The sequence below is a fragment of the Chitinispirillales bacterium ANBcel5 genome (assembly GCA_029688955.1).
GTDB lineage: Bacteria > Fibrobacterota > Chitinivibrionia > Chitinivibrionales > Chitinispirillaceae > Cellulosispirillum > Cellulosispirillum alkaliphilum.
In genome coordinates, this window is record JARUKZ010000024.1 from 1 (window position 1) to 57,671 (window position 57,671).

Here is a 57,671-nt window from a genome sequence, read left to right on the forward strand (position 1 = left end):
CTTTGGACCATGGGGAAGGTGCTTTGGACCATGGGGTATGGACAGAAATGGACAGGGGGAATCGTTGGGCAAATCAGGGTGGTATCATTTTGGCCCTAAAGTGCAGGCCCACCATGTGGGCCTGCACCCGGGGGAGCATTCCCCTGCTCGTTTGCCCTAAAAACCCCTACTTAAAAGTCTCCTCTTCCTTTTTCTTCATGAGAAGGCGCCAGATTTTATCCACCAGCTCTCTGCCACTAAACGGTTTTACAATAAAGTCATCTGCACCACTGGCGAAACATTTCTGAATTTCGTCATTTTGAGTGCCGGCAGAGAAAAAAGCGATGGGTATATTTCGGGTTTCTTCCTGACTTCTAAGAATCCTGCATATTCTGTATCCATCAAGCCCGGGCAGGTAGGAATCCATAAGGATAATTGAAGGGCGTTTTTCAAATGCGTACAGCAATCCAAGCTCTCCGGATTCGGCCACGTGTATATCAAATGCGCTCTCAAGAACCATTCGCGCGATCTCAACAGCTTCCCTGTCACTGTCTATAAGCAGAATAGAAACTTCTTCATCCATCAGCTCCTGCTCTTCTTCAAGTTCACTGGGATCAATGATTCTTGGATCTTCAAAATAAAGGGATTTGGTTTCATCATCATCCCAGCTTATCTCTGAGTGTATGGGCAAAAGAACATGGAATTCGCTTCCCGGAAAGCTATTTTCCTTAATTCCTTCACTTTCAACCCAAATACGCCCCCCATGGCGCTCAATAATTCCTTTAACAATAGACAAACCCAGCCCGGTCCCACCACCCATAAACTTTGTATAATCGGTGCTGTGACGGTTTGTACTTCCCACTTCATAAAAAGGGTCGAATATGTTTTTTTGCTCTGCTTTGTCGACCCCTATTCCGTGGTCTTTAATAACAATGTGAAAGCGATTTTCACTTTCGGTGGTTATGTACACATCAATCGGAGAACCATCGGGGGAGTACTTTATGGCATTACTGAAAAGATTTGTAAAGACCTGATGCATTCGCATCTTATCACCGTAAAAGGAAGGAGGGTTACTTTCCATGTGGCATTTGAAGGTAATTCCCCTTTTAAGCGTAAACTGTGACAGCTCTTCAATACAGTCATTAGCCATAACTGCCAAATTGAATGTTTCGGGTCTTAAGCGAAGTCTTTTCTGCTCAATTCTGGTAACATCAAGAATGTTGTTAACCACTTTGTGCAGCCTGTCCGCGGCACGATTTATACTCTCGATCATCCTGAAGATGCCACTGTCAAGTTTATCTCTGAAATTATCGATAATGATATCCGAATACCCCTTGATTGATGTCAGAGGGGTTTTCAGTTCATGGGAAGCGATACTGAGGAAGTTTGATTTAAGCTCTGAAACTTTTTTCAATTCAGCATTGGAGCGAATCAACTCGGTGTTCATTTTCGCCATTTCGACGTTTTTCTTCTCAATTTGCTCACTTGCTTTCAACTCCTGGGTAATATCACGAAAAACAAGCGCAATGCAGTCCGGGCAGTTTTCTATGTTAAAAGAGCTTACAAGACAGATCACATCATCGTTATTTCCACGCCCCACCTCAACACGGGCCTCCTGCATTCTGCCCTTTACCATATTTTGCCACAAATCGTCCCATGATGGGCCAAAATTGTAACTGTTTATATAACTTTCCAGTGTTTTGCCAATAAGTTGCTCTTTGGGACAGGAGAACAGATAGCCACCGAATTTATTTATAAACTTAACTTCACCATCTACATTTAAGATCATTATGCATACAGGTGTATCTTCAAACAATAAAGCAAACAAATGGTCATCAATTTGCATAGTAATCCTCTCAAAACCTGCAATCTATATCGTATATACCAGATACAAAACTCACTATCAGATATATCTCTTTTCAGTAATACTATTATACATTAGACCTGATACTAAAAAACCATACAAATCTCATTTTTTAGTAAATCACTGATTTGTATTGTGTTATTTATGGAATAAACTCAGGTGTTATTTTTCAGTTCATCAATCTCCCGACAAACAGAATCCACTTTTGAAAAATCCTCTCTGGTGACCAGATCGATCTTTTTTGCATAAAGCTCCAGTAATTTGTAATCCTTGGGGGTTAACTCCTTCTCAGCGGAGATTGTGCCCAGTACAGCATCAACATCCTCATCAAAGCGATACCCCCTCAAAAACGCCTTAAAAGCATCCTTGGAAGCAGCAAAGCTTTTTTCATCTGCTTTGCTATAGAGCATGTCGGGGATATAGTCTTTTAACAATTCTTTTTCGATATCTTCACTGTTTTTGAAGTTTTTAGCACTCTGGGGGACCTTGGTATCACTGCTCTCGATCTGGGTTATCAGCGACTCAATCTCATTTCGAACCTTTTGCATCTCCTGTTCTCTGTAATGAGCCTGGTAAATAATGGGAAATGCGTTCACGCTTAATACAGCGTTTCCAATATTTTTAAACGTGCCGACAAAAAATACATCCCCGGCCTGAGAAAGGATCTCCTCCAGAGTGTGAAAGGGTACTATTTTGGCCGGTGTGGGGATAAAATCTTCCAACTCCTCCATGTTTTCCAGCCTATCGCGCAACTTCTGGGGATCCAGCGCTGACTCAATCCCATCCATCTTCTCTAAAAGTTGCGCAAGCCCCTCACCCAGGCCCTCCTCCTCAAGATTAACCCCCATCTCAGATTTCAGAAAATCTTTAAGATTGTTTTGCTCCTTAAAATTCCCCTGAGCGACTAAAAATCCCCCGTGCACCATTGAAGCGATAGGGTGTTTCATAGCCATAAGATCGGAAGGATCGATATCAATTTTGCCATAAACGGTTACACGTCCATCAAGATGTAAGGGGTTGCCTTTTTTCTGTTCTATATCAAATACCATTTTTTCACTCCCGATCTTTTTTATTTTTTTCTGGTGTAGTTGCTACTATGGCCCTAAACATCACAATTGTAGAGATAAATATAAATATGTGCCAAATCCAATTGTTTTTAACCCCTGCAAAAGCCACGATCACATTTCCAAGGATAACCGGAGTCGATGCAAAAGAAGCGATCCTGAAAAACTGATTTATTTTTCTCTTCTTCTCTATTCTAAACAGAAACGCCGCAATACCCAGAAACAGAACACTGCTAGTTATTACAAACAGAAAAAATACCGAGCTCCAGATCAAAGAATTTAAAAAGAGACTAAACATATTACGAACAAGAACGCTTCGAATTAATGAAGGGGTAAAAGAAAAGTCGCTTTCTCCCAAAAACCTGGAGTAAGGTATCACAATCTCAGATGAGGTGAAGGGCTGAAGCACCACACTGGTTTTATTCATCAAAATACCAGGCTTACGCTCCCCGTCCCACTCTTTTGCCTGAGTGTCTACTACCAGAAAGGTGTCTGGCATAGCAGCAAATATATGGGGATAAATGACCATCCGGTCCAGTATAGCAGAAAGGGAACGAGTGGATGGTATATAGGGTTCGGGGCGGTTAGGGTAAAGCTTACCCTCTTTTATCTCCATTTCAGAGAACAGCTGCGATAAAGGTGTGGCTATTCCCCGCTCTGTATCGATGATGTAATAGGTTTTAAAGAGGCTTGTAAGAATTGTAGCGAAGACAAAAAGTTTAAAAAGATACCCAGTAATCTTTAAACGCGACGCGCCAAGCACTTCACGGTAAAACAACGGTTCAAAGATACTACGATGAAGCTCTGAAAAGAATTTCACATCTTACCTTGTTTAGCATAGTTCTTTAGATATCGAAAAAATTGCAATAGAGAGTAAAATAGAAGATGCCCTGCAAACTCCAAACATTTTTCCTCATGTGGGGCCCGCTGATCACATCCTCTCGTGCTTTAAAATAGATATAAGCAACCAAAACCCCATCAACCCTGCAGCAACAAAGCCTGCCAACCCTATCACCGGCATACCATAGACCACCGGTGGAATACCGGAAAGCACCACAATGGATGAGCCCATCACAAGAGCAGCCAACACAATCCCAAATACCAATCTGTTAGCCGCCTGCTCAATTTTTTTTAGAAATGGATTTAATCCCATGTGCTCAAATTCAAGATGCACCTTGCCGGATTTAACCAGCGCAATGATATCCCTGGCATCGTTGGGCAGATCGCGCATAAAAGTGAAGATATCCTGTGCGGAATCAGCAGACTGCCTCAGTACAGAGCGGGGGCTGAACTGTTCTTTGATTAGATCTTTGGCAAATGGTTCTAAATGCTCAAGCATATTAAACCGAGGATCGAGTTTGTAACCGATCCCCTCAATGGTGACCAGAGCTTTTACCAAAAGATAGAAGCCTGGAATAAGCCTAAGGCGATAAGCTCTGAGGATCTGCGATAAACGGTTTAGTATCTCCCCCACGTTTATCTCTCCAAGTGGTCGTGAGGCATATTCCTGAATCAACTCAGCCATCGCATACTCCAGCTCATCACCCTTTCTGGACTGTTGATCAGAGATTTCATGAAGCGTACGTACAATTCTTTTGGAATCTCCATTGGCGATGCCTATGATTATGGAACTCAGATACCCCCGGGAAGTAGGGGTCAGTATACCGGTCATCCCCAAATCAAGAATACAGATTGTATTGTCATCTTTTATAAGGATATTGCCGGGGTGGGGATCAGCATGGAAAAAGCCATGGCGAAATATCTGTTTTAAAACAATGATGGCCCCTCTTCGGGCAATCTCCTGAGGGTCATGCCCTTTTCGACAAAGCTCTTTAATGTTGGTTATCTTTATACCATTAATGAATTCTGTGGTGATCACTCTTTTGGTGGTGAGTTGATGAAACACCTGTGGAATGTAGATAGTAGGATCATCCTCAAAGTTTCTTCTAAAATGATCGAAATGAAGGGCTTCAGTTGTAAAATCCAGCTCTTTTCTGATTGCACTGGCAAATTCATCCACAAGCTGCACAGGATTAAACACTTCCATTCCCTGTACATGCTTCTGCATAAGAAAAGCAATGCGGTACATGATCTCCAAATCTACAGTGATCATGTCGGTGATATCAGGCCTTTGCACCTTAACGGCGACCTGGGTTCCGTCATGAAGCTCAGCCTTGTGCACCTGAGCCATTGAAGCAGAAGCAAAGGGCACGTACTGAAAGGTCTTAAACAGCTCCTCAACCGGTTTCTTCAATTGCGATTCGATTAATGCCACTGACTCTTCTTTATCGAAGGGCGGCACATCATCCTGAAGCCCTTCAAGGGCGTCTATCAACTCTGTGGGCAGTATATCGGGCCTGTTTGAAGCAAATTGACCTAATTTAATGAATGTGGGACCTAACTCCTCAAATGAAAGACGAACCCTGTCCCACCGTGAAATCCCTCGCAGTTGTCTGGTTTTTTTTCTGCGAAATATTTTCCTGCCGGCAGTAAAATAGCGTTCTAAATTGAGACGAGACAGTATATCGCCAAATCCATACTTTACCAGTACTGAAGCGATTTCACCGTATCTGCCTATATGGCGGTAATGTATTGCACCTTTAGGCTTCTTTCTGTAACCGTTCACTTCTTATCCCGTGACTCGCAATCATTTTCAAGTTTGCTAACCCTTTTTTCAAGACTCTTGAGTTCTTCCTGGGTGCAAATATTGACCTTTTTAAGGGCGCTATCTACTCTTTCATTCACCATTTTCTCTATAGAAGCTTTAGTTTCTTCTGATTTTTTCACAAGCTCATCAACGAATTTCTTTCCCTCTGCTTCACTCATCTTTGCATCTGAGGCGATCTTTCTGGCACTCTCCTCAACCTTCTCACGAGTCATAACAGCCAAACCAAGCGCAGCGTAAACACTTTTTCTCATAAGGTCGATCATAGTAAATCCTCCCCTTTTAAGTGGTTAAACTTCTGTTACCTTTTTAAAATACTATTTCCAACCAATATATATATTTCAATGGACTAAAATAATGCAACACCTATTCCAAAGTATTTAACGGTAGTTCAAATACACCCAATTTTTACCACCTCAAAGTAGTAATAGTTTTTTTGCTAATTAAAACCGGTCACAAGCCATGAGTACTAAAGCTACAATAGTTTTTTTATTAAAAGCAGTGTTAACGATTGCTCCATTTGTATGGATCTATGCTCAAACCAATATACATGATGTTTTGAGAATCGTTAAAACGGTGCCCGTTCACCTGCTTTTTTTAGTAATTTTCTTCTCCTTTCTGATTCACCTGTCTCAGGGGGTTAAATGGTGGTTTCTTCTTAGAAGATTCAACTCCCAAATACCACTGCGGGAGACACTGAAAGTACACCTTCTGGGCTCTTTTTACTCGATTGCATTCCCTACCAGCGCAGCACAGGATCTGCTCCGGGCAGCGCTTCTGAGCAGATCTCACCCCGGCTCCCAGGCCTGGGCATCTTCATGGATGAGCAGGTTTATCGGACTATTTGCCCTTTTGGTGCTCTCTACCTGGGGCACCGCAATGCTTGACTCCACTATTCTGCCACCCGGCTTCCGTTCCTCACTGTTTACCGTATTTGCAATGGTAGCATTTATCGGGGCAATCTCGTTTTCAAAAAAAATCACCCGACCAGTGCGCAAAGTGGTTTCAAAGGTTATAAGCCCCAAACCCCTAAGTTTTATCGAAAACATAAGAGAAGGTGTGTACGCCTATAAAAGCTCCTACAGTACACTCCTTGGCTCCTTTTTTATCTCCGCAGCAATACACCTGCTAATCATTGCTAACACAACATTTCTGATATACATTATTACTGGTAATTTTTTCTTTCTGGAGTGCCTGGCATTTATTCCGCTCATTGAGATTTTAAGCATCTCACTGCCTCTGACACCAGGAGGGATTGGGGTCAGGGAAGCACTGATAGCAATTATGTTTCGACAACTTGAGCTTGGCCCTGACCATCTTGGATCGTACGTATTGATTAGTTTACTTTGCTACTTTTTGCCTAAAGTAACCGGAAGCCTACTCCTCATTCCCCATATACTGAGAAGAAAACAGTGACACGTTTATTGGCAACCAAACAAAACAGCACCCGGAAAATCCTTAAAAAGCTCCCCAACAGTACTATCCGCGCCAACTACATCTACGCTTTTACCAGTTAACACATTCTTGAAATGATTAGGAAAAGAAGCAGGAACCTCAACAGCTGTAGTACTCCATACCTGATCTGAGTTGGAAAGTGAAGAATTCTGCTGGTAAACATTGGTAAGCAGACGCGGCACAACAGCGATAAGGTACTGATCATTATGGTGACGGGAGAAGGCCACTAAATGATTTTTATGCTCTCCCTCTATTCTCAGAGGAGCATATGAGCCGCATTCAAATAGTGTGGGGCAGCTATTGCGTAATTTAAGCAATTGGTGAAGCAAAAAAAGCTTTACAGCCCCATTTTCAGGGTGAGATAAACTTTTGGTTAAAAAGTCACAGTAATCCTGCTCCTCCATTATTGCGATATCAGAAAGCATGGAACTTCGCAGGTCATAATCAACGGGCCTTCTGTTGTCAGGATCCACAAGATTAAGATCCCATAGTTCTGTTCCCTGATAGAGATCCGGTACACCAGGTGAACAGCATTTAAGTATAAGCTGGGAGAGAGAATTACGTACCCCATACCATGCGATTTTTTCCTGAAAGGGGATGAATATGTCGAAAAAGGATTTGTTGAGCTGGCGATCAAGAACGGAGTTTATAAAATCTCTCAATATATTCTCAAACTCCTCATCGGGTTTTATCCATTCGGTGTGAACTTTGGCTTCCCGGGCAGCTTTGAGCGTGTATGCTTGTATTCGTTCAATGAATTGCTCAAAGTTAGCTTGTTCAAAGGGCCATGAGCCTAAAAGTGTCTGATAGAGAAATATTTCATCATTACCATCCGGGAGCAGCTCACCCTTAATCTTCTTTTTAAAATTTTTATTGATTCGTGCAAATTCCTTAAGCATCCGCTCCCACTCATTGGGGATTTCAGAAAGCACCCCAATGCGCATCCTTGCATCTTCTCCCCTTTTGGTATCATGAGTTGAAGTTGCATTAAGGGTATGCGGTGTTAGATGAAACCTTTTTTGGTTAAATTTGTGAAAAGCTCCCCTTTGCACGCCAAATTTATCCGGATAGCCACCGACTTCGTTAAGAGAGATCAGCCTGTTGTAATCATAAAGCGTGGTGTCTTCGAGCCCCTTTGCCATCAACGGCCCACTAAACTGCTGAAAACGCATTATTATGTTAAGCCACTGCTGCTGAGTGTGTTCAGAGGCGCTTGGGTCCAATCGTAAATAGAGATAGTGTTCAATAAACTCAAGCTCCCGAATAAAAGCAGGATTGTTCTTTTTAACTATAAAAAAAGTTTCGTCTAAAATTTGGATATCTTCGCGGTTCAGTGTTCCTGAATGTATGTAGGTACGATACACCGGAAAAAAGGCCAGAAGTTCAATAATTGCACTTCTTAAACCATGCATGGTCATATCGGTGCCGCGGCGGTCAGTTGAACTAACCTTTTTTATCAAGAGTGCAAGATTGTCGATGTCACCGGCCATGTGACGGTTTATAATGAGGCGCTTTTTCTCTAAAAGAAGAGTGTTAAAATCCCGGTACTCTCCTGAAAAGCGCTTATATAGCTTCTCAAACCTCTTCTCATTACCGCTCTGGGACATCATCTGTGAAACCATATTCATAAAATCGTATCCGGTGGTTCCCTGAACCGGCCAATCGCCTCTGAGATACTCATCATGTGCCAATATCTTCTCTACTATAAGATAAAGATCGGGTATCTGATTTCTAAGACGCTCCAGATACTTACGTGGATTATACAACCCATCGATATGATCGATCCTGAGACCGGTAAACACCCCCTTATTTGCCATACTTAGAATCAAAGCATGAAAATCCACAAACACATGTTCATCTTCTGCTCTTACCGATATAAGATCATTTACAGTGAAAAAACGTCGGTAATTGAGTTCCTCGGTTGCCACTTTCCAGTAACTGAGTTTAAAAAACTGCTCGGAGTGAAGCGCATCAAGAAGCGAGAAGCTGCTTGGATCGCCCTCTTTTCCATTGAATTCAGTGAGATTTTCATCAATGAATTCTGCTATTGTGCTATCTGCACTGCAAAGCTCCCAAAGCATAGTTTTGGCAAATGAAACCTGTCCCTTTCTTTCCTCCGATTCTGTGGCAGAGTTGAGGTTTTTTACAATGTACAGTACTCCCAGAAGCTTTATGAGCCCTGAGTGAGTGTTTCCCAAATCCGCTTTCAGGCGATCTATTCTATGACTAAGCACATTTGCATAGGTTTCAATTTTAAGGGGGAAACGATGTTCATAGTAATTAAAGAAAAACCCTTCCCGCTCGTAGGTTAGCTTTATCTGCCCCCCTTCCAGACATTCTTTATAGAGATCCCCAAGTATAGGGAGCAGTAATTTACCTCGTAAGCTCTCATAAGGGTGCTCCCAGTCGATATCAAAGTAGTTATAGGCTGCTGAAGCGGGTCCGTTTTCAAGAATATCCATCAGAAATTCGTTGCCACTATCGATTGCCATATGATTTGGAACGATGTCCTGAAGCCAGCCCAATCCTTTAGCTTGAACGGTCTCCATGAGGTGCTCAAATTCAACCCTGGTACCAATGTCTGGATTAAGTTCCTGATTATTAACTACATCATAGCCATGAGTGCTGCCCTTTCTTGCCTTAAAAATTGGTGAGGCATAGATATCGGAAATCCCTAATTTTTCAAGATAATCGAGAATACTACGGGCATTATTGAACGTGAAATTTGCATTGAATTGGAGTCGGTAGGTAGAACGTGGTGTTTTCATAACTTTTTCTTATGGTGGTTAAAATGAAACATTTTTTTTCTAAGAAAGTATTGTTGAGCAAATCAGATACCACCATAGAATCCAAAAGACCTTACCTCAGAGATTATACCTGAAAAAATTAAAAAGACGGTCTTATTATAATGAGAGGACAAAAACCATACAGGTTACTTTAGATCTTTAAGAAAGTTTTGAGCTCTGTCTTTATAGTCACTTGCCGGATAACGATCTATAAGCATCTGCAGCGCTTCTCTGGCTTCACGGACCTGCCCCATCCTTATAAACGAGAGACCCAGTTTAAACATTGCGTCTTCAGCCTTTGGAGCGTTATTCAGTGATAGAACTCTCCTGAATGCACTTACTGCCGAAGCGAAATCTCCCATTGCATAGTAACTCTCCCCTACCCAGTACTGAGCATCCTGAGCCCAACTACCCTCAGGAAAATTTTCAACCACCTGTGAGAAGAGTCGTTTTGACTGGTTAAAATTTCTTGCATTATAAGCCTGCAGCCCTTTGCGGTAAATTTCATAGTCCTGAGAGGGGGATAGCAGGGCCGATGCACTTGAAGGGCTAAAAGTGGCAGGTGGTCTGCTTTGAGCTGCTCTTTGAGGAGCTGGGGAGTTTTCTATAGCCTTTACTATGCTATAAAGATCCTTATATGCCTCAATGAGTAGTGCTAAACGAGTTTCAATCTCGGCGATCTTTGCGATCGAAACACTGGACACCTCTTCAGAAAGTAGTACAATCTGATTATCCAGATCCACCACCTGAGAGCGAAGCACCTGAAGATCAAGATGTGTCTCCTGGGCCATCCTCAACGCTTCATCTGAATTTTCTTTCACATGGATAACGTCTATCTCCGGTAACAGAGCCTCCATTTCAAGCTGCTGACTGGAAGCTGCGCACCCGCCCAAAATCACAAGTAGCATAAGAGAAAGGAACAAGCCCCAATGACACATCCATTTTCTATAATAATCACCCATTATCGACTCCTCACCTCTAATTGCCCCAAAAAGCTCCATAGAGCCTCAATTCAAGCCTTTATTTGCCTTAAAAATCAAAACACCGTTCAATTTAAAAGCATATAAAAGGTTATTTATGTTCATTATATTATTTTTAATAAAAACTGTCCAAAAAAGATTGAATTTTAAATTTGTGATAGCCATAAGAAAGTACGTATTTTAGAGACTGGCATATTATGCACTCATCGGGCGTAGTATGCAAAGGTACTGCAATTAAATACTTGTGGTTAGGGATCTTCAATTAAGCACACTGATACAATCTTTAAAACAATTTTAGTTGTTGCAGCAAATTTGGAGAAAAGCATCTCCCAAAGGTTTTGAAAAATTATGCTTATTTATAGATATATTATAAGGGAACTTATTTTCCCCTTTATTGCATCACTGGGCATCATTGTTTTTCTCTTCATTATGCAACAGGCAATGGTCCTCCTTAACCGTATTGTTTCACGAGGACTTGATCCTGCAGTGGTATTTGAAATCTTTGTGATCCAGCTTGGATGGATACTGGCACTTGCCATACCAATGGCCGTTCTTACCTCAACCCTTATGACTTTTGGACGAATGTCCGGAGATAATGAGATAACAGCCATAAAGGCATCGGGGTCAAGTATGTTTCCCCTTCTCATTCCCGTTTTTAGTGCTGGACTTGTGGTTACAGTAGGTCTATTTTACTTTCACGATCTCATTCTTCCCGAAGCTAACCACAGAGCATCTAAACTACTCTCAGACATTAGCCGAACACAACCGGCAGCATTTATAGAACCAGGGGTTTTAATACAGGATTTTGAAGACTATACGCTCTATACCCATGATGTAGACCCGGTAACGGGTGATCTGTCAGGAATACGAATCATGACCGACGCAGCAGGACAGGATCCAACAGTAACTGTAGCTGCAAGCGGAAATGTGCGAATGACCAACGACCAGAGGTTTTTAAAACTCACCCTCCATAACGGAGAGACCCATAGCTATCCCCGTGATGCTGATCAGGAATATTATATCGGAGAATTTGAAAAACAGGTTATATACATCCAAAATGTGGATAGCAGACTTCAACGCACCGAATCGGATTACAGAGGTAACAGAGAAAAAACTATCGCTATGATGCTTAGTGATGTCGAAGATTTAAGGGAAGCGAACCAAAACATCTTAGTTAACCATCATAAAATCATCGATACCCTCAGTGCTCAGATGACACGTTACGACTCACTAAACAAAGTACTTCCTTATGATTCAGAACAAACCGACATTATGTCATTTGATAAGTGGATCCAACATTACGGTAAATCGATACCGGTAGCATCCAATGAAGTTTTGAAGAATAAAGATGCTCTACAGCGGGTAATCAGGCGTAAACATTCAAATGACCTTTCAATTGCTCAGTACATGGTTGAGGTTCATAAAAAGTATGCTATTCCTGCAGCGGTTCTGCTTTTTGTGCTCATAGGTGCTCCACTTGGGATTATGGCAAAAAGGGGCGGATTAGCTGTAGGGGGAAGCTACAGCTTGTTTTTCTTTATAATTTACTGGGCTTTTTTAATTGTGGGTGAATCCTGGGCTGATAATCTTATAATATCACCCTTTTTGGGTATGTGGTCGGGCAACATACTGATTGCTATTGCAGGATTGGTTCTTCTGTATTTTATGCTGCAGGAAAAAACAATCCGCTTCGATTTTGTTAAACATTTTTTTGCATTTCTGACCAAAAACCAACTTATTAAATCGATCAGCAAGTCTTTTATATTCAAAATTCCCGGCATTATCTTTTTATTACCCAAAATCATAACCAGAAAATGTATCAAAATTCTACCCACCTATCTGATGGGTCAATTTCTCAGTTATACTATTGGGCTTCTGATCGCTGTTTTGGTTATATTCGTAGTTGTAGATTACGTAAGTAATCTACGTCGTTTCGAGCATGCAACTCTGCTTGAGGCGCTTCTGTATTACTGGTACTATTTACCCTGGTTGATACAAACAATGCTCCCGGTAGTTTTGCTGCTTGCATCTATGTTTGCTATGGGAAAGTTGGTAAAACAAAGTGAACTAACAGCGATTAAAGCCGCCGGTGTTAATATACGTCAGCTTACATTTCCGTTGCTTGGATTTGCACTTTTTCTCAGTGTTGCAGCCTTTTACGGTGGTGAGGTTATCTTACCACTGGCAAATGAACGCCGTGCAGAGTTGAGTGAACAGTTCAGGCACCCACCATCAATGCGTGACTCGAGGCAACCGGGGCGTCGTGAGTACAGAAGAAATTTTTTCTACTTTGGTGATCCAAACACGATGTATGTGTTTAAAGAATTCAGCACAAACCCTCAGTTTGCACGTCAGATACAACGACTCTCCTTTAGAGAAGATGGTTTAATGCAAAGAATTGATGCTGAAGAGATGGTGTATGATGAAAACAGTGGATGGAAATTTCTAAACGGGCAAATAAGATCATTTGGCAGAAAAGACAGTATTTTATTAACTTTCGATACTCTTGATGACGATGTTCTTACTTCAAAACCGCACGATATGGTAAAATACGTAAGATCAAAAAGAGAGATGAGTTACTGGGAACTTAAAAACTATATAGAAATATCCAGGCAAAGAGGTGAACAGGTACAGCGCCACAAAGCGGAATTACATTTTAAAATCGCCCTTCCTTTGATGAACTTTTTAGTAATTCTTCTTGGAGTAGCTATAACTGCCCGTACAGGAAGAAAAGGGGGACCGATTAATTTTGCTATTGGTCTTATGATGGTGTTTGCTTATTGGATTATCTCCCGCAGTACTATGGTGTTAGCACAAAACGGAACAATCACTCCCCTTGCCGGTGCCTGGATTGGAAATATTATATTCACTGTTATAGGAATAATTCTTTACAGAAAGGCTGCACACTGAGTATATGCGTCATAAAATTCTTCTAATCGATGATAACCATGACACACTGGACCTTCTGGAACTTCTGCTTTATAAAAGTTTTGAAATTGTTACCGCAATGAATGGATTTGAAGGACTGAAAAAAGCACAAGAAGAAAAACCACATCTAATTATTACCGATATAATGATGCCTATAATGGACGGTATTCGATTCTATAATAACCTGAAAAAAGAAGAGTCGATTAAAAAAACTCCTGTCATAGCTACGAGCTCTTTTCTTAAAAAAATCACCTACAAAAGCCTCCTTAATATGGGATTCAATGGAGTTGTTTCCAAGCCGGTAAAGAGAGAAGAAGTGTTTAGCGCTATAGAAAAGATCTTGGCAGATAAAAATTTCTCAAGCAATGCAAATGAGGCCTTAAACTCATGAAGAAAAGAATCACCAGTATCTCACTGCTGCTTATTCTAACTTTAATCATACCAGTATTGTATGAAAACGTTTCAGAAAACTTCACAACAATTCTAATCTCTTTTGCTCTTTTTCTCTCTTTTACAATGCTCTACTATAAACCCAAAAAACTAAAACTGAGTGACAGTTTTCCCTCTGGTAACAAAACAAAAGAGAATCCATTAATAAGTATTGCACAAAAGGACATAGTCAGCGACACTAATCGCCTTAGTCTTATCTCTTTAAGTAATGAAACGTGTCATAACGAGTGGTCTAAAACAGAGAAAATAATAAACGACGTTCTCGATCAGTTCTTAATGCTTATTAACAGTAGAATAGATGCTAACACAATTGCTGTTTTTTTCCCTTTGAATGAAGAGCAGTATACAATCCGTCGGTACCATTCCAAAACTGAATTGGTTAACTCTGAGGCGGTAATCAATCCCGGTGTTGGGATTCTGGGAAATTTCTTTAAAAATGGTCTGAAACCACTTAATCTTTCAGAAATACCAAATGACAGTATCACTCTATATTACTACAAAAAAGACGCATCGGTTCGCTCATTAATGGCCAGCCCCATAATAGTAAATGGAGTAGAACGTGGAGCAATTATTGTAGACAGCAAAAAGAAAAACCATTTCTGTGATGAAGATCATGCATATCTTAATACCACTGCAACAATACTCGGTCAATCAGTTTACAGCACTTACATGCACACAGAACACAGACTTGAACATGCACGCTTTGCTTCTATGAGCAATATTGAAAAAGAGTTCTTCCGCAATTTAGACCTCGATACGATTCTTGATACTATAATGGAAGTTATCCTTCTTGTGCTCTCCTACGATCGCCTGACCATAAGTACTTTAGATGAAAGTTGCTCTCAGGCAACAATCGTACGAGTAGCAGGGGCAGACAGTAATAAATTTCTACAGAGCAGCTTTGACCTTACAGAGAAATCTCTTGCCAGCATAGTGTATTCTAAAAACCTAAGCTTTTTCAGAAACTATGCTAAAGATCATTATGAAATACGCTATTTTAAAAATGAACCAAAATCAGAACAATTACAAAGCTTTATGGCTTTACCTATAGGTGTTGCAGAGAGCAGGGGCATGATTCTTATTGAATCCCAGCACAAAAACTTCTACACACAGTCCAGCCTTGATTTGGTGAGCAGACTTGCCACAAGCGCGGGGCTTGCAATAGAGAAATATGCCGTTTTAAAAGAAGCAGAGAATCAGGCAACACATGATGGATTGACAAGTCTTCTCAATCACCGTGAATTCCAAAACGTGCTCTCTGATGAAATAACTCGTTCGATAAGATACAATGATCCTCTTATATTGGTTCTTTGTGATATCGATCATTTTAAAAAGCTCAATGATACCTATGGACACCAATTTGGTGATGAGGTTTTAAAAGGAATAGCCAACAGATTGAAAATAAGTATCAGGGATGGAATTGATATTTCCGCCCGATATGGTGGTGAAGAATTCGCACTCATACTTGTTAAAACGGATGACAGCATTGCTATTGAAACGGTAGAGAGGATTCGTCAGAAAATCTCTTCAGAATGCTTTAAAGCTCCTAATGGTGATGATGTCCAGGTCACTATGAGTTTTGGAATAGCACAGTATGGAAAAGATGCAAGACATATGAATGATCTTATCAAAAAGGCAGACAAGGCACTGTACAGAGCAAAAGATAAAGGTAGAAACCGAATAGAACTATTTTAAGTTCAGCAGATGATATCTGCAATATCAGAAACTGTTTTGCAGGGTATAAGTGACAGGATGCTTTTGCATTGTTCGTACCAGTCAGCTTTACCTACCGGTTTGGTCACCGCACACTCCTTAAAACCCATTCTTGCCAGCTCCTTAAGACGAATAGCCATATTGTTTACTGATCTTACCTCACCACCCAATCCAAGTTCCCCAATAAAAGCTAAATCATGTTTTATGGGCAGATTGCGAAACGATGAATACAGTGCAGCCACAACCCCCAAATCGGCAGCCGGTTCATGTACACTTAACCCTCCGGCAACATTGAAAAAAACATCATGATCTCCAAGCACCAAACCACCATACTTTTCCATAACAGCGATCAGCAAAGAAAGTTTTCTTTGATTTATACCCGACGCTACTCGTTGGGGTAATCCAAAGTGAGATCTGTTAACAAGGGCCTGAAGCTCAACAGCAATAACCCTTGAGCCCTCAAGTAACGGTGTAACAGAAGTACCAGCCTGTGGTCTTTCACGCTTTAACATGAAAAACTCAGATGCGTTTCTCTCTTCTTTTAATCCCTTATCAGTCATAGAGAAGAAAGCAATCTCACCTGCCGGACCAAATCTATTTTTAACAGCCCTTAAAATGCGATAATTATAAACCCCTTCACCTTCAAACTGCAGAACAGTATCGACCATATGCTCTAAAACCCTTGGCCCTGCAATCGCCCCCTCTTTTGTAACATGCCCTACTAAGATTATACTTACCTGTTCAGTTTTGGCGAATCGAAGAAGCATAGCACCACATTCTCTTATTTGTGAAACGCTTCCTGGCGCGCTCTCCAGAGTTTCTGTAAAGGCAGTTTGAATAGAGTCGATTACTACAATCTGAGGCTTTTGCTTCTGAAACGTTTGAATCATCGATTCAATATTTGTTTCGGCAAACACTTTAATAGAGGCATTTTGTACTTCAAGCCTTCTGGCACGCAACGCTACCTGTTGAGCAGATTCTTCCCCGGTTACATACAGTACACTTTTACCATCTTCTGCCCAACAAGACATTATCTGAAGTAACAGGGTAGATTTTCCAATCCCCGGGTCCCCTCCCAGAAGCACAAATCCACCCTCCACAAGCCCCCCTCCAAGTACCATATCTATATCACTAAAGGAGCTTTTATATCTACTGTGTGATATTGAATCACAATCACTCAGTAATTTGACAGTGCTGTTTTGTTCAGAAAGAGAAAAACCACCCGATGGTACTCTTTTGTTCACTTTAATTTCTGTAATGCTATCCCATAGCCCACAGCTTTCACACCTGCCATGCCACTTGGAATAATCCTGACCGCAGGAATTACATACATAAGCAGTTTTTATCTTTTTACTCTTCACAGCACTCTCAATAGAGTTTAAGTTTTATCCTGATTGTCATCATTTTTTTTCTCAGAGGAAACCGGCATTTGGAATTTTTTATTTCTTATATCAGCTTTTGACATAAACTTATCCACACTAATTTGGCCTGAATACGCCTCCTCTTCCTCCACTGCATAGTAGAGTTTACGCTGCCCTTTAATAAACTGTTGAATATAGGGGTTTCTCGATCTTCTAATCTCAGCCGGGGAGCCAAAGAAAATAATCTTACCCTCATGAATCATTGCGATTTTATCTGCTATTTTATACGCAGAGCTAATATCATGGGTAACAACTATGGAAGTCATATTCAGTTTGGAACGTAAAGTAAGGATAAGATCGTTAATTTTATCGGTCATTATGGGATCGAGCGCGGATGTTGGCTCATCGTAAAGCATAATCTCAGGTTTCATTATAATGGCCCTTGCCAGACCAACCCTGCTGCGCATTCCACCCGAAAGCTCAGAAGGCATTTTCGTTTTAAACTGCTCTCTAAGACCAACCATTTCAAGAGACTCACCAACCATCTTCTGTATTTGAGCCTCCTTTAAAGAAGTATGCTCTCTAAGAGGGAATGAGAGGTTTTCTCCAACATTCATAGAGTCAAACAGAGCAGCACCCTGGAAAAGAATACCAAATCGTTTCCTTACCTTATCAAAATCAGAATGTTTTGTAGTAGGTGAAGAGATAACTTCATTATCCAGCTTTATACAGCCACCATCGGGAAATATCAAACCAATAATGTGACGAAAAAGAACGGTTTTACCGCTCCCGGACTGCCCTATTACACAAAGTATTTCGCCCTTCTGCACCTCCATATTTATATCATCTAAAACAATTTGATTTCCAAAATGCTTTTTAAGATGTTCTATTTTCAGCATAATATTGTGCTACCTCAAATACTTTCTATAATGCCAGAAGCGCGATAATAAAGTCAAATACTAAAATCAAAACAGCGGCTACTACAACAGATTTGGTGGTCGCGTTTCCCACCCCTTCAGCGCCACCTTTTGACTGAAAACCAAAATGTGATCCGGTTAACGCAATTATTGCTCCAAATACCATAGTTTTTGCAACACCTACATATACATCCATAGGATCGAAGAAAAGCCTCAAACCACTTAAAAAACTATACACGGTCATATCCACACTCAAAGCTACAGTAAAGGTAGCTCCAATTATGGCCAGAAAATTAGCCCATATCACAAGCACCGGGAGCATAACTACACACGCTACAGTTTTGGGAACAATAAGATAGCGTATTGGATCGAGCCTAAGCACATTCATAGCATCCAGTTGCTCACTGCTTTTCATCGAAGCCACCTCAGCAGCAATACTGGTTGAAACCCTTCCCGCTACTACCATCGCCGTAATGACAGGCCCAAGCTCAGTTACGATACTTTTGCATACCAAAACACCCAAATATCTCAGTGGTATAAGTCCCCCCATCTGATAAACAGCTTGTGCAACTGTGGCAGATCCTAAAAACAGCGCAATTACCGAAACCAGTGGAAACGATTCCACCCCCAGGGTATACATGTGCTCAATTGTAATCCCTGGATTTTTATAAAGAAGATAAGCCCGTGTAAATGTCTGATAAACAAGAACGGAAAATTTTTGTACATTGCGAAAAAAATCCCCGATCTTTTCTGCAATACCAATTAAAAATGATCCAAACAGGGCAATAACTGAAACTACTACGTTCAAAACCCGGGTATCTCCTCTGCACGTTCTGAAAGGTTTTCAAAGCGTGCAAAATCTTTAACAAATGCAAGGTTGGCAGTACCAATAGGTCCGTTTCTCTGTTTTCCTACTATGATCTCTGCCTTTCCTTTGTTGTTCTCATCATCTTTATTATACACTTCATCACGATAAACGAACATAACAACATCGGCATCCTGCTCAATTGCCCCGGATTCTCTTAGATCAGAGAGTTGAGGCCTGTGATTTCCGGTACGCTGTTCTACCGCACGGGAGAGCTGAGAAAGAGCGATCACCGGCACATCAAGCTCTTTAGCCACCCCTTTAAGTGCCCGGCTGATCTGAGATATCTCCTGCTGACGACTCTCAACACGACTAGAAGAGCCCATAAGCTGAAGGTAGTCGATAATGATAAGTTGCAGATCATGCTGTGCTTTCAGTCGCCTGGCTTTGGCCCGTAACTCAAGAACTGTGATAGCAGGAGTATCGTCTATATAGATCGGTGCTTCAGATAAGGGACCTGCAGCAAGACTGAGTTTCGGAAAATCTCTCTTGGGAAGAGTACCACTTCTAAGGGCGTGCATATTCACCCTGGCCTCAGAACAAAGCATTCGCTGAACAAGCTGTGCTTTGGACATTTCAAGAGAGAATATCGCTGTAGGACATTTGGCTGACATTGCAGAATTTAAAGTTAAAGACAGAATAAAGGCGGTTTTACCCATTGAGGGTCTTCCGGCAATAATCACCATATCTCCCCGCTGAAGCCCGGTGGTCATGTCGTCCAGTTCCTTAAATCCGGTTGGTACCCCTTTAAATCCTCCTTTAGAATAGGACTCTATCTCTGCAAAAGTATGAGGAAGCAGTTGTCCGGTGGATTCAAATTTATTTTTAATCCTTGATTCTGAAATGTTAAATATCTTTGCTTCTGCGGAATCGAGTATAGACTGAGGTTCCTGTTCATTATCAAAACACTCTGTAGTTATTTCTGCTGCCACCGATATCAATTGACGAAGTATTGCTTTTTCTTTAAGAATATTAGAATAGTATTCAATATTACCCGATGTAGTAATATTTTCTACCAGTTCACTGAGATATACTTCCTCCCCTATTTCCAACAACCAACTTTTCTTCCTCAGCGCGTCTGCCAGGGTAATGATATCGATTGGATTACTCTTCTCAAAAAGATCACGCATACAAATAAAAATCTTCTGGTTTGCTGAAGAGTAAAAATCTTCTTCATTGAGAAGCTCAAGGGCAAGTACTGCAGCATTGGAATCAATGAGCATTGAACCAAGAATTGTCTTCTCAACATCCAGAGCCTGAGGTGGCAATCTGTCTGTAACCAAAAGTGATTTATCAGCAGAAGGTTTACTGTTCTTTGTTGGCATTTATGGTATCATCCTTTAACAATCTCTGTAATTTTTGAAGATCTTCCCAGGCGCTTCTTTTATATTGAGGCTGCCTCAGAAGTGCTGCTGGATGGTACGTTACCAGCAGTGGCGCCCCCATAAATTGATGCAGCTCTTTGCGCAACACTGCTATACCCTCTGTTCTGTTAAGCATAGTATGCGCTGCTATTCTCCCAAGAGCAAGATAGACCCTGGGCTGAATAATCTTAGCCTGCTGTTCAAGAATTGAGTAACAGGAGATAAGCTCTGCTGTTTCAGGACTTCTGTTTGATGGTGGGCGACATTTAAGCACATTGGTAATGAAAGTATCTTTATCTCTATTAATATTTATCGCACCAAGCATTTTATCCAATAACTCTCCTGCAGCACCGACAAAGGGAAGTCCTAAACGATCCTCTTCACCTCCGGGCGCTTCACCGACGACCATAAGAGGAGCCTCTACATTCCCGGCACCAAAAACCACCTTGTTTCGTCCGGCGCACAGAGGGCATGAGTTGCATTGCAAGACCTTAAAATAAAGCTCTTTTAGTTCTTCTCGTTTGGATTGTTTGTTTTTACTAGGTAAGGGAACCTCAGCAGCTTTAGCAGGTTGGGGCAAAGGTTTAAGTTTGTTGAGTTTAGAAAAAGCACTCTGTTGTGTGCCTGAGGGTGGTAAAACCTGGTTTGAGGGTGATTTAGAAATTTCTGCACTAACCTGATGTTTCTGGTTTTTTTGAACTACTTGAGGTTCCTGAGGATTAAATAAACGCTTAACCTCGAAATCATGGGAAAGTATCAGCTCCTCTACTCCAAATTCAAGCTGCTGTGCTATATACTTTGCGATCAGAGACGATCTATCCATAACTAAAGCCCCGTCACAGAACCCGCTATAGACTGAAGGATTGTCGCAGCTGCATCACTTTTATCCATCAACTCGTGATCTTCTTCACGCCCATCGGAGAACAATAAGGTTATCTTTGTAGATTCAGCACCAAGTGAACTGTCAACTCTGTTATATACCATCATATCACAATTTTTTTTATTCATCTTCTCTTTTGCCCGTTTAAGATTATCCCCGCTTTCAAGTGAAAAACCTACTAACAGGCGATTACCCTTAAGCTTGCCCAGCCCAGCTGTTATGTCAGGATTAGAACGCATATCTATGGAAAACTTGCCATCTTCCTTTCTATGTAGCTTTTTATCTGAATAACTTAAAGGGCGATAATCACTTACTGCCGCAGCCATGATGCAAACATCACAACTCGTAAATTCCTCTTCCAGAGCCTCTTTCATCTCAAGAGCTGTTTTCACCTCTCTGACTGTAACCCCGCAGGGAGGCTTAACCGATGCCGGCCCAGTGACCACCACCACTTCCGCTCCCATCAAAACAGCAGCTCTTGCTATAGCAGCTCCCATTTTGCCTGAAGAGCGATTGGTGATAACCCTCACCGGATCAACAGGCTCCTCTGTTGGTCCCGATGATATAAGGATCCGTTTATTAGCAAATATGTCTGATGCCTTTTGCGCAGACAACACATAGTGAGCCACATCCTCTATTTCGATCATTCTTCCAGGACCAGTTTTATTACAAGCCAGCTCTCCAACCCCAACAGGCAAAACAGTAACCCCCCGCTCTTTGAGGGTTAAAATATTAGCCTGGGTTGCTTTGCTGCTCCACATGACCGTATTCATAGCAGGGGCAATTATGATTTTTTCTTCAGCAACAGAAAGGCACAATGAAGTTAGCAGGTTGTCACCAATACCACATGCTATTTTGGCAATACTGTTTGCGGTAGCAGGGCAAATCAAAAAACGATCTGCCCATTGTGACAACCGTATATGGTTCATGTCATAATGGGCAGAACTATCACAATAAACCGGGTTTTCAGAAACTGTTCTTAGAGCCTCAGTACCTACCAGAGGCTTGGCATTTTCTGTAACTACAACCTTGACCTCACAACCCCGCTTCTTTAGCAGACGGATAAGCAGAGGTGTTTTATAGGCTGCGATTCCCCCTGTAATACCGAGAAGTATTCTCTTTGCAGTAGCCATCAGCCTTCAATTTCGGTTTCCTGATTCTCTACTACACTACCCTCAAAAAGGCGCTTCAGAGCAAGAGTGGTAGGTTTTTCCTTGGTGTCGATTATATCAAGGCGAATCTGATCATTGATAAAACGCGCTTCCTGTGAAGCCATAAGCACCGCTTTATAACGACTGATTCCCTTTTTTTCGAGTTTTTCAATTTCAAGTTCATACAAGTCCCGAGACATACACCCTCCAGTGCTTTTGCAGTTTTGCCCAAAGGCTTTTATTCAATATTCTGAATTTGTTCTCTAATTTTTTCGATATTTTCTTTTAAGCTCACAGAATAGTGAGAGATTTCGGTATCATTGGATTTTGACCCTATTGTATTGGCTTCTCTGTTCATTTCCTGAAGAAGAAACCCCATTCTTTTCCCCACTGGTTCATTGAGTTCAAAGTCTTCGCTAAACTTTTTTATATGAGCACGCATCCTGGTGCACTCTTCACTAATATCTATTCTATCTGCCATAATCGCCACCTCAGCAGCAATTCGCTGTGGTTCTACAGAGGTAGAAAGCATTTTATCTATGCGATTATTGAGTGCATCGGCATACTCCGGTATTCTCTGCGGAGCCCTTGTTTCAACCTTCTCCACAATCTGAGCAATTTCATCTAAAATCTTTTTAAGATCTTTAACCATGTATGCAGCTTCAGCTTCCCGGGTCTGCTGAAAAGAAGCTATCGACTTTAACAGTACCGGTCTTAAATGCTTCCAAAGCTCCTCATCATTATGTTCAACAGATTCGGTTTTGATAAAATCACTAAATTGAAGCAAATCGCTTAGTGACACCTCACCTGCAAGCTCATAAACATCTTTAACTTCGCGAAATATTCTTACATAATTTTCCACCGAACTCTTATCATAGGTGAGCTTTGTGTCCTCATCTTCTCTGTCACAAGAGATAAGAACGGTTACACTACCTCTGCTTACTACCGATGTAATCTCTTTTTTGATCTTTTGTTCAAGATTTGCGGCAAATCTGGGTTGTCGAATCTGCATCTCAAGAAAGCGATTATTTACACCTCTGATTTCGACCCTATAGGTTCCTGATGGTGTTTCGCCTTCGGCAAGCCCGAAGCCAGTCATACTACGAATGGGCATATGATCCTTAAAACCTCTGAAGATGGTTAGGTTGAGTTTTCAAAGTAACTGGGGTAAACTACATAAATATATATTATAGTACTCTGTATTACAATCAGTTCAAATAAGTATGAAAATAATGTACCATTTTCTACCAATTCTGCTGCATTTTAAAAAAAAATAATTCGCTGAGCCCTTATTTCTATGTTCCGTATAAACCTTTTCTTAAACTATATTATAGCCAGTGTTTTTTAATTCTTTTCTCCTCATTTTGGGGTATTCTCCTGAGATGACAAGCCCTGAGTGAGGCATTTCAATTATAAGGAACAATAATTCAAATGGGTGACTGCCCTTCATTAGAAATTATCCATGATTATAAACAACTCCCATCACAGGAGATGGCCCTGCAGGAGATGGCCTGTTTAATCTATGAGGGGGAAAATGTTTCGCCCAAACAAACTGTTTCACTTATCTTGTGCTCAGATTATATAATAAAAAGACTAAACCGAGATTACCGAAAGCAGGATAAGGCAACAGATGTGTTGTCTTTCAGGTTTAATGAACCAGATTTTCTTGGAGAGATATACATTTCCTTACAAAGAACCAGTCTTCAGGCCCGCCGCTACGGGCTAAGTTACGAACAGGAGTTGCTGAGGCTTTTTGTACATGGTATGTTCCATCTCCTTGGCTATGATCACCAGGATTCTGCTCAACGACAGGAGATGGAATCCAAAGAACGGAAGTATTTTGACGTTTAGAGTTTAAGTTTGTTTTTTTTACCGTTACCGGGGATTTTTACATAATTTTAAAACCGTATAAAACGTAATCACTGTGTTTTTTCTGTATTATTACAAGGAGGTTTCTTTTTGGATTATGGTCCATCCGGACTGTTCTACATAGTAGGATTGATCCTAAGTTTCTTATTTTCAGCTTTTTTTTCGACTGTAAAAATCGTCTTTTCGTCAGTAAACAGAAACATTACAGCTGATGATGAATACCTGCGCTATTATACTTCAAAAATAACCGATATAATCGAAAATAAAAATTTATTCAGCGGAATTGTAGCGTTTGGAAAAACAACTGCCAATATTGCTTTTGCTTACTTTTCTTTGTCTTACTTTGGGTTAATCGCACCCCAAATGACAATGTTTCAACACTGGGCAATTTCGTTTCTTTTTTCAATCGTTTTTCTTAATCTCTTTGCGCACCACATACCAAGAGCACTGGCATTTAAATCTTTCCGAAGCTATATCGCTCCATCATACTATATCTATCGGATAACAGGATGGTTTTTTATTCCTTTTGTAACATTTTTCCTTCTTATATACAAACTTTTACTTAAACTCCTTAAGTATGATGAAAAGCTCTTTTTCCTTACTGATCAGGAAAAGGCAAGAATGAGTGCTACCGGTGAGGTTGATGAAGCTCTTAATGAAGAGGAAAAGGAGATGATAAGGAGCATTTTTGATCTCAGTGAGACCACAGTTGATGAAATAATGGTACCCAGAATTGATATGAAAGGCCTCGACATCTCTTCGGATATGCACTCAGTACTGAAAATTATCAGAGAAGAGGGGCACTCAAGAATTCCGGTATTTAAAGAAACTATAGACAACATTGTGGGCCTGATCTATGCCAAAGACATCCTAAGCTGGTTGTCTGAAAACCGTATTGAAGATTTTTCTATGGCTTCCATGGTCAAAAAAGCCCATTTTGTGCCTATGGGTAAAAAGGTAAATGATCTCATGCGGGTATTTAAAGTAAAACATATCCATCTTGCTATTGTTGTCGATGAGTATGGTGGAACCGCAGGGATGGTAACCATGGAGGATATCCTGGAGGAGATTGTGGGGGATATTCAGGATGAGTACGACGTGGAAGAGAGAGAGATTATTCAGATATCCCAGAATACATTTTTGGTTGATCCACATATAGACCTTGACGACCTTAGTGAGGAGCTTAGAGTTCCTTTGGAACAGGAAGGTGTAGATTACAACACCCTCGGAGGTCTTGTTTATCACGAAATAGGCGACGTTCCACAGGAGAATGCACAATTTGATTTTTCGGGACTACATTTTACCGTGGTAAAAATGGATAATCAACGAATTGAAAAGGTTAAAGTGGAACTTCTTCAAAAACCTGAGCAAGGAACTACAGATACATTTTAATTAGAAAAGGGAGAGACCCACCTCTCCCCTTCTTCTCTTGCCTCCTTTTACTAACTCAGGGGTTAGTAGAAGAGGGACCGGGTTTATTTTTCCCAGCCGTAGTGCTTCTCTTCTCTTCTGCTCGCAATTGTGCAGGTTCTCCAGAGATGACATCTTTCTGAAGCTCGCCCTTTTTTTCTTCATTGTACTTTTCTACATCGCCTTTAAATCTATCTTCTGCCTGCAAAATCTTTTGCTCACCAGTGTCTTTTATCTTCTGCTTAATCTCCTGTGGTTTTTCCCCTACAACTTCCTTCTCTTTTTCTAAGCGAGGTAAGGCTGCACCAGCCACCAGCCCTGCAACCATGGCAATTGCCCCGGAAATCAGAGGGTTTTCATGTACAAAATCACTTGTCTTCTCTCCTGTCTGTTGCACTGACTCCGAAACCTTTGAAGAGAATTCATCAGCTTTTTGTTCAGCCTCCCCCTCCTTTTGGGTTATTTTTTCACGAATCTGCCCAGTTTCGGATTTCAGCTTCTCTTTTCCTTCAGTGATTTTTTCACCACCACCGGCTTTTTTATGCCCTTTTTCTTTATATTTACCAAACTCCTTTTGTTCTCCCTCCTCACCTTTTTTCTGATTTTCCCATAGTGCCCACGTTGCACCGGTTGCCATCATCATTACAGGTAAAGGATTTCTCCTAAAGGATTCGGCAAATGAATCTTTAACATTTGATAACCCTTTTTTTGCTCTCGACCTGTTTTCGGGTTTTCCAAAGTAATCCAGTACCCTGTCCACAACAGATTGAGGACGAAATCGTCCCTCCAGCGCTTCCATCAATATATCCATCGAATGACGAGTTTCATCTATGTCATGCTCTATCTCCTCAGAACCCTTATGTTTGCCCGTCTCGTCTACCGGATCCCATTGATGAATAGCCACATGACCATTACCCCCTATTTTCTTTTCCTGGTTATCCATTGCTTATCCTCCTTTAGAGAGTGAACTGTCTTTTGAGGTACTACTGATGTACCCTTAAAAGTTTTTAATGCTTTTTTGACAAAACCATACCCTATTAGCCCCACAATAACACCCGTTATTAGTGGCATAAGCCAAAGGGAAATAGCAGGCGATACTCCGGCCGCGATAAGCCCTACATAACCAAGCAATGTCAACCCCGCAAGCAAGAAAAGTATACCAGCATAGACTACCAAACCACCTGCCAACAGATAAGCTGAATTTTTTCCCAGACTTGAAACCTTCTCAGACGTTTCAGTCTTGGCAAGCTCAATCTGCTGTTTTATCATGGTGAAAGCTTCATCCCTGAGATCTTTTAAAAGATCACCTACCGATTCCTCCTCCACCGCTACATAACGATCCTTATCAAAACCATTCATAAGATACTCCTTTCACAATGCAGAAGTATTTATGACAAACACCTTACGATTTTAAAAACCTTGAAAGTGCCAAACCTGCCACAAACATTCCACCAATTGCAATATAGGGACTGCGCTTAGATACCTCATTAACATCCTTTACCAGCTCACTTGCATTATGCTCTTTAATATACCCTGCCAGTGAATCAAATTTCTCAACAGCCTTGTCACCAAATTGAGCCATAAAATCTTCTTTTTGATGAAGTTTATCAGCAGCAGAGTGAAGGGCTTCTGAAAGATTATTCAACTCAGTATCAAATACACTTTTTCCAGATTCGGCTAACTCTTCGCTCTTTTCCTTAAATCGGTTGCTAAAATCTTCACCAGTAATTTTTTCCTGCTGTATAAATTCTTTTTGTTCCATTTTTAACTCCTTGCAAAAAAATTCTTTTTTTGCTCTAAGAAAAATTACGGCACAGTCTCATGAAAGATTTAATATTTACTAAAAGCAGAACTCTTTTGTTTATAAATTTTTTTGAGGTATAATGTAAAAGAATAGTTTGTACTAATAGCGGTTAAGCATGTTTTGCTACATTTTTAAGCGTTTAGTGAGGGGATTTAAGGGCAAAACGAAAGTGTACAACAGATCAGTTAAGCGTTAATAGAGCGAAAAGGGGAGAACAAAATGATCTTTTCCTTGCCAAAGAAGACCATATCAGTCTTGTGGTAAAACAATATTAATCAAGATCGGCTCAGACCATTGAAGCAAAGAATTTTCCCTCGATTCCTGCGTTTTAATCTGATAAATTCCTGGTTCACTCCAGCTGTACGACTGTACAGGCCCGTACAAACGGTTAGTCACCGCTCCATCACCCCAGGAAAATCTGTACATATATTCATTAGCTGGTTCCCGTATAGGATAGGCAGCCGTCACACTGTAAACAGAATCGACGTAGCCTTGCATTTCATTATAAAAGGTCCCATCTTCACCAACAAACCTTGGAGTTGTACTTTTATGCATAGTAACTAAGGAGTAACCACTTTCTACTACAATCTCATCAAACTCAGGACCAATATATGTCTCTTTTCCAGTCTCCAAATCAAACCCCTTTAAAGTTACTGAACCGGGAGGTACCGGTATAGATAGAAATACAGAATTTTGTAAAACTTCTCTCCAAATCATTGAGCCCGGTATATATAATGCAGCACTATCCGGAAGCTCTAACTCATCTGGGTTCAAGTTAATTCTTCCAGGTGCTCTTATATTCAAAGAATCGACTACTTCTAACCTTTCTAGTAGAGATATACCCTTTTTCAAAAAGGCATGTCCATTTTTTTCATTTATACCCGTTATACTGTAAACAGATTGAGGTAAATTACTAAACTCATAATACCCCCTATAATTAGTTGTAGTGACAACGGGCGTTTCATTGGTGTCTGTAATGGGATTATAACTATCCTTAAGAAGTGTGACCTCAACTCCTGAGAGCACATAACCGTTCTCATCGGCAATAATACCCGCAATACGTGCATTACCATGGTCACTGATACCACCACAACGTAACAGTAAAATGATCAAAACTAAAAGGGGTTTTAAACATTGATTCATAAAAAGCTCTCTAGAAACAAAAAAAGAAGGCTATGTAGTTCCATTTATAGTATACAGGTTTCCAATATACTTAACATTTAGCTTAAAGAGAAAGCTATTTCAGGAAAAAAAATCGAAGTGCCGGAAAAATTTTCCCGACACCTCTCTCCATTGGAAGGGTTTACCTTTTTAAATCCAGCAATTGTCTGTTGCGCTGCTTACCTGTTTTAAGGTCAGTCACACGCATAATATAAACCCCTCTACCCTGAAGCCCTCTACGGATTTTGTTTCGAACAAACATACGATTATTTGGATCGCCTTTAAAACGCTGTATAACTCTTCCACGCAGATCAACAATTTCTATAAGTGCCTCGCTGTTTCTTCTTGCAGCAGACACTTCTCTTCTTACCGAAACAGAAGAATTGATTACAAATGTCACAGTATCTGTAATATCCAATTCTTCAACATGTGCAACAATGGAAAATTCCTCACCATCGGTAGCATCATTTATTCTAATATTGAATGATATATATCCATTCTCTTCACTGCTTATATTACCAGCACTTCCAATTTGGGACATACTTTTATTTAAACTTACCATATTTTTATACGCAGAACCCTCTATTTGAGCGATGCTTTCATCTAAACTCATCACTTCAACAGAAAATTCCTGATTAACGTAATTAGAAAAGGTGTCAAACAGGTTAATTCTTATTTCGTTGGTACTGTTGGGTCTGACCGGTAGTGGTGTATCATCAAACATTCCCCTCCCAGTTAATTGGAATCCGATTCCAACCGGCTCTGCAGGTTCAATGTTAATTTCTGTATTACCAAAAATAATATAGTCCCCCGCACTACCCGACCATACTACAAAAGCTGAAATATACTCTGTACCCAAATTTGGTGCTTCCGTAAAAAATACAGTATCAGAAAAGGTACCAGTAAAGTCACCGATTGTAAGAGCAGTAGTATCACTGTATTTATACATTTTGCCCCCTGAATTGAGAGTAAGATAATCTACATTTAAATTTGGTTCACTAAACTCGTCTCCTAAGATTACCCTAAGATTAAAGATCACCGGATCACCTACCCTAATAGCCTGATCTTCGATTTTGTTTCCGTAAATATCAAATAGTTCAATTTCTATTTGATGATGTAGTTCTCTGTAAGGAAAAAATGCTACATTGGAAACAGCTTTACCTTCCAGTACATCTGTCTCAACCACAAGCTCAAAAAACGCATACTCCCCCGGTTCCGGAGCTTCAAAGGTGAGTGTGTTATGTCCTCTCCTAAGCTGAGTTGAAGGAACATCTATTTCAATTATATCGTTTTCACTTATGACCGGTGCATTATTTGCAAAAGCATCACCATCAAAAGGCACATCTCTCAGCCATCTTACGTACCTGATTTCAGGATTAGAAAATTCTCCTCCGGATGAAGACAAATCGAAAGTTATATGGGCTATACCATCATCGTATGCTACAGGAGCAATGGGTCTTACATGCAGGTGCGTATTTTGCATTGAAGAATACTGAAGAGCCCCTATGTCTGCTATAGTCCCATTGGCTTTCACGACTCCGGCTTCAGGGCACCCACCGTTTTTAATAAATTCACTAACAACAGGATCATTCCAATCCGGTTCAAGAAAGTGGGGATCTGAAGGATCAAGGGATTTAAAATGATCCTGCATCTCAATCCAGCGATTCTGCGCAGAAGACGGGAATGCGTCCCGGGCCACACGGCCTTCTATAAGAGCCCCGGGCTGTATAAAGTCAGGAACAGTCACCAACACCTCAGAACCATCTGTACATTCAATGGCTACTTCACTTCCACGCACAACATCATCAATTCCATTCATTATTCTAACCCGACTTACTCCTTCGACTCTTGTAAGAGTATCTACCATACAACCATCAGGAATGCTTACCATCCTGGTTTCTATTTGAGGTGGAGCCATTTGAGTTGAATAAACAGAGTGTTTCATTCGATTAACATATGAAGGATCCATGGCATGGAACGGATTAGTGAACTCTCCGTGGTAACCATCGGACCAGTAGTGCGCTGGTTTGCTGTAGATATTATTGAATACAAGATGATGAGCACCGGACCGCCAATATCCTGCAAATAGCAGGTAATTGTTATGAAATGTGTTATTGTAGATCGCAAGCGGTGAAAGCATGTGGTCCATAGTAAGTATAGCCCCTCCCGCTTGATGCTCTCCGTCAGGCAAACCGTTTACCAAACTAACGACACTACTTGTCTGATGGTAGTTGTTGTAGATGAGATTAAACCTGATGGTTGAGCCAAGATCCCATACAGACTCCATATAGATACCCCAGGAATTACCATGAATTCGGTTGTGTTCAATTAAATGATCTCCTGTTTTTCCAAAACCTGAAAGTGGAACAACATCTGCATAGGGGAAATCAGCAGGATTGGAGTTTCCATATACTCCTCCCTGATTCACATCTCTTAGAGCAATACCGAAATAGGCGTTTCTCATTTCACTGTTTCTGATTACAACTTCTCCTGAATGATAGATACATAAAGCTGCATTACCATGAAACAGTGGGTGTCTACCCTCCCAAACCCCCGAATATCCAAAGGGATTAGCTCCCCCGCCATCAATTATCAAACCATCGATTACCACATTTCTCACATTAATTAATCTAAGAGCACCATTACGATCATAATTGATAGTTTCCGGATCTTGTGTTTCCTGATAATTTTTAGGATTTACATTAATATCATCCATAAATTGTATCACGGGTCTTCTGTTAGCGCTTGTCGGCTGTGAAGACCTGAGAACAAGTCCGCGTTTTGTACTGTCGATCGTAACCTGCTCTTCGTATACACCGTTATCCAGAATTATGATTTCACTACCTGGACGTGCCGCATCGACAGCCTCCTGTATTGAAGAAAACATACCATCCCCTGATTTTGACACCGTTAAGACTACTGCATTGGCTGCAGCTATGTTCATACATACCAGTGCAGCTGTCCATATCCTACACATTTTTTTACGCAGCATAAATGCCTCCCTTTTTTTTAATTAAAACCAGCAATTACCTGTAAAAGATAAAACAACTACTCTCCATTACTAATTTCGATCATTATTGGTTGCGACCACGCCAGATAGGTATTGGCTCTTCTCTCCTGTGTCTGAACCATGTAAACCCCCGGTTCAGTCCAGGTATAACTACTCAGGGGACTTGAAAACCATTCAGATATTGTCCCATCACCCCAGGATACCCTGTACTGATATTCATGATTAAAGTTTCTGGGTGGATACACAGTTGAAATTGTGTGCACTACACCTGTTTTACCTTTGTACAATGTGTGCCCTATACCATCGCTATCGATGAATGCTGGTGTGGGAGATAAATGTTGGAGATATAGTTTTCTGGCAGCAATAAGTTCTATATTGTTAAATTTATCTCCGTTTAACGCAACCTCTTTGCCTTCATCAAAATTGTAACCTCTTAAACTAATAATACCGGCAGGTAACCTATTGAGGTTAAGTTCAACATTTGGAGTAACGCATCCCCAGATTCTTGTCCCCGGGATATATACTGCGTCCAGACCAGGGTTATCAAGTGTGTCAGGATGAAGACTTATTGTAGCCGGAAGTTTCAAATCAAAGTCAAAAGTATAGAAACCATCCTTTTGTACCACAATATTGCGTTGTATGAAACTCTTGTCAAAGGCATCTTTCCCAACTAACGTGTACACACCCGCCTTAAGACTGTCAAAATAGAACTCCCCGCTCCAGTTTGAAACAGCTACTCTCTCCAAATTTGAAGTACTGTCTGTAATATGATTGTAGTCATTAGGCAAAAGTGTGATGATCACATCTTCTGCAGGTTTTTGGAAGTTATCCTGTATTACTCCTGCAATACGTGCATTTCCCTGGTCACTGGAGCCACCACTGTGATCAACGCCACAACCACACAAAACCAACACCAGCGCAACTAATAAGTTCAGCTTTAACATTCACTATCCTTTGGGGTTTTAATAGTGAGCGGAAATAATTGAATATTAATATCATAAACAGAACTGCTTTCATTGTCCTCATTAACAATAGATCGAACCCTGTCTTTAAACTCTTCTATCTCCTGCATGATCTGTTTAAGTGAAGCATTTGAGACACCAATGGTCATGCTTGAAATATGGCGAACGTCAGGATCATATTTATCCAATGCTCTTATTGCAAGTTCAGAAAACTGACGATTAAGATTTCGAACAGATTTGGTCAGATTTGGCCCGGTTGTAATAGCTTTTTCACATTGAGTATACTTTCCAGAATTATCTTTTTTTATAAAACCAAGGCGTAACAGAAGCTTGATACTCTCCCTTACCTCTGATTCAGTTACTGGCGGGTCTACCGCTTTAGCAAGCAGTGCATAATCACCCTTCCAGTCTATAGTACAGGCAAGCTCGCGAATAACCGGATTATACCATTTCAGATAGTATTCATGATGGTCCAGGGGTACTACTTTTGATTTTACTTTTTTTCGCAAAACCATTAATTTGGAAAAATAAAGCTCTCTTTGCTGCTCTGTTTTACTCTGATTGTAACCAACCAAAGCGGCAAAAAAAGCCCCATCCCTATCTGTAAGTCCCAGTCCTTTTATAAAGGCTGGTATCGTTTTATCAGTAAGATTACGCTTACCTTCTGTCACCTCCTGATACAGAGATGGTGAGCTAATTCCCGCTTTACGACAAAAGTAACGGTGAGAGAAGTGCGAAAAACGTTTTTTTCTGTCCTCAAAGTAATCTTTGAGATACAGTCGGTAATCATCGTATAGTTCTATGCGTTTCATACCTATAACTTAAACTATTTCTTTTGGATAAGCAACTCTTTTGGAGAAAAAGCGTACCTGCTTTGAGTACAATAAAGGGGTATTTTACCAATTATGGGCCATATACGGTCAAAAATGGTGACCCTATTTTGAGTACACGAGGTAATTAAAGGAAAAGCAGTATTTTAAAGCAGTTTTTTATAGAGGGTAATTAATTTTTCTGCAGTATCATCCCATGAATTTGCTGATGCATGTCTTCTTCCCTCATCTATTAATCTGTTGCGAAACTTCTTATCAGCAGTAACAAGTGAAGCATTTGTAACAAATGTATCGACATCAAAAGGATCACAATACAAAGCAGCTTCACCACCAGCTTCAGGCAAACTTGTTACCGAAGAACACAGCACAGGAGCAGCACAGTACATAGCCTCTATTACAGGCAGTCCAAACCCCTCACATATCGAGGGATAGATAAAGAAGTCACAATGAGCATACTCCCCAACAAGTTGATTCACTGAAATTCTTCCCAAAAAATGTATCTTCTCTTTGCAAAAGCTCTTTTTATATCTATCTTTTACACTATCTGGTTGTAAAGACAACAGCCCCGCTATCCTAAGATTCCCCCTGTATCCATTGGATACAAGTGTTTCAAACACCGTTATCACAGTTTCGATATTCTTATTTGCTGTTTCACCCATCGAGAAAATATAGTGTCCATCACAATGGCATTCATAGTGTGCTTTTTCATAAACCTCAGCAATTCTTTTATCTACTGCCACCGGAAGCACAACTATCATTTCCGGGACGATGCTAAAACTCTCTGTTATGTGTTTTTTCACATACTGTGAAAAAGTAACAATCGCAGCCGCTTTCTTTAATGCAAGAGTTTGGATTTTAAATGAGCGTGTTTTTGAAGTATGCTTGAGTGCTTCACATTTAAACGAGTTTAGATCATAAACAGTTGCAATTGTTTTAGCTGTACTCAGAAATGGCAAAGCAACAGAGCGTATGGGTCCAAGACTCACAGTGGAATGGTATACAGAACAGCGGGATAGTGCAATATCAAACGGCAAAAAAAGCTGTTCCCAAACCCATTCACGCCATGAGGGTCGCCATAAGCGTTTGCAGGAAAAATGAGGGATATTTTTGTTATTGGTGGTAGCAAACAACTCAATGTTAGTTGCAAATTGCGTTTTTTGAAGAGAGCTGAGAATATTTCTGACCACAGTACCTATACCGTGGCCAGCATATTCGTTCTCCAGAGGGCGGCAGTCTATTGCCACAGTTGTTTTTTTCATGATCTAATCTGTCGCAGAAAAGATTACTTTTGTAATAAAATCTTATACCTCATCAATCATAGCAAAACTATTTACAATTTCACCGTAGTAAATCGTATGATAGTCTTTTTGAGGATAAAGATGTTTATACGATTCTACCAAATTACCGGGATCCATTGGAGATTTATACACTATTTTACATTCAAAGTGAGTACCCGGAACATTTATAACAGGTGTACGGACTTTTTTACCGGGGAAAATTTCCATGGAGCATTTTTTAAACTTATCATGATCTCTTCCTGATTCAGACCCGCAAAAAGCAAGTTGTTCTGACATATCAACCGAAGGCACAGAAACGGTAAACTCATCTGTTTTTTCGATAATTTTAAATGTGTGACGAGATTTTCTAACCAGAATAGTCATTATTGGACGTCCCCAGATATGTCCCAAAGATGCCCAACCGATGGTCATGACGTTTAAATCATCACCCGCCTGAACCGTAAGAAAAGCACCCTTTCTTATCTGTGACATTGCTTCATCTGCAATGGCCATATAATCAACCTGTTGCATTTACAATTCTCCCGTAAAACGATTCAAAATAGTTTTCTTACAACAATATACCATTTTTTCGGCAATTAAACCAGCTGGAAAAACATACACACAATCAACCTTGTTTTAACCTCTTTCAGTTCTACTCCAGGCAGCAGACTGTATGCCTGAGATAAAACGAATAAAGCCCAAAAAGAGTGCACAGTTCATGGTAAGAAAATAAAATATATGACGACAGATTCTAAGAGGGAAAATCCTGTAGGCAATTCCGGAGAGCATAAATACAGCAGCGGTAGAGTATATAACCCTGTATAGAGTCATATCAGTAGCGAAAAAAAGTAAGGTGGAAGAAAAAGCAGCAAGAATGAAGAAGTGAGGAGAAAACCATCTTGTTACTTTATGTGAAAAGAAACAAAACCAGGGCCAACCAAGAAAAGGATTAAGAAAATCCCTAAGCCAAAAGAATGCCTGAAAATTACCAGCTCCAATTCGAACTCTTCGGGAAAACTCACTGGATATTTTTTCGGTGAAATCCTCTTCTGAGATTGCTTCAGGTTCATAAATAACCCTGTACCCTTTGCGCACTGTGTTCATTGGAATCAATACATCGTCATTGGAATAGGCATTTTTTGGGATAGCACTGAAGAGCTCTTTTCTAAGAGCATAAAAACCACCAAACGCAGAGATTGTACTGTGCAGTTTCCCTTCCATATACTTCTGTTTTGATTCAAAGGACCTGTAGAGTGTTTCAGCATTCTCTTTTTCTTCGGCCAGTGCATGTTCAATATGCCCGGCAACACCGCCCACCTTTGGATCTGCAAAATTCCTCACTATTGCCCTTAAGCTGTCGGGCCGGTGCATTGTATTGGCATCGGTAAAAAGTACAATTTCTGCATCAATTACAGGTGCAAGTCCGTTAAGAACTCCAGTCTTGCCGCCCCTTTCAGGTGCGCGCCACAGATGTACTCTTTGGTCATCATAAGCAGAGACAATCTCTTCAGTTCGGTCAGTGGAGCAATCTGAGCCAACCCATACCGATAGCTTATCCGCTGGGTAATCAATGCTTAGAATATTTATAATCTTTTTTTCTATTACACTTTCTTCATTATATGCAGGAACCAACACTCCGATACTTGGCAGATAATTATCACTGCATTTAACGGGAGTGGAGAAGAAGCGTGCAAGTATAGCAAGGATAAAGGGATAGAAAAAATAAGAATACAATATTACAAAAATACTTACCCAAAAGATCACCTCTATGGCTAAAAGCATTCTTTTACACACTGCCTTTCATAGAGGGCTTTATCAGATATTTAAAGAAAGTAGCAGCAGCCTTTACAATCCTTCTAGCTTCACCGGGATGAGTAATCATCTGTTTTAATTTAGCAAACATATACACTGGCCGAAGGTAAAACTCATGACGAGCCCGGTCACAAAATTTCACAAGTTCTTCGTAAGTAAGTTGTGGATTTGAGACAACGGAAGAGTGTAGACCTTCCTCTGTAATCCATTTACGAAAATCCTTTGAAACAAGCCACCCCTTTTTTTCAAAGTAGTCATAATCCTCAGTTCCCGGATATACCATAATGGGATAAAACTGTGCTGTATCGGGATTAATCCTTTTTGCTAAATCCAAAGTTTTTTCTAGCGTTTCTCTTGTTTCCCCTCTGTTTCCCACCATAAAACAGCCATGAATGAGAATACCCGCTCTACGGGCATCACGCATAAAACCATGAATTTTATCAAGGGACAAGGATTTTTTTATATTATCAAGAATGCTCTGATCACCACTTTCAAACCCCACGCAAAACAATCTGCAATTTGCCTTACGCATAAGTACCATAGTCTCATAATCTACTTCAGCCCTTGAGTTTGCAGACCATGGTATTTTGTTAGCACCTGTTGCAATAAGTGCTTCAGATAGCTGCCGGCAACGCTTTTTATCGGTGGTAAGCGTATCATCTTCAATCATTATTTCCTGTACAGTTGGGAAAGTATCCCGTATATACAAAAACTCCTGCACAATGGAATCGATCGAGCGCTTACGATAACGATGTCCCTGTAATGTTTGTGGTACAACACAATACGTACACCGAAAGGGACATCCCCTGCCAGTCACAATTACCACAATAGGATGGCGACTATGCCCATAAAAATAGGGTTTTATATCGAGATGACGTTTATACACACTCGAAACAAAAGGAATGTCATCAAGATTCTCAATATAATTTCTGACTTCATTTTTAATAATCGAGCCATTTTCACTTCTAAACGCAAGTCCGGCTACACTTTTTAGAGTTTTGTCATCCTTGTGCCCTTCCTGCAGTTTTGAAGCCAGATCCACAAGAGTCTGGTCATACTCCCCAAATGCAACCGCATCAATCTGATCAGATATGTTTAAGGTTTGCTGCGGCAGCGCAGAAACGTGTACTCCTACCAGAACCACAAAAACATCCGGAAATTCCTGCTTTAATGCAGCACCCACTTCGATATCATTGTAGATACTGGGTGTAGAAGTATCAATAACAACCATTTGTGGCTGAAAAGGTTTTGCCCGCTGAATGACCTCACTGGTGTTTATCTGTGCAGCAGGAGCATCTAAAAAAAGTAGTTGATTACCAGCTTTCTCCAGATACCCTGTTGCATAAGCAAGCCACATTGGGTAGTAAAGAGTTCCGCTTTTGGTTACAGCCGGAGAGCGGGATTCCCGTGAAAATTTCGGTAAAAAGGGCGGATTTAGCGTTAATATTCTCATTAATCTCTCTTACTCAAATACACTTTCAATTTTTGTTTTAAGGGCAGCTTTAGCCAAAAGCCCGGTATGTTGTTCAACGATCTGCCCGTCTTTAAAAAAGAGCATCGTGGGGATACTGTTAATTCCATATTTCGATGCGGTTTGCGGATTAGCGTCAACATCCAGTTTTCCAATAATCACCTTATCTTCAAGTTCCGGAGCCAGATCTTCAAGTATTGGTGTAAGCATTTTGCATGGACCACACCACTCAGCCCAAAAATCTACTATAACTGGCAGATTTGCAGAAAGCACTTCATCAGAAAAATTTTGGTCCGTAAAAGTTTTTAACGATGCAGCCATATTAGCTCCTCCTGACTATATTTATTTCCCGGTTTCAGTTTTACCATTTCTATATTTATCCATAAGTTCTAACATTTTCTCCTGAACAGATTGCCACTGCTTTGGATCATCTCGTACTTCTTTTAAAAATGCAGATGCCTCAGCACCATCAACACCGCTAACCTTTTCCAGGTCCCTAAACCCTTGAATTCGTTGCTGCTCAGTTAAAAAGGGGTTGTTCTCAAGGAGAGTTATTCCGGTGAAAAATTGAGCGTAGTGATCAAGAGTTGATGCACCAACATACTGCAGAGCTAAAAAAATACTAATTGCAATGGCCGTTTTGCGCATCAAAATGATTCTCCTAAAAATTTAAGATCATTAAAAATGGTGAGTGCAAAAAGAGGTGTCAAGTGCTGTGATCTCACTGCTGTTATTGTCTCCCTGCTGAACCATCCCCTCCATTGTTTTGGTAACCATTTCAGGAGATAAACTTATCATACAGTTTCTTTTGCCCCTGATACAAACATTACCCCCGTGAGGATGGCAGGGCCGGCAACGAAGCCCTGTTTCAAAGACCCGAAACATTGGTAATCCATAGGGATAAAAACCAAAATGGCGTGTGGTTGGCCCAAAAATCACTCCGGTTTTCACTCCACAAGCTCTGGCAAGATGAGAGAGCCCGGTATCACCTCCCAGGGCAAGTGTGCAGTTTTTTAAAACCGTACCACATTCAAACAGCGTTAGTTTTCCTGCCAGAGAAACACAATTGTTGCCTATTTCAAGGCTTATCTGGCGAGCTGCTGCTACATCCTCTACTCCCCCCATTATAAGCACTTTCCAGCCTTTAAGAGAAAAATAGGTTCCAAGTTTTATAAAATTTTCTGCCGGCCACTCTTTATTCCTCCAGGCACTAAAGGGAAAAAGAGCGATCATAGGCCTGATAATTTCCCCCTCTTTTTGAAACAACTTGCTGCATTCGGGCTTAGGTTCTGAGTCAAAATAGAGTTTAAGAGAAGGTGGAGGGGTGTTTCTATGCGCACCGGCAGCCTGTAAGTAACGCGCAGCGACACCGTTGGTTAAATCATAGGTGTTAATGCGGGTAAAAAGTAATAAAAAGCGCTGTAAATGTAGTTTTTTAAATTTCTGTACACCACCGGTAATACCCAGTCGCTTAATCAATCGTTTGCTTTTGGAACTGTTCTGAAGATCAATCACTTTATAAAAGTGGGGTTTTATGCCATTGAGAGCATCATCGTCATCTGCTGCATACAGCTCCTTAACCCTATGATCTTTCCTAAACAGTGAGAGATAGGGAGCGGAAGTGATTAGAGTTATTGACCACATAGGGTGCTTTAATTTAATATAAGATAACACTGTCGATACCAGAATAACATCACCCATTGATGATAACCTGATTATCAAAACTCGTTTTTCGGTATCTGTGGTGTGCTTAACTAAACTATTCACATTAAAAACTCTGCTTTAGTTACTGAATCATTATATATTAGAAAAATATATTAATGAAACCGGCAGATTCTCATAAAAGGTAATTTATGAACAAACCAGTGCAGCCTGCTTCTCAAAATAATCCACAGCACCCACTGACTCCAAGACCAGCAAACCCCTATGAGCAGCAGCATATGCCAGCTGCTGGTGATAAACTGGGACCAAACAAAATTCTTCAATCCGTTGGTGAAGGTGGCAGCGCCTGTGTATATAAGGTGTGGAATGAAGGCCTTGAAGTAATAAGAGCAGTAAAAATCCTTAAACAAGGCAACAATAAAAACGCCAAAGAACGTTTTTTAACCGAAGCAAAAATCCTTGCCGATATCCATCACCCTAATATAGTCGAAATCCATCATATCGGCTATATGGAGCAAAACATCCCTTTTCTTGAACTGGAGTATGTTGATGGTATTTCCATAAAGGAGTTGATACGACAACGCTCAAAGCTCCCCCTGCCGGTAGCGTTAGCAACAGCATACTTTGTATGCCAGGCATTGCAGTACGCTCATACAAAAGATTACACCCTCTATGGCAAAGTGTATCGGGGACTGATTCACCGGGATATAAAACCGGAAAACATCCTAATCTCAAGGGATGGAATTGTTAAACTTATGGATTTTGGAATTGCCCGACCAAGCGAGGTAGGGCTACACACCATAGGCACAAGAATCATGGGGACTCTAATTTATCTTAGCCCAGAACAACTAAGTGGTAAACCTCTTGATCACAGAAGCGACATCTTCTCTTTAGGTTCGGTGATCTATGAAATGATAACCGCCAAAAGAGCATTCCCGCAGAAAACACTTTCTGAGCTTGTGCAGAAAAAAACCTCAGGCCATTTTCGTCCAATTGACTCGCATGAGATACCACTGCCGGAGCATCTAAAGAATGCTATTCATAAATGTTTAGCACTCGATCCGGAAGACAGATATTCAAATGTTTCAGAGTTAAGTCATGATCTGTACGCTGTTCTTCGCCTGATCTCAAGCAATTCTCCACAAGACATTCTAAATCTATATATGAGAAACCCTTCAGCCATTAATTATACCTGGCAGGAACCAAATGATGCTGAGAAAAGGAAAGCTAAGAAGCGATTTGCATGGTGGGCACCCTTAGCAGCTTCGGCTGTTTTAGTCCTCTGTGCTTTCATGATTAAGCTGAGCTGCTGAAGCGGTCTTTAGTTGCGGAAAAAAATAGTCTTCAGGGTCCACGGGTCTGTTGTTTCTCCACACTTCATAATGCACATGAGGTCCGGTGGTCAGTCCTGATAATCCAATGGTACCTATCTGATCGCCCCGTTTTACACGCCTTCCTCTACCCACTGTAACAGAGCCAAGATGTGCATATACGGTTCTGAAATTTCTTCCATGATTGATTATAATCCTTCGCCCCCATATAGGGTCGTTTTCAATGCGTGAAACAACACCATCAGCAGTGCTTATTACCGGTGTTCCAATCTCACCGGCGAAATCTATACCATAATGCATTTTTTTCTCTGATGAAAACGGATCCCTTGCAACACCATACATGCGGGTAACAACGGTATTTGTACCAACAGGTTTAATAACCGGTATTTCTTCAAAAACATTATCAGATTCTGAAAACAAAGAAGCAAATTGTCTGATAAATTTTTCTCGCTCAGAGAGATAAACGAGTAAAACACCGGAACTCATATCAGCTGGATTTAGAAAATGTTCACCCCTTCTGATTGCACTTAATTCTTCAGGAAACTCTGAGATCTCTGCCATCTCTCCCTTCATATGATCCAGGCTATTGACCTGATCACGTAAGTTATGAAGCAGTTTAACGGTGGAGACAATATTTTGGAACAGATGCTCATTTTGTTCCTTTAAGTTCTTTTTCTCATTCTGCTCTGCTGCAGAGTAGGAAAATTGGTTAAAGGGAATGAAAAAGCCGGAAATTCCAATAGTAATAATACAAATTAGCAAAATAGCCACAGGGAGACGAACACGGAATGCTTTAATCGACTTTCCCTGTGACGGTACAAAAAGAATTGTTCGTTTCTTACTCATAATTTTCAGGCGTCGCCGGGCTCTTCTTCCTCGCCCTTACTAGTTTCCTCACACCTTTCACTTACCTCTTTGATATTCTTTTCCAATTGAACCAGCTCATCTTTAAGCGAATTTACATTATCGACACACTTTTTCACAACCAGATCTTCTGGAACTTCTGAGCCTTTCTGATCGACCAAAAGCTCATACACCCGTTCGCCTAAATCCACAAAATTACGCTCAATTTTTCGCTTAGCGGCCATCTCATCAACCTTAAGCTTACCAATCTTTGTGTATTCCTCAATCTTTTCCACTGAAATGGAAGCTCCATCTTTAAGACTTCTTTTTACCTTCTCCCACATCGTATCCACCTATAAACCTCCTTGCAATGAAGTAAGTATCGTGAATGTTTTAAAATTCCCATTTCAAGTAAATATAAATAATTATTACCGGTTTAATCAGGCCACTTTTATAGATATTTTAAATACTGAAGATTTTAATCCCAATGCTACCCCGCCTCTTTTGGCTAATATGTATTTTTCTACATTATAGTAGCATATTTTAAGCCATGATAGAAATGGTTGGAAATAATTAAAACAGGATTATTAATACTACAGCAAATTAGCAGAATTAACAACTTTTTACTGCAAATCTCCAATCAAAAATGAATTCAGGTATTATCAAAACTCTCGATTGTTTCCTTCTCACCGCACACAGCCGTGATTATAACAACCATTTTGAAATCACTCTGTGGGGAATCAGCAGTTGTGGTGCGCCGATAAAAATACTCATAGATTGCCATCGCCCGCTCTTTTTTATTCCCTCATCGGTTCAACAATCTCATGTACCTTATCCCTGTGACCGAAAATCACTACAATTAAAGAGCTTAAAAGGAGAGTATGTAGACTGCCTCTACTTTTCAACTCACTTTGGAAAAATTACAGCAGCACGTCAGTTGCGCACACAAGGTATCAGAGTGTATGAAACTGATATACACCCTCTTGATCGCTACCTTATGGAGCGAAATGTCAAAGGTGGTATGCGAGTGCATGGTGAGATGCAAAAACATGGAAATACGTTGTATTTCAAAAACCCACACCTCAGAGGCTGCAACACTAAACCACAATTTAAGATTCTGTCCATCGATATTGAGACATGTGTAAAATCAGGGGAGATATACAGTATTGCATGTTATAGTCCCTCTGATTCGGTTGTCTTCATGAGAGGAGCCGAGCAAAATACCGGGGATGTGTTGTTTTTAAAGAACGAAAAGGAACTTCTGGTCCACTTTTTTTCCTATCTCAGAAAAATCGATCCCGATATCATTATCGGATGGAATGTTGTTGAATTTGACCTTAAAATGATAGCTAAACGATCACATGCCCTTTCAGTTCCTTTTGAGCCCGGAAGGGAAAGCGGGTCAAAAATCACCCAAAGCCAAAAATCGGGGTTATGGAGTGCCCGTATCCCCGGAAGAGTGGTAATTGATGTCCCAATGATACTTCGTTCTTATTATCACAACTTTGAAGAGTATTCGTTGGATCATGTTGCAAAGACCCTTCTTGGAAGAGGCAAAACGATCAGTTTAACCTCAGTGGAGAAGATAGAAGAAATAGACCGACTGTTTCAAACAGACAAACTGAAGCTTTCTGAATACAATCTTACCGACGCCCTGCTAACGTACGAAATATTCACACAAACTGACATACTCCCCAATGCTGTCGAAAGGTCCAAAAGATCCGGACAGCTCCTAAACCGCGCCGGTGGAGCCATTGCATCCTTTGATTACCTTTATTTGCCCAAATTGCACAGAGCCGGGTTTGTGGTTAACGACACTCTCGATATTACTCCACCAACAGAGCCCCTTCCAGGGGGGTATGTGCTGGAGCCCGTACCGGGTTTTTATGATAATGTTTTGGTCCTGGACTTTAGAAGCCTCTATCCTTCGATAATTATGAGCTTCTTTATCGACCCGCTTGGCTTTAATTTTGGACATACCGACGGTGTTAAAAACCCTTACGGTACCACCTTTAGCGCCACACATACCATCCTGCCCAAGATAATTTCGGAATTGATGGAGGCCAGACAAAGAGCTAAAGAAGAAAACAACCCCCACCTGTCACAGGCAATTAAAATTCTGATGAACAGTTTTTACGGGATTCTTGGTTCACCCGGCTGCAGGTTTTTTTCACAACACATAGCCAAATCCATCACTGTTACGGGCCGGTATCTACTTGAACAAACGATCAAACATATCGAAACCACAACTTCCCACAAAGTTATCTACGGTGATACAGACTCTCTGTTTATCCACCTGGGGCAGAGTATGGAAAGTGAAGCCAAAGAGCAGGGTGAAAACATTGCCAGGGAAACAACAGAATGGCTCTCTGCCTACATAAAAGAAACATTTAAAACAGAATCAGCCCTTAAACTGCAATTCGAAAATCATTTCCGCTACTTTTTCATGCCCGCAATGCGTGGATCAACACAGGGCTCCAAAAAGCACTACTGCGGAGCCCTGAGTGATAAGAATGGTTCAATAAAACAACTGATCTTTAAGGGAATGGAATCAGCCAGAAGTGACTGGACTGAGCTGGCTAAAGAATTTCAACACGAACTTTTATTTAGAGTTTTCTCTAAACAACCGGTAGAACAATATATCACCTCTGTTGTTCTAAAGCTAAAAAAAGGGATGATGGATGAAAAGCTGGTCTATAAGAAGCGACTCAGAAAAAGTGTAGAAGAGTACACGGTAAATATTCCCCCACATGTACAGGCAGCCAAATTACTGACTGCTCCTAAAAATCTGGTCCGTTATGTCATTACACAAAAGGGACCACAACCAATTGAGAACCAAACATCCCCCATAGATTATCAACATTACCTCAATTGCCAGCTAAAACCAGTTGCGGAATCTGTTCTTGAACGACTGAACTGCTCCTTTGAAGACATTATCTCGGGCCAGCAGGATCTTTTTGCCTAATTTAGCCTATTTTTAACTTGCCATCAATATCGATTAAGAATATATTAATTCTTCCACAGTTTAAAAGTACATTAATACTACTAAGGATCTAAAAAATGATCTCTGTAATACTATGCTTATTAACTCTTTTATGTTTGTCAAGTACAACGATGACAGAACCGATAGAAGAGGAAAAAGGTGCCTCTTTTTTCTCACATTTTACCTTTTTACCTGAATACTATTTTTACACTGACATTATCTCCTTTCATAATCAAAAAAACAAACTATTCGAAGAAGTCTACTTTTTTGAATCGAACACAAAGTTTGAAGCTATGTTTTTCTCTTACAAAGAAGATCTGTTTTTTGGCACCTTCTTTATGACTATTCTTGGTATGGGAAAGCAGTATGAGGATATTGTACTGGATCCACGGGATGTCTACTATGCTCTAACACCTTTTTTTGAATTGCGAAGATGGGATTTAACCTTACAAGCGGGCCTTGATCACCGCTGTATCCATGAGGTAGACAGAAAGACCGGGCCTACGATCTACTGGAACCAACTCTATACAAAAATAGCTTCAAGGGTGAGACCAGGGCTTTTTCAGTGGCACCACAAAAACCAAGAGGTCCCCTGGGATCCCATGAGTCGTCTTTCCTGGAGTTTTTCCTTTGGCTACTATCTACCTGGCTTTTTTGGCCTGATACGTCCTGCGTTGGTTAACGGTGGACATAATATGAGATTTGAATCCATTATCAATTTAAAGTACGCGCTACACAGAACAGATTCATGGCTCTTTAGCACAAGTCATATGACCCGCCTTAACCTCAATGAAAACGGAACAGGTTACTGGTCCGGCATGTTTGGGTTAGAAGCTACAGTTAATCAATCCGGCAATGGTCTGACTTTTTTTACCAGATATAATTATGATTTTCCAAGAGAACGACCATTTTACAGTAAAGACAAACTGATCGAATTAGGCATGCGATTTTTCTTCTAAATTATTTTCCTTTTTTATTGTAACCACGTGTTAAAGAGTAAAAAGAATAATTTCCATATCTATCTGGCGCCTTTGCGCGGTATAACAGATCAATGGTTTCGTCAGATTTATGAAAAACATTATGGTAAATTTGACTACATTCTGACTCCTTTTATACCTACTGTAAAAGGTAAACAGGTTCGCAAAACACATATACGGGATATCCATCCACGTTACAATGACCTTACGAGAGTTATCCCTCAAATAATAGGTAACGACAGTGAAGGTTTTCTGCTCCTTTGCTCAGAATTTTCAAATTACGGATTTAAACATGTTAATTGGAATCTTGGATGTCCATCTCCTTTAATTACCAGAAAAAAAAGGGGCTCTGGCCTCCTTCCGTATCCTGATAGTATTAAAAAAATCCTCGATAATTTACTTCCCAAACTCAATATATCCTTATCAATAAAGGTTCGCCTTGGCCATGAAAACCCCGATGAGCTCAAAAAACTGATACCAGTACTTAATGATTACCCGATTAAAGAGCTCATCATTCACCCCCGCACAGGAATACAGATGTATACAGGTGAAGTGGACCTAAAGCGCTTTGAAGTGTGTAACAATCTTTGCAATCATCCAATTGTTTACAATGGCGATATATGTTCTGCTTCTGATCTTCAACATCTTAGCTTTAGATTTGCTTCTGTAAATAAGTGGATGATAGGAAGAGGAATAATTAAAGACCCTGCCTTACTCTCAAATGTAAGAGGTGTTACAATAAATGATCCTAAAAAACGTTTCCAATCCTTTCACGATGAACTTTTAGAGCTTAATTGCAGCGCTTTGAGCACTGAGTCCAAAATTCTTGGTAAAATGAAGGAACTATGGGGCTACCTGGGCGAAAAACTTTCGGTAAAAAGCCTCCTGAGAACAGAAAGCCTAAAGAGCTATAAGGCAGAAGCTGGAAAACTTATTGAGCTGAAATTTAAATAGTACAATGTACTTTTTTAAAAGCTAATATCCCTTGTGCCAGCTATATCGGTAAGGTATTTTCAAATTAATAGACTTTTTAATAGTTTTCAAACGTACTTAAAAAGAAACAAACGTAAAACAATCAACACTGATTATACCATGGATCAAATACACTCTGATAATAGGCAACTGTTTCCATTGGAAGAAAATCTAAAACACCTCAAAAACGGTGCGATACTCCTTTCCCGTGACGCACTAAAAGACCCAAATTTTGAAGCGACCATTGTACTTGTGTGTGTTCATAGCAGTTACGGAACCTATGGGTTAGTACTGAACCGTCCCTCACATATGCCCCTCACAGAGATTTTTGACGGACTTAGTGGTTGTAATAGCCATAGAGAAGTTTTCATCGGTGGCCCTGTTAATCAGGAAGAATTACAGGTTTTACATCTCACTGATACTCCGGTAGAAGATGCTTTTGAAATTGTACCTAATTTGTATATTGGTGGCAAATGGAATGATTCCTCTCTGATCATCGAAACCAACCCGGCTGTGGTTAAACTCTTTCTTGGTTTCTCCGGATGGGAACCCGAGCAATTAGAACAAGAAATTGAAGCCGGTGCATGGGATGTATACAGAGTTGATCTTAAGAAATTATTCACACAGCTAAACGATTTTGTAGCAGCACCAGTTTCAACCCTGGTCACCAAGCTTGAACAGATCAAAATCCGGTAAAAAAAAGGGGTCTATTCGACCTTTATCCCCGCCATATCCATCAGCTCTTTTTCCATTCGATCCTTCTCGCTATGGTAGCGTTTAAAAGCAGTATCGATTCGCTCTCTATCGTATGACTGGAGATTAGGCCTAATGTTTTGCCGGTAGAGATCTACCATGTGGTCTCTGTAGTGAGGACACTTATACAGTTTTAATCTAAGCCGCAACTCACCACTCAACCGGTTTTCAAGCCCACATTCGCGTGCCAGCACCCCATCTAAGTGAGCAATCTTTCCTGCTATGGAAAGTATCAACTCCACCGCATCATGCTCATCCTCATCTAAAGCAGCTACCGACGGTAGTTGGATAGATCGCTTTTCACCAAGCATGATCTCAAGTGCTTCACGATCTTCAGGGGCAGGATCGTAGAAATACTCTATCCCTCTGCCCGTTTCACAGCCCTTACTGTGCATATAAGTTAGCACCCTTGCCATCTCTTCGCTATAGTTATGATCTGCACAGATCGCATGTATTTTCATTGCATCTTCGAAGTATAAGGTGAAGGTATCCTGATCACTCATGTATATAGCCCCCTATAAAGCATTTTGACAGCAAATTACTACTACTTTTATTAACACAAAAAATTCTGTACCTTATTGATAGCAAAAACTGAACCCACTTGCCCGCCCCTGCACTGAATCTGTAATTTTCATTCACTATTACTTTTGGTGGTAATTATTTTTGGTTCAGGGTCCAAAGAATAAAGATCAAGGCAAAAGAATGAAGGAAACGATGTGGAGCAAAATAGCGCTTATGTTCAACTCTTCGGAGAGCTAAATGATTTTTTGCCCAAGACGTTAAAAAACAAACCAATCGAAGTTTCATTTCATGGATCTCCAGCTGTAAAAGACACAATTGAGTCGCTTAATGTACCCCACACCGAGGTATATAAAATTAAAGTGAACAAAGAAACGGTTCACTTTAGCTACAGACTAAAAGACCAGGAGCAGGTAGAGGTCTATCCATTTACCCTGAATGATCAGGGTAACCTCTTTTCTCAAAATTGTTTCATTTTAGATGTACATCTTGGAAAACTGGCGAGACTTTTACGTCTTATGGGTTTTGACACGCTCTACAATAGCAGCTACTGCGACCAGCAAATAATTCATATTGCACTGGAGCACAACCGCACTATTCTCACAAGAGACATTGGTATTCTCAAAAACGGAAAAGTTAAAAGCGGCTACTGGGTACGATCAACGAACCCAGAGATGCAAATAAAAGAAGTACAGAATAGATTTTCCCTGTGCTCAAAAGCCAAACCCTTCACTCTTTGCCTACGATGCAACGGTACACTGGAAAAGGTCTCTAAACAGGACATCTTTTCACTGCTGGACGAAAAGACAAAGCAGTACTATAATGAATTCACAAGGTGCAGCGTATGTAGAAAGATATACTGGAAAGGATCCCATTATACACGATTAACCGACTTTTTAAAAAAAGTATGCAATCAAAAAATTGAAAGGGTTACATGAAAAAGAGTTTAAAAAACGAAAATCCCTGCAGTCAGTGTGACGCCCACTGCTGCAAACACGTTGCAGTACAAATAGATACCCCTGAAGACAAAAGTGACTATGATACGATCAGATGGTACCTGTTGCACCGGGATGTCTGGGTGTCTATTGATCATAGTGAGGATTGGCTGATAGAGTTTAGAACCCCCTGCCAACATATTTTACCCGATTACAAGTGTGGAATTTATGAAAACAGGCCAACAATTTGCAGAGAGTACCCCGCAGAAGATGAAATCTGCGAAGCTGTAAGTGATGAACTTTCATACACCCACCTCTTTAAAACAGTAGAAGACTTTGAATCATATCTGAACAAAATTAAGAAGAAAAAAGCCAAATAAGTCGTAGTACTACTATAAATACCTTAAAGGAATACACCTCAAAAGGGGGTCAACGCTTTTGGGCGCTGCCCCCGATTACAAATTAGAGCCTTCTATCTTTATTTGGTTCCCCAAAACCCGTGTTTATTACAGAATTCACGAGCAGAGAGGGGCACACCCTCTTCAACCAAAAATTCAGCTTCTGCAGCGGTATCGCCCTCTTTAAAATCGTGTCTAAGGACTTTATCTCCTGCAATAAGCTCCACAAAGAGTATATAATGATCGCTGGTCATAGGGTGAGCAACTTCCCCCACCTTTACCACTACCTTATTTCCCTGGCGTTCAATAACCGGAACGTGTTTCTCAACCGCAGCATCAGTGGTATTTGGAACCAGTTCTTTCATCTCCTTATCACAGCAAAACAAACTCTCGTTACCATTCCAAAGCGCCTCTGCAACAGCACCGCAACCCTGACACTTGTAAACACTCTTTTTCTTAATCATCAAACCTCCTCGGAAAAATTTGCATGGAGTTAAGAGACCCATGAGTAGTGACTCACGAGTCTCTGTGTAATATAATTAATCATTTGGTCTGTGCAAAATACTCCTGAAGCCCCTTTTGATCAGGCACCATTGACCGGTCTCCGGCCCTCCAGTTAGCAGGACATACCTCTCCCCGCTCTTCATAAAACTGAAGCGCATCAACCATTCTTATAACCTCATCAACACTGCGCCCCAACGGAAGATCATTAACAAGCTGATGACGAACTACAAAGTCCTTATCGATAAGAAACAGGCCCCTGTAGGCTACTCCTTTACCCTCAACCAGTACATCGTAGGCTTGAGAGATCTCTTTTGTAAGATCTGAAACGATAGGATACTTTACCCCTTCGATTCCACCCTTTTCTCTGGAAGTGGAAAGCCACGCAAAGTGACTGTAATGGGAATCAACACTAACAGCGATGAGCTCGGTGTTACGGCTGTGAAACTCCGAAAGCTTCTCGTTAAAAGCATGAAGCTCGGTTGGGCAGACAAAGGTAAAGTCAAGTGGGTAAAAATAGAGAACAATGTATTTACCCTTTAGATCTGAGAGTTTAAATGATTCGATGATCTCATTTTCCCTTACTGCAGTTGCTTCAAAATCTGGTGCATTTCTTCCAACTAATACCATCTTTTTCCTCCAGTGTTTATTTTTTTTACTATTATCTACAAACATTTTAAAGGGCCTGTTTATGCAATAGCCATGCCATCTTAATTTTCTGCTAAATTGAGCCCTTTTGAGCCAATTTCATGGTCACAGCAACAGCATTACTGTACTAAAACACCTACCCTGTACAATGTATTTCTGTACACTTTTAGACACAATTATCGTGTACCTGAACACGGCCATAATCTTTTTAGTACGGGTTAAGAGGTTTTAAATTGATAGGAGTGTAAGGTGGAAAGCAGGTGCGTTAAAAAACACTACGCATTACTGTATTAAGCACACGTGAAGATTTATCTGAGAAGTATATAATAGCAGTAGCAGAAAAGCTTGTTGCTGAGGGAGCCCTGCCCGGGGCCGCATATTTTTCTGTACACACTGAAAAGCACCAAAAGTGAGCAATAACTCTAAAGCATTGCCCACCAGTTTGTACTACCTACTTTGGTTTTACTTATCTTTTTCTAAGCCGTATAGACTCTGGAGTAATCTCTACAAGTTCATCATCGTTAATGTAAGCGATACAGTCCTCCAGGCTCATCTCAAAAGGCGGAGTAAGCAAAACATTATCATCACTGCCTGCAGCACGCATGTTTGTAAGCTTTTTCTCCTTACCGGGGTTAACCACCAGATCATTTGACCGGCAGTGCTCACCAACTATTTGTCCTCTATAAATTTTTATACCAGGCCCAAGGAACATCTTCCCCCTGTCCTGAAGATTGTATAGGGCATACGGTACAGTGGCACAGTTCTCTTTTGCTATCAAAACACCATTGGCCCGGGTTCTTATCTCACCGGCAAATGGGGCGTAGTCATAGAAAACATAGTTCATTATTCCCATGCCTTTGGTATCGGTCATAAACTCTGAGCGGTAGCCAAGAAGCCCACGGGTCGGAATCCTGAAAACCATTCTGGCCATACCGTTTTCCTGATTCATTTCAACCATGGTTCCTTTTCTGCTCCCAAGTTTCTCAATCACCACACCTGAGAAGTTTTCATCCACATCAACCGTCAACTCCTCAAAGGGCTCGAGCTGTTTGCCGTCTTTGGTCTGCATAATAACCTGAGGGCGTGTTACCTGAAATTCATACCCCTCTCTGCGCATTCTTTCGATAAGGATAGAGAGGTGAAGTTCTCCCCGGCCCGATACTTTATATCCCACCTCACTGTCCAGCGGTTCGACAACCAGTGCAACATCAGAGAGCACCTCTTTCATAAGGCGTTCCTGAAGGTGACGGGAGGTAACAAACTTTCCCTCCGTACCCGCAAAGGGAGAGTCGTTGGGGATAAAGTTCATGGATATAGTAGGTGGATCTATAACCGTTGGTGGGAGCGGGTTTGGATTCAGAGGATCGGTGAATGTAACCCCCACTGTGACTTCATCCATTCCTGCTACAGCCACGATATCACCAACGGAAGCAACCTGCAACGGCACTTTTTGTACACCATCAAAACCATATACCTTGGAAATCCTTGCTGGTACCATGCGGCTGTCTCTAAGCACCACAGCTATCTCTTTATTCACATTGAGAGTACCGGCAGTGATTTTTCCAATCCCCATGCGCCCAAGATAGGGCGAATAATCTATGGAACTTACAAGCATTTGAAGCGATTCTTCGGGGTTGCCCTTTGGTGGGGGGATGTGTTTTATGATCTTCTCTAAAAGTGGCTCCATGGTTGAGCAGTTGTCATCGGGATCATTTAAAGCATAGCCCTCTTTTGCCGAAGCATAAACGACGGGAAAATCAAGCACATCGTCGGGAGCATCAAGCTTTACGAAAAGATCAAAAACCTGATCAAGAACCCATTCAGGCCTTGCGGCAGGTTTATCGATTTTATTTATCACCACAATAACCGGCAGCGAAAGAGCGAGTGCTTTTTTCAGTACAAAGTAGGTCTGGGGCATTGGCCCTTCCTGAGCATCAACCATAAGTAGCGCTCCGTCGGCCATCTTCAAAACACGCTCAACCTGACCGCCAAAATCGGCATGTCCGGGAGTGTCTATAATATTAACCTGATATCCCCTGAACTGAAAAGAGCCGTTTTTTGAAGCGATAGTAATCCCCCGCTCCCGTTCAAGATCCATCGAATCCATAAGTCTGTCGCTTACAACCTGATTTTCTCTGAACATCCCACTCTGTTTAAACAGCTCATCCACAAGTGTGGTTTTCCCATGGTCTACATGGGCAATAATTGCAATATTTCTGAGTTTTTCCTGATCCATAGATTTGTTTTCTGCCAATAAAATAGAGGCTTTGGAAGAATAAAAAAATAGCAGTCAAAGAGATAAACGTAGCAGTTCGATCCATTGGGCCCGTTTATTGCACTGTGTGCCAAAAAGAGAGCGTTAAATTAATTCAGGGCAGGTTTTGCTGTCCACCAAAAAGTGTAATTCCAGCTGGAAAAATTACTTTAATAGGAATCGGGCGCAATGACAAGATCATTTTGCAAATCAGTTACTCCCGCAGTGTACTGTACAATAGTGTTTGCAGCTTTATAAGCAGCCCAGTCAGGCACTTTGCCACTGAGGCGCACTCTCCCCTCTTCAACCATAACATCGATCATATCGATATCGATATCGATATTTCTGTCCAGAGCATCAATTATGTCTTCAGCAATAATCTCGTCATTAAGGTCATGCTTTGGTGTAACCCCCAGCCGATCATCTACCAGAATAACACCAGCCACATGTTTAGCCAGCTCCTCAGCCCTCTTTTTTTGCCAGTACGATCCCACCGCCCCTTCAAGTGTTACCACCCCATTATCTACCGAGATCACTATATCTTCACCTGAGAGAGCAGTATCCCAGTCAAAAATATTTCGTATGTTATCTCTGAGTTCAGCCCTGGGCGGAGCAGCAGGCTGATCCAACCGAACAGCGATTCTGTTTTCAACCACTTTAACCCCTGGTACAGCCCACACATCAGACTCCGCAGATTCCCTGGCATAGGCAGTGGGCACGGTTCCATAGAGATGCACCGCTCCGTTGGACACTTCAACCAACACCTCGGAAGCATCTACCCTTGAGTCCCAGAACAACTGATCGACTATTCGCTTTTTGGTTTCTTCGTTAGAATAAAGCATTGTTTCGAACCCCGTGTATTAAGGTGCTTCGATAATCAGGTTATTTTTAACTGAAATAACACCATCGGTGTATTTAGCGATATCCTGAGCAGTTTTAAATGCACTGAAATGGGGAACGGTCCCACTGATCACCACATTGCCTTCGGACACCTGTACATCCACATTATTTACATTAACATCCGCATGTCTGTCCAGCGCTGCCTCTATATCCCGTGCTATAAGCTCATCAACATAAAAGCGCGTAGGAACAACAGCAAGCCTGTTTATAAGGAGGGTGACTCCGTCTATATTAAGCGCGATCTCCTCTGCTTTCTCTTTTTGCCACAGTGAAGGCACTGTTCCATCCAACATCACTTCCCCATTTTCTACCCGTACCTCTATATCTGAATCATCCACTCTCTGATCAAAGGCAAGCAAACTGCTTACACTGCTTTGAATGGTGGCATCCTGTGGAACATCTTTGCCAGAGGGCAGCATCACTGAAAGTTCGTTTTCTACATCATTAACTCCCTTTACCGCCCTGGTATCATATTCTGCGATCTGCCGTGCCCAGTATGAAGGAACTGTGCCACTTAAGCGAACCTTTCCATCCACTGTTTCTATACTTATGGCAGATGAGTCGAGACGTGCATCCCAGAAAAGCTGCTGCTGTATCTTCTCCTTTAACTTCTGCTGCTCCTGAGCCATACTCCGCTCCCCCTTAACGTTATATTCCGAGATTTGCTGTAACAGTTTCTTACTTTGAATAAATGCAACTACTGTACCTAAGAAAAAGAACGACAACCCACTAAGATGGCAAAACGGTACACAGGTTGCTCTTTAAAGGTGTTAACAGCCTTTTCTATGGAAACTCCCCAATATTCTTTAACTTCGACACTTAACTTTTTTTCAGGATGAAACTGAACAGAAACGATAGTAAGTGGCCTTCAGGTCTAAAATTCACCGCCTCGTTTGTGAGAATTTTTCTGCGCTTTCTTGGTCTGACCTTTCCGGCCTGGGGAGCGATTCTCATTGCTGTAGTACTCTTGGGATTACTTTTCAGCGCAATCGAACAGCACTCTATGTTCGATTCCCTTTACTTTATGTTTATAACATCAATGACCATAGGGTACGGAGATATTACCCCCGTCACACCGAGTGGCAAGATACTTTCTGTAGTGGGCGGAATTCTTGGAATACTGACTACCGGTATAGTTGTGGCAGTGGCACTTCAGGCACTGAAAACCTCTCTCGGTCTGAAGCAGTCAGACTGAATGTTTACTGTCTAAGTATTAGGCGCCAGGCCGGAGATTACCTGGTAGCGGTAACACCAAGCTGACTCATGAGCGCCATAGTGTCGTAGTAGTCGCTTTCGCTAACGATTTTGCCGTTACGAGCCACTATTATGCTACAAGCAACCACTGCAATCTTTTTGCCTGTAGCCCTGATGCCTTCCAAGTCGCCTTTGTGTGTTCCGGAAAACGTGTACTCAATTATAGAAACGTCCTCGTCTGGTAGATACTGATTCCCTATGGTAATGGTCAGATCGGGAAAAGCACCCGTGAACATTCTGGCAGCATCGACAGGAACATTCACTCCCTGCCTTTTCACCCCATCACCGACCATGTAGACGGTATCAGCGTGATAAAGTTCCCGAAGCTTATCAAAATCGTGAGATGAAATGGCATCAAAGACCGCACGGTGGAGTGCTGCGTGGTCAGACATGATGTAACTCCTTCATTGATTTTTAACCGCCCCTTTCAGACAGGGCATTTTTGTTATCAAACCGCAAAGGAAATGCCACATCTGTTTAGCTATACTAATAGGGCAGAAAGGACACAGTTTCACAGCCAGGCTCGGAGAGAGCGCTCCTGATACTCAATCATAGCAGGCAAAAGATAGAGCCCTTCTCATTTATTCTTATAAATCAAAAACCACCCCCGTCTACTTCAGCCCTCTCCTGCATCTCCATCTCCCGCAGCTTCTTTCTGTTTCGCACCCGTGTTACAACAATAGCTGTAATTGCAAGCAAAACGATCAAACTCCACAATAACCGCTCGTCGGAAAGAAATGTCACTCGGTAGCGTGAGTTGATGAAATCATGGACAATCGCTTCATACTGCAATGTTTCGAGCCCATAAACCGTTTTTAGCGCAGCCGGAAACCCCCGTCTGGTGTAAGCGGCACTGAGCAACTCCTCGATTCCCCCAATCCCATACTGTTCGATAAGATAGAGAACTGCTGCGTGGCTTTGAGCATAGGCAAGCTGGGCCGCTGAAGCATCAAAGCGATTCACGTATTCAATGGTATCCAGGGAAAGCAACCCCCCTCTCCATGCTGCTGCAGAGAGCAGTCTCTGCCCCTCAAAAGGCATCTCTCCCGAAAGCACCATCGCAAGCCCCTCATGGAGCCATCGGGGGATATAGGTTCTGCCAAATCCCCGGTTTACAATTATATGGACAAGCTCATGACTGGTTAGCTGCATAAAATCCATATTCATAATAGGGCTTCTGTTCACTGGTATAATTATCGAATCGGTACCTATTGCTCCCCCACCACCCCATTCGGGCAATCTGACCCGGTAATTCACTCCCCGCCGGTGGTTATAGAAGGTGATGAAAAGCTCTGAAGTATCAAGGGGGGTATCGGGCAGCAATGTTTGCCATATCCTCACATACTCCTTCTCTACCCGCTCTCCTTTTATCTGCTCAGGAACATATCCCTCAAGCCTAATAAAGGAAAAGGCAAGAAACTGCAGCGCACAAATTAAAAGCAGGGCTGCTTTAACTATAGTAGTATTTCCTGTTTTCACCAAAAATCTATTCCCTTACAGAGGTACTAAGTGGGCAAGCTTAGTTATGAAACTACTTTGATGAACTGTGATAGTTCAAAAAAAAAGATTCTTTGGGTTTATACTGGCACAATTAGTGCTCTTTTTCCGAGGAAAAAAGGAGTGTCTATGAAAAAATTTCTGCTCGTGCTCTTTATAGCACTAAAAGCTGCAACCGCTCAGGATACTATCCCCTTTAACTTTGGCATAGCTCCGGGGCTCAGTCTTAGAAACACAATCGATGCTACAGTACATTTTAATGTTAATCTTATAAACAGCAGAATTGGTACGCTTCAGGGGGCCGATTTTGCCGGACTGGTATCCAACATTGCAGGCACCGCCAATGGCTATCAGGTAGCAGGTATCACCGCCTCTGCAGAAGAGCTTAGTGGGTTTCAGGTATCGGGAATATTCTCCCACGTTCGTTCCGATGCAAGTGGGTATCAGGGTAGTGGAATAGTAAATTCAATCAGAGGTGATCTAAGCGGCATACAAAGCGCTTACATTGTAAATAGAGTCAGCGGTACGACCTATGGCGGACAAACCGGGTTTATAAATATCGCCAATGATGTCAACGGATTTCAGGCCGGATTCATAAACATCTCACGACAACTAAATGGTATTCCGCTGGGAATAATAAACATTGCCGAAAACGGAAGAGTTACCGCTATCGCTTATGCCTCAAACTTTTCCACTGTAAACGCAGGGGCACGATTTATCGCCAATAATTTTGTATCAACCATTACTGCCGGGGGACACGATTATCATAACCGTCTCGATACTGCCGCAGGAATCTCCACCTCATGGGGATACCATATCCCGTTGTACCCTCTTTATTTGGAAATAGATTTGGCTTCCATGAATCTGACACAGCTTGCCGGAGAGATAGATCGTGATAATTTAAGGACCCGATCGCTTACTGCACTACGACTCACTGCAGGGTTTGAGATCACAGGGTTTATAGGTGTTTTTGCCGGTGCGGGATTGGGCTACGATGTGGAGTTGCAGGGGGGTGATTTTGTAAGCGACAGTTTTCAGCCCCTCTATTACGGAGGCGTCACTCTGTTTTAGGGGCAAAGGGCTCATGTTTAGTGCCCCTGTTTTGAGCGCACTTTTTAGATCACCGGGCCATATTCTATATTACCCCTGAGGAAAACATGATGGTTAAACTTCAGGACAAGCTACCAATTTATGGGCAAAAACTTACAAATCGATG

55 protein-coding genes (1 of these 55 running past the window's edge) are annotated in these 57,671 nt (G+C 41.2%); 16 read left to right on the forward strand and 39 right to left on the reverse strand.

What is annotated here, in order from left to right; all coding sequences use genetic code 11:
- Window positions 1-166: 166 nt before the first annotated feature.
- The 5 genes from QA601_12755 to QA601_12775 form a co-directional block, all read right to left on the reverse strand.
- Window positions 167-1,825, reverse strand: a complete 1,659-nt coding sequence (locus QA601_12755) for an ATP-binding protein (GenBank protein MDG5815954.1) — start codon at window positions 1,823-1,825, stop codon at window positions 167-169.
- Between the two features lie 173 nt (window positions 1,826-1,998).
- Window positions 1,999-2,892 carry a hypothetical protein gene (locus tag QA601_12760; GenBank protein MDG5815955.1) on the reverse strand — a complete coding sequence of 298 codons (894 nt, stop codon included), beginning with the start codon at window positions 2,890-2,892 and terminating at the stop codon, window positions 1,999-2,001.
- Window positions 2,893-2,896: 4 nt separating this feature from the next.
- On the reverse strand, window positions 2,897-3,727 hold the full coding sequence (locus QA601_12765) for a DUF1189 family protein (GenBank protein ID MDG5815956.1): 831 nt from the start codon (window positions 3,725-3,727) through the stop codon (window positions 2,897-2,899).
- A 111-nt stretch (window positions 3,728-3,838) separates the two neighbouring features.
- Window positions 3,839-5,533, reverse strand: coding sequence for an AarF/ABC1/UbiB kinase family protein (locus tag QA601_12770; protein MDG5815957.1), 1,695 nt, complete (start codon window positions 5,531-5,533; stop codon window positions 3,839-3,841).
- Window positions 5,530-5,838 carry a phasin family protein gene (locus QA601_12775; GenBank protein ID MDG5815958.1) on the reverse strand — a complete coding sequence of 103 codons (309 nt, stop codon included), beginning with the start codon at window positions 5,836-5,838 and terminating at the stop codon, window positions 5,530-5,532. The genes QA601_12770 and QA601_12775 overlap by 4 nt, the downstream gene beginning before the upstream one ends.
- A 196-nt stretch (window positions 5,839-6,034) precedes the next feature.
- Here QA601_12775 and QA601_12780 point away from each other — a divergent pair, with 196 nt between their 5' ends.
- Entirely contained in the window at window positions 6,035-6,988 is a 954-nt protein-coding gene (locus QA601_12780) for a lysylphosphatidylglycerol synthase transmembrane domain-containing protein (GenBank protein ID MDG5815959.1), read from the forward strand.
- 5 nt (window positions 6,989-6,993) lie between these two features.
- Here QA601_12780 and treY read toward each other — a convergent pair whose 3' ends face one another.
- Both treY and QA601_12790 read right to left on the reverse strand, forming a co-directional pair.
- On the reverse strand, window positions 6,994-9,795 hold the full coding sequence (gene treY / locus QA601_12785; GenBank protein MDG5815960.1) for a malto-oligosyltrehalose synthase: 2,802 nt from the start codon (window positions 9,793-9,795) through the stop codon (window positions 6,994-6,996).
- 164 nt (window positions 9,796-9,959) lie between these two features.
- Window positions 9,960-10,775, reverse strand: a complete 816-nt coding sequence (locus tag QA601_12790) for a tetratricopeptide repeat protein (protein ID MDG5815961.1) — start codon at window positions 10,773-10,775, stop codon at window positions 9,960-9,962.
- A 366-nt stretch (window positions 10,776-11,141) separates the two neighbouring features.
- Between QA601_12790 and QA601_12795 the strand changes: the two genes are divergently transcribed.
- From QA601_12795 to QA601_12805, 3 genes are read left to right on the forward strand one after another with little or no spacing between them, the layout of a single operon-like run.
- Window positions 11,142-13,703: an LptF/LptG family permease gene (locus tag QA601_12795; protein ID MDG5815962.1), complete on the forward strand. Its 2,562-nt coding sequence runs from the start codon at window positions 11,142-11,144 to the stop codon at window positions 13,701-13,703.
- 4 nt (window positions 13,704-13,707) lie between these two features.
- Window positions 13,708-14,112 (forward strand): response regulator, encoded by a 405-nt coding sequence (locus QA601_12800; protein MDG5815963.1) that lies wholly within the window; start codon window positions 13,708-13,710, stop codon window positions 14,110-14,112.
- Window positions 14,109-15,866, forward strand: a complete 1,758-nt coding sequence (locus QA601_12805) for a diguanylate cyclase (GenBank protein ID MDG5815964.1) — start codon at window positions 14,109-14,111, stop codon at window positions 15,864-15,866. The genes QA601_12800 and QA601_12805 overlap by 4 nt, the downstream gene beginning before the upstream one ends.
- A gap of 2 nt (window positions 15,867-15,868) precedes the next feature.
- Here the strand turns inward: QA601_12805 and radA are convergent, their stop codons facing one another.
- The 8 genes from radA to QA601_12845 are packed head-to-tail and all read right to left on the reverse strand — an operon-like array spanning window position 15,869 to window position 23,536.
- A complete protein-coding gene (gene radA / locus QA601_12810) occupies window positions 15,869-17,245 on the reverse strand; it encodes a DNA repair protein RadA (GenBank protein MDG5815965.1) in 1,377 nt (458 codons plus the stop codon).
- Between the two features lie 17 nt (window positions 17,246-17,262).
- Complete coding sequence (locus tag QA601_12815; protein MDG5815966.1) at window positions 17,263-18,144, reverse strand: ABC transporter ATP-binding protein; 882 nt, start codon at window positions 18,142-18,144, stop codon at window positions 17,263-17,265.
- 25 nt (window positions 18,145-18,169) lie between these two features.
- The gene (locus QA601_12820) at window positions 18,170-18,970 is read right to left on the reverse strand and encodes an ABC transporter permease (protein MDG5815967.1); all 801 of its coding nucleotides are present in this window, start codon (window positions 18,968-18,970) and stop codon (window positions 18,170-18,172) included.
- Complete coding sequence (dnaB, locus tag QA601_12825) at window positions 18,967-20,352, reverse strand: replicative DNA helicase (protein MDG5815968.1); 1,386 nt, start codon at window positions 20,350-20,352, stop codon at window positions 18,967-18,969. Before dnaB ends, QA601_12820 begins: the two co-directional genes overlap by 4 nt.
- Window positions 20,333-21,214, reverse strand: a complete 882-nt coding sequence (locus QA601_12830) for a uracil-DNA glycosylase (GenBank protein ID MDG5815969.1) — start codon at window positions 21,212-21,214, stop codon at window positions 20,333-20,335. Before QA601_12830 ends, dnaB begins: the two co-directional genes overlap by 20 nt.
- Before the next feature lie 2 nt (window positions 21,215-21,216).
- A complete protein-coding gene (gene coaBC, locus QA601_12835) occupies window positions 21,217-22,404 on the reverse strand; it encodes a bifunctional phosphopantothenoylcysteine decarboxylase/phosphopantothenate--cysteine ligase CoaBC (protein MDG5815970.1) in 1,188 nt (395 codons plus the stop codon).
- On the reverse strand, window positions 22,404-22,622 hold the full coding sequence (locus tag QA601_12840) for a DNA-directed RNA polymerase subunit omega (GenBank protein ID MDG5815971.1): 219 nt from the start codon (window positions 22,620-22,622) through the stop codon (window positions 22,404-22,406). Before QA601_12840 ends, coaBC begins: the two co-directional genes overlap by 1 nt.
- 38 nt (window positions 22,623-22,660) lie before the next feature.
- A complete protein-coding gene (locus QA601_12845; GenBank protein ID MDG5815972.1) occupies window positions 22,661-23,536 on the reverse strand; it encodes a YicC family protein in 876 nt (291 codons plus the stop codon).
- A 317-nt stretch (window positions 23,537-23,853) separates the two neighbouring features.
- Between QA601_12845 and ybeY the strand changes: the two genes are divergently transcribed.
- Both ybeY and QA601_12855 read left to right on the forward strand, forming a co-directional pair.
- On the forward strand, window positions 23,854-24,273 hold the full coding sequence (gene ybeY, locus QA601_12850) for an rRNA maturation RNase YbeY (protein MDG5815973.1): 420 nt from the start codon (window positions 23,854-23,856) through the stop codon (window positions 24,271-24,273).
- 108 nt (window positions 24,274-24,381) lie between these two features.
- Window positions 24,382-25,683 (forward strand): hemolysin family protein, encoded by a 1,302-nt coding sequence (locus QA601_12855; protein MDG5815974.1) that lies wholly within the window; start codon window positions 24,382-24,384, stop codon window positions 25,681-25,683.
- A gap of 55 nt (window positions 25,684-25,738) precedes the next feature.
- Here QA601_12855 and QA601_12860 read toward each other — a convergent pair whose 3' ends face one another.
- The 14 genes from QA601_12860 to QA601_12925 all read right to left on the reverse strand — a co-directional run bounded on the left by QA601_12860 (window position 25,739) and on the right by QA601_12925 (window position 39,795).
- Entirely contained in the window at window positions 25,739-26,644 is a 906-nt protein-coding gene (locus tag QA601_12860) for a DUF3618 domain-containing protein (GenBank protein MDG5815975.1), read from the reverse strand.
- Window positions 26,620-27,060 carry a phage holin family protein gene (locus tag QA601_12865; protein MDG5815976.1) on the reverse strand — a complete coding sequence of 147 codons (441 nt, stop codon included), beginning with the start codon at window positions 27,058-27,060 and terminating at the stop codon, window positions 26,620-26,622. Before QA601_12865 ends, QA601_12860 begins: the two co-directional genes overlap by 25 nt.
- A 43-nt stretch (window positions 27,061-27,103) precedes the next feature.
- Window positions 27,104-27,463 (reverse strand): hypothetical protein, encoded by a 360-nt coding sequence (locus QA601_12870; protein ID MDG5815977.1) that lies wholly within the window; start codon window positions 27,461-27,463, stop codon window positions 27,104-27,106.
- 291 nt (window positions 27,464-27,754) lie between these two features.
- Window positions 27,755-28,648 (reverse strand): carboxypeptidase-like regulatory domain-containing protein, encoded by an 894-nt coding sequence (locus QA601_12875; GenBank protein ID MDG5815978.1) that lies wholly within the window; start codon window positions 28,646-28,648, stop codon window positions 27,755-27,757.
- 160 nt (window positions 28,649-28,808) lie between these two features.
- Window positions 28,809-31,658 (reverse strand): hypothetical protein, encoded by a 2,850-nt coding sequence (locus QA601_12880; GenBank protein MDG5815979.1) that lies wholly within the window; start codon window positions 31,656-31,658, stop codon window positions 28,809-28,811.
- A gap of 56 nt (window positions 31,659-31,714) precedes the next feature.
- Window positions 31,715-32,620, reverse strand: coding sequence for a carboxypeptidase-like regulatory domain-containing protein (locus QA601_12885; GenBank protein MDG5815980.1), 906 nt, complete (start codon window positions 32,618-32,620; stop codon window positions 31,715-31,717).
- Window positions 32,614-33,450 carry a TIGR02147 family protein gene (locus QA601_12890; GenBank protein MDG5815981.1) on the reverse strand — a complete coding sequence of 279 codons (837 nt, stop codon included), beginning with the start codon at window positions 33,448-33,450 and terminating at the stop codon, window positions 32,614-32,616. The genes QA601_12885 and QA601_12890 overlap by 7 nt, the downstream gene beginning before the upstream one ends.
- A 164-nt stretch (window positions 33,451-33,614) precedes the next feature.
- On the reverse strand, window positions 33,615-34,727 hold the full coding sequence (locus QA601_12895; GenBank protein ID MDG5815982.1) for a glycosyltransferase family 1 protein: 1,113 nt from the start codon (window positions 34,725-34,727) through the stop codon (window positions 33,615-33,617).
- Window positions 34,728-34,769: 42 nt separating this feature from the next.
- A complete protein-coding gene (locus tag QA601_12900) occupies window positions 34,770-35,276 on the reverse strand; it encodes a flavin reductase family protein (GenBank protein ID MDG5815983.1) in 507 nt (168 codons plus the stop codon).
- Window positions 35,277-35,381: 105 nt separating this feature from the next.
- On the reverse strand, window positions 35,382-36,527 hold the full coding sequence (locus QA601_12905; protein MDG5815984.1) for a glycosyltransferase family 2 protein: 1,146 nt from the start codon (window positions 36,525-36,527) through the stop codon (window positions 35,382-35,384).
- 4 nt (window positions 36,528-36,531) lie between these two features.
- The gene (locus tag QA601_12910) at window positions 36,532-38,010 is read right to left on the reverse strand and encodes a radical SAM protein (GenBank protein MDG5815985.1); all 1,479 of its coding nucleotides are present in this window, start codon (window positions 38,008-38,010) and stop codon (window positions 36,532-36,534) included.
- A 9-nt stretch (window positions 38,011-38,019) separates the two neighbouring features.
- Complete coding sequence (trxA, locus tag QA601_12915) at window positions 38,020-38,349, reverse strand: thioredoxin (protein MDG5815986.1); 330 nt, start codon at window positions 38,347-38,349, stop codon at window positions 38,020-38,022.
- Window positions 38,350-38,370: 21 nt separating this feature from the next.
- Entirely contained in the window at window positions 38,371-38,679 is a 309-nt protein-coding gene (locus tag QA601_12920) for a hypothetical protein (protein ID MDG5815987.1), read from the reverse strand.
- Window positions 38,680-38,706: 27 nt separating this feature from the next.
- Window positions 38,707-39,795 carry a glycosyltransferase family 9 protein gene (locus QA601_12925; GenBank protein MDG5815988.1) on the reverse strand — a complete coding sequence of 363 codons (1,089 nt, stop codon included), beginning with the start codon at window positions 39,793-39,795 and terminating at the stop codon, window positions 38,707-38,709.
- An 86-nt stretch (window positions 39,796-39,881) separates the two neighbouring features.
- Here QA601_12925 and QA601_12930 point away from each other — a divergent pair, with 86 nt between their 5' ends.
- On the forward strand, window positions 39,882-41,003 hold the full coding sequence (locus QA601_12930; GenBank protein MDG5815989.1) for a serine/threonine-protein kinase: 1,122 nt from the start codon (window positions 39,882-39,884) through the stop codon (window positions 41,001-41,003).
- Here QA601_12930 and QA601_12935 read toward each other — a convergent pair.
- Together QA601_12935 and QA601_12940 are read right to left on the reverse strand one after the other, a co-directional pair.
- A complete protein-coding gene (locus tag QA601_12935) occupies window positions 40,965-41,867 on the reverse strand; it encodes a M23 family metallopeptidase (protein MDG5815990.1) in 903 nt (300 codons plus the stop codon). The genes QA601_12930 and QA601_12935 overlap by 39 nt on opposite strands.
- 5 nt (window positions 41,868-41,872) lie before the next feature.
- A complete protein-coding gene (locus QA601_12940; GenBank protein MDG5815991.1) occupies window positions 41,873-42,217 on the reverse strand; it encodes a hypothetical protein in 345 nt (114 codons plus the stop codon).
- A 293-nt stretch (window positions 42,218-42,510) separates the two neighbouring features.
- On the opposite strand from QA601_12940, the gene QA601_12945 reads away from it, so the two are divergent.
- The 4 genes from QA601_12945 (at window position 42,511) to QA601_12960 (ending at window position 47,492) form a co-directional block, all read left to right on the forward strand.
- On the forward strand, window positions 42,511-44,829 hold the full coding sequence (locus QA601_12945) for a DNA polymerase II (GenBank protein MDG5815992.1): 2,319 nt from the start codon (window positions 42,511-42,513) through the stop codon (window positions 44,827-44,829).
- 149 nt (window positions 44,830-44,978) lie between these two features.
- Window positions 44,979-45,806, forward strand: coding sequence for a hypothetical protein (locus QA601_12950; GenBank protein ID MDG5815993.1), 828 nt, complete (start codon window positions 44,979-44,981; stop codon window positions 45,804-45,806).
- A gap of 72 nt (window positions 45,807-45,878) precedes the next feature.
- Window positions 45,879-46,778 (forward strand): tRNA-dihydrouridine synthase family protein, encoded by a 900-nt coding sequence (locus QA601_12955; protein ID MDG5815994.1) that lies wholly within the window; start codon window positions 45,879-45,881, stop codon window positions 46,776-46,778.
- Between the two features lie 138 nt (window positions 46,779-46,916).
- Window positions 46,917-47,492, forward strand: a complete 576-nt coding sequence (locus QA601_12960) for a YqgE/AlgH family protein (protein MDG5815995.1) — start codon at window positions 46,917-46,919, stop codon at window positions 47,490-47,492.
- An 11-nt stretch (window positions 47,493-47,503) separates the two neighbouring features.
- Here QA601_12960 and QA601_12965 read toward each other — a convergent pair whose 3' ends face one another.
- On the reverse strand, window positions 47,504-48,052 hold the full coding sequence (locus tag QA601_12965; protein ID MDG5815996.1) for a hypothetical protein: 549 nt from the start codon (window positions 48,050-48,052) through the stop codon (window positions 47,504-47,506).
- Between the two features lie 213 nt (window positions 48,053-48,265).
- On the opposite strand from QA601_12965, the gene QA601_12970 reads away from it, so the two are divergent.
- Complete coding sequence (locus QA601_12970) at window positions 48,266-49,006, forward strand: Mut7-C RNAse domain-containing protein (protein MDG5815997.1); 741 nt, start codon at window positions 48,266-48,268, stop codon at window positions 49,004-49,006.
- Window positions 49,003-49,383: a YkgJ family cysteine cluster protein gene (locus tag QA601_12975; GenBank protein MDG5815998.1), complete on the forward strand. Its 381-nt coding sequence runs from the start codon at window positions 49,003-49,005 to the stop codon at window positions 49,381-49,383. The genes QA601_12970 and QA601_12975 overlap by 4 nt, the downstream gene beginning before the upstream one ends.
- 98 nt (window positions 49,384-49,481) lie before the next feature.
- Here the strand turns inward: QA601_12975 and QA601_12980 are convergent, their stop codons facing one another.
- The 5 genes from QA601_12980 to QA601_13000 form a co-directional block, all read right to left on the reverse strand.
- Complete coding sequence (locus QA601_12980; GenBank protein ID MDG5815999.1) at window positions 49,482-49,865, reverse strand: desulfoferrodoxin family protein; 384 nt, start codon at window positions 49,863-49,865, stop codon at window positions 49,482-49,484.
- A gap of 79 nt (window positions 49,866-49,944) precedes the next feature.
- Window positions 49,945-50,532 carry a peroxiredoxin gene (locus QA601_12985; GenBank protein MDG5816000.1) on the reverse strand — a complete coding sequence of 196 codons (588 nt, stop codon included), beginning with the start codon at window positions 50,530-50,532 and terminating at the stop codon, window positions 49,945-49,947.
- Between the two features lie 484 nt (window positions 50,533-51,016).
- The gene (typA, locus tag QA601_12990; GenBank protein ID MDG5816001.1) at window positions 51,017-52,786 is read right to left on the reverse strand and encodes a translational GTPase TypA; all 1,770 of its coding nucleotides are present in this window, start codon (window positions 52,784-52,786) and stop codon (window positions 51,017-51,019) included.
- Between the two features lie 188 nt (window positions 52,787-52,974).
- Window positions 52,975-53,646 carry a BON domain-containing protein gene (locus QA601_12995; GenBank protein MDG5816002.1) on the reverse strand — a complete coding sequence of 224 codons (672 nt, stop codon included), beginning with the start codon at window positions 53,644-53,646 and terminating at the stop codon, window positions 52,975-52,977.
- Window positions 53,647-53,664: 18 nt separating this feature from the next.
- Window positions 53,665-54,333 (reverse strand): BON domain-containing protein, encoded by a 669-nt coding sequence (locus QA601_13000; GenBank protein MDG5816003.1) that lies wholly within the window; start codon window positions 54,331-54,333, stop codon window positions 53,665-53,667.
- A gap of 206 nt (window positions 54,334-54,539) precedes the next feature.
- On the opposite strand from QA601_13000, the gene QA601_13005 reads away from it, so the two are divergent.
- Complete coding sequence (locus QA601_13005) at window positions 54,540-54,899, forward strand: potassium channel family protein (GenBank protein ID MDG5816004.1); 360 nt, start codon at window positions 54,540-54,542, stop codon at window positions 54,897-54,899.
- Between the two features lie 37 nt (window positions 54,900-54,936).
- On the opposite strand, the gene QA601_13010 is transcribed toward QA601_13005, so the two are convergent.
- Both QA601_13010 and QA601_13015 read right to left on the reverse strand, forming a co-directional pair.
- The gene (locus tag QA601_13010) at window positions 54,937-55,350 is read right to left on the reverse strand and encodes an ester cyclase (GenBank protein ID MDG5816005.1); all 414 of its coding nucleotides are present in this window, start codon (window positions 55,348-55,350) and stop codon (window positions 54,937-54,939) included.
- A gap of 202 nt (window positions 55,351-55,552) precedes the next feature.
- Window positions 55,553-56,437: a peptidase MA family metallohydrolase gene (locus QA601_13015; protein ID MDG5816006.1), complete on the reverse strand. Its 885-nt coding sequence runs from the start codon at window positions 56,435-56,437 to the stop codon at window positions 55,553-55,555.
- 147 nt (window positions 56,438-56,584) lie between these two features.
- Between QA601_13015 and QA601_13020 the strand changes: the two genes are divergently transcribed.
- Window positions 56,585-57,526: a hypothetical protein gene (locus QA601_13020; protein MDG5816007.1), complete on the forward strand. Its 942-nt coding sequence runs from the start codon at window positions 56,585-56,587 to the stop codon at window positions 57,524-57,526.
- Window positions 57,527-57,646: 120 nt separating this feature from the next.
- Window positions 57,647-57,671 carry the beginning of an RNA methyltransferase gene (locus QA601_13025; protein ID MDG5816008.1) on the forward strand. It continues 437 nt past the right edge of the window, so 25 of the gene's 462 nt are visible here — the first part of the coding sequence; its start codon is at window positions 57,647-57,649; its stop codon lies beyond the right edge, outside the window.

Excerpts from the sequence above, each read along its gene's own strand:
- coaBC (MDG5815970.1), bottom strand. The coding sequence starts at position 22,404 with ATGGCTACTGCAAAGAGAATACTTCTCGGTATTACAGGGGGAATCGCA.
- QA601_12890 (MDG5815981.1), bottom strand. The coding sequence starts at position 33,450 with ATGAAACGCATAGAACTATACGATGATTACCGACTGTATCTCAAAGAT.
- QA601_12895 (MDG5815982.1), bottom strand. The coding sequence starts at position 34,727 with ATGAAAAAAACAACTGTGGCAATAGACTGCCGCCCTCTGGAGAACGAA.
- QA601_13000 (MDG5816003.1), bottom strand. The coding sequence starts at position 54,333 with ATGGCTCAGGAGCAGCAGAAGTTAAAGGAGAAGATACAGCAGCAGCTT.
- trxA (MDG5815986.1), bottom strand. The coding sequence starts at position 38,349 with ATGGCTGCATCGTTAAAAACTTTTACGGACCAAAATTTTTCTGATGAA.
- QA601_12935 (MDG5815990.1), bottom strand. The coding sequence starts at position 41,867 with ATGAGTAAGAAACGAACAATTCTTTTTGTACCGTCACAGGGAAAGTCG.
- QA601_13005 (MDG5816004.1), top strand. The coding sequence starts at position 54,540 with ATGAAACTGAACAGAAACGATAGTAAGTGGCCTTCAGGTCTAAAATTC.
- QA601_12975 (MDG5815998.1), top strand. The coding sequence starts at position 49,003 with ATGAAAAAGAGTTTAAAAAACGAAAATCCCTGCAGTCAGTGTGACGCC.
- QA601_12840 (MDG5815971.1), bottom strand. The coding sequence starts at position 22,622 with ATGTCTCGGGACTTGTATGAACTTGAAATTGAAAAACTCGAAAAAAAG.
- QA601_12965 (MDG5815996.1), bottom strand. The coding sequence starts at position 48,052 with ATGAGTGATCAGGATACCTTCACCTTATACTTCGAAGATGCAATGAAA.
- QA601_12950 (MDG5815993.1), top strand. The coding sequence starts at position 44,979 with ATGACAGAACCGATAGAAGAGGAAAAAGGTGCCTCTTTTTTCTCACAT.
- QA601_12980 (MDG5815999.1), bottom strand. The coding sequence starts at position 49,865 with ATGATTAAGAAAAAGAGTGTTTACAAGTGTCAGGGTTGCGGTGCTGTT.
- QA601_12985 (MDG5816000.1), bottom strand. The coding sequence starts at position 50,532 with ATGGTATTAGTTGGAAGAAATGCACCAGATTTTGAAGCAACTGCAGTA.
- QA601_12760 (MDG5815955.1), bottom strand. The coding sequence starts at position 2,892 with ATGGTATTTGATATAGAACAGAAAAAAGGCAACCCCTTACATCTTGAT.
- treY (MDG5815960.1), bottom strand. The coding sequence starts at position 9,795 with ATGAAAACACCACGTTCTACCTACCGACTCCAATTCAATGCAAATTTC.
- QA601_12905 (MDG5815984.1), bottom strand. The coding sequence starts at position 36,527 with ATGCTTTTAGCCATAGAGGTGATCTTTTGGGTAAGTATTTTTGTAATA.
- QA601_12995 (MDG5816002.1), bottom strand. The coding sequence starts at position 53,646 with ATGCTTTATTCTAACGAAGAAACCAAAAAGCGAATAGTCGATCAGTTG.
- QA601_12830 (MDG5815969.1), bottom strand. The coding sequence starts at position 21,214 with ATGGATAGATCGTCTCTGATCGCAAAGTATATAGCACAGCAGCTTGAA.
- QA601_12790 (MDG5815961.1), bottom strand. The coding sequence starts at position 10,775 with ATGGGTGATTATTATAGAAAATGGATGTGTCATTGGGGCTTGTTCCTT.
- QA601_13010 (MDG5816005.1), bottom strand. The coding sequence starts at position 55,350 with ATGTCTGACCACGCAGCACTCCACCGTGCGGTCTTTGATGCCATTTCA.
- QA601_12780 (MDG5815959.1), top strand. The coding sequence starts at position 6,035 with ATGAGTACTAAAGCTACAATAGTTTTTTTATTAAAAGCAGTGTTAACG.
- QA601_12860 (MDG5815975.1), bottom strand. The coding sequence starts at position 26,644 with ATGGATAACCAGGAAAAGAAAATAGGGGGTAATGGTCATGTGGCTATT.
- QA601_12775 (MDG5815958.1), bottom strand. The coding sequence starts at position 5,838 with ATGATCGACCTTATGAGAAAAAGTGTTTACGCTGCGCTTGGTTTGGCT.
- QA601_12910 (MDG5815985.1), bottom strand. The coding sequence starts at position 38,010 with ATGAGAATATTAACGCTAAATCCGCCCTTTTTACCGAAATTTTCACGG.
- QA601_12805 (MDG5815964.1), top strand. The coding sequence starts at position 14,109 with ATGAAGAAAAGAATCACCAGTATCTCACTGCTGCTTATTCTAACTTTA.
- QA601_12845 (MDG5815972.1), bottom strand. The coding sequence starts at position 23,536 with ATGCCCATTCGTAGTATGACTGGCTTCGGGCTTGCCGAAGGCGAAACA.
- QA601_12815 (MDG5815966.1), bottom strand. The coding sequence starts at position 18,144 with ATGCTGAAAATAGAACATCTTAAAAAGCATTTTGGAAATCAAATTGTT.
- QA601_12755 (MDG5815954.1), bottom strand. The coding sequence starts at position 1,825 with ATGCAAATTGATGACCATTTGTTTGCTTTATTGTTTGAAGATACACCT.
- QA601_13020 (MDG5816007.1), top strand. The coding sequence starts at position 56,585 with ATGAAAAAATTTCTGCTCGTGCTCTTTATAGCACTAAAAGCTGCAACC.
- QA601_12900 (MDG5815983.1), bottom strand. The coding sequence starts at position 35,276 with ATGCAACAGGTTGATTATATGGCCATTGCAGATGAAGCAATGTCACAG.
- QA601_12795 (MDG5815962.1), top strand. The coding sequence starts at position 11,142 with ATGCTTATTTATAGATATATTATAAGGGAACTTATTTTCCCCTTTATT.
- QA601_12885 (MDG5815980.1), bottom strand. The coding sequence starts at position 32,620 with ATGTTAAAGCTGAACTTATTAGTTGCGCTGGTGTTGGTTTTGTGTGGT.
- dnaB (MDG5815968.1), bottom strand. The coding sequence starts at position 20,352 with ATGCCAACAAAGAACAGTAAACCTTCTGCTGATAAATCACTTTTGGTT.
- QA601_12870 (MDG5815977.1), bottom strand. The coding sequence starts at position 27,463 with ATGGAACAAAAAGAATTTATACAGCAGGAAAAAATTACTGGTGAAGAT.
- ybeY (MDG5815973.1), top strand. The coding sequence starts at position 23,854 with ATGGGTGACTGCCCTTCATTAGAAATTATCCATGATTATAAACAACTC.
- QA601_12960 (MDG5815995.1), top strand. The coding sequence starts at position 46,917 with ATGGATCAAATACACTCTGATAATAGGCAACTGTTTCCATTGGAAGAA.
- QA601_12875 (MDG5815978.1), bottom strand. The coding sequence starts at position 28,648 with ATGAATCAATGTTTAAAACCCCTTTTAGTTTTGATCATTTTACTGTTA.
- QA601_12945 (MDG5815992.1), top strand. The coding sequence starts at position 42,511 with ATGAATTCAGGTATTATCAAAACTCTCGATTGTTTCCTTCTCACCGCA.
- QA601_12930 (MDG5815989.1), top strand. The coding sequence starts at position 39,882 with ATGAACAAACCAGTGCAGCCTGCTTCTCAAAATAATCCACAGCACCCA.
- QA601_12880 (MDG5815979.1), bottom strand. The coding sequence starts at position 31,658 with ATGCTGCGTAAAAAAATGTGTAGGATATGGACAGCTGCACTGGTATGT.
- typA (MDG5816001.1), bottom strand. The coding sequence starts at position 52,786 with ATGGATCAGGAAAAACTCAGAAATATTGCAATTATTGCCCATGTAGAC.
- QA601_12800 (MDG5815963.1), top strand. The coding sequence starts at position 13,708 with ATGCGTCATAAAATTCTTCTAATCGATGATAACCATGACACACTGGAC.
- QA601_12865 (MDG5815976.1), bottom strand. The coding sequence starts at position 27,060 with ATGAATGGTTTTGATAAGGATCGTTATGTAGCGGTGGAGGAGGAATCG.